The organism is bacterium (assembly GCA_035691305.1).
Lineage (GTDB): Bacteria > Sysuimicrobiota > Sysuimicrobiia > Sysuimicrobiales > Segetimicrobiaceae > DASSJF01.
In genome coordinates, this window is record DASSJF010000087.1 from 1 (window position 1) to 56541 (window position 56541).

Here is a 56541-nt window from a genome sequence, read left to right on the forward strand (position 1 = left end):
CGCGCGATCGAAACGGACACCCTGACCTCGGCGATTCTCTACGGGCCGCCGGGCACGGGCAAGACCTCGCTGGCGCGGGTCATCGCCGCGGCCACCCGCGCCCATTTCGAGCCGGTGAACGCGGTCACCGCCGGCGTCGCCGACATCCGGCGCGTGACCGACGAGGCGCGGGAGCGGCGCGCGCTGCACGGGGTGCGGACCATTCTGTTCGTGGACGAGATCCACCGGTTCAACAAGGCGCAGCAGGACGTGCTGCTGCCGCACGTCGAGGACGGCACCGTCATCTTGATCGGCGCGACGACCGGCAATCCGTTCATCGACGTGACGCCGACGCTCGTCTCCCGGTCGCGCGTATTCGCCCTCGAACCGCTGCCGCTCGCCGATCTCGAGACGATCCTCCGGCGCGCCGTCACGGATGCGCGGGGGCTCGTCGATCGGCGCGTCGAGGCGTCGCCGGAGGCGCTGTCGCATCTGGCGCGCGCGGCGAACGGTGACGCGCGCGCGGCGCTCAACATGCTGGAGCTGGCGGCCATGACCGCGCCGCCGGACGCCGGCGGCCTGCGCCGCGTCGGGTTGCCCGAAGCCGAGGAAGCCGCGCAGCGCCGGCTCGTGCCGTACGACCGCGGCGGCGACCAGCACTACGATGTGATTTCGGCGTTCATCAAGAGCATGCGCGGCGGCGATCCGGATGCCGCGGTGTACTGGCTCGCGCGGATGCTCGCCGGCGGCGAGGACCCCCGTTTCATCGCGCGGCGCATGGTCGTTCACGCCGCCGAGGATGTGGGTCTCGCGGACCCGCAGGCGCTGCTCGTCGCCGTCGCGGCGGCGCAGGCGGTCGAGCTGGTCGGTTTGCCGGAGGCGCGCATTCCGATGACCGAGGCGGCCGTCTACATCGCCACGGCGCCGAAGAGCAACGCCGTGATCCGTGCGATCTCCGCTGCGGCTCAGGACGTCGAGCGCGAAGAAGCGCAGCCCGTGCCGCGGGCGCTGCGCGACGCCTCGACCCGCGGCGCCCGCGGGCTCGGACGCGGCGAGGGCTACGTCTACCCGCACGACCGTCCGGGCGCCTTCGTGCCGCAGCAATATGCGCCGGACAATGTCAAAGGCCGCGTGTACTACGAGCCGGCCGACGCCGGGCACGAGCACGAGATCCGCCGCCGCCTGCGGACCTGGTGGGCCGGCGTGAAGCGGTACAGCGGGGAGTAGGGCGTGGCGCGCGTCGCGGTCGCGATGAGCGGGGGGGTCGACAGTTCCGTGGCGGCGGCCCTGCTCGTCGAGGCGGGACACGAAGTCGTGGGCTTTACGATGAACCTGTGGCCGGAGTGGGTGCCGCCGGCCGACGACGGACCCGGCTGTTGCGGGCTAGGCGCGATCGACGATGCCCGAGCGGTGGCGCGTACCCTCGGCATCCCGCACTACGTGCTCAACCTGCGCGAGCCCTTCGAGCACGCCGTGATCCGCGAGTTCGCCGGCGAGTATGCGCGCGGCCGTACGCCCAATCCCTGCATCGCCTGCAACCGCGCGATCAAGTTCGCGTTGCTGCTCGATCGGGTCCGCGCGCTCGGCATGGAGCGGCTTGCCACCGGCCACTACGCGCGGATCGAGCACGGCCCGGGCGCCGCCGTCCGCCTGCTGCGCGCGGTCGACCGGCACAAGGACCAGTCGTACGTGCTCGCGGGCGTCGCGCGGGGCCGGCTGGCGCACGCGCTCTTCCCAGTCGGGACGTACGCGAAGCGGGAGATCCGGGCGATCGCCCGCCGGCACGGCCTCGGCGTCGCCGAAAAGCCCGACAGCCAGGAGATCTGCTTCGTGCCGCGCGGCGACCACGGCGCGGTCGTGGCCCGCTACGCCCCGCACGCGCTGCGGCCGGGCCCGATCTACGACCGCGACGGCCGACAGGTCGGTGAGCACCGCGGTGTCGCGCGGTACACGCTGGGGCAGCGCCGGGGTCTCGGCGCGTCGACGGGCGGCGCGCGGTACGTCGTCGAGATCGACCAGGCGCGCAACGCGCTCCACGTCGGCGGCGCGGAGGCGCTGCGTTGCCGGGAACTCGTCGCGGCCGACGCGAACTGGATCGCCCTGGACGGCCTGCACGGCCGTCGCGCCGTCACGGCGCGTCTCCGGCACGGCGGCGCCGACGTCCCGGCCCTGCTGGAGCCCGCCGGCGACCGGGTGCGCGTGACGTTTCCGGAGCCGCCCCGCGCGGCCGCGCCCGGACAGGCGATTGCCTTTTACGACGGCGACCTCGTGCTCGGCGGCGCGGTGATCGACGAGGTCCGGATGGACGGCGGGGGCGGAGACGGCGGGTATGCCGTCGGTCGCTGACCTCAGCCTGGCTGTGATCGCCGTGGCATCGGTCGCCGCGGTTGTCGTCTCGCTGCCCGTGCTCGCACAGGTCAGGCGGACGGCGGCGCGGGCGGAGTCGGTGCTCGGACAGGTGGAGAGCACGCTGCCGGCGCTCATCTCGGAGCTGCGCGCGGCAACGGCCAAGGCGGAGCGCACGATGGACGCGATGGGCGGCTTCGCCCAGACGATCGAACGGATGAACCGGTTGACGGCGGCGACGGCGCGCGTGATGGAACTGGCCGGCGCGGCGACGCGCTTCGTGGCGGCAGATGTACTCGGGCCGCCGGTCGCCAACGCTGCCGGGTTACTGGGTGTCCTACGGGAGGGTATACAGTACCTATGGCCTCGACGCGAAAGGAGGAGGATGCATGACCGAACGCCGTGACTTCGCTGTCGGAATATTCATTGGCGGGATGATCGGACTGGCGCTCGGACTGCTGTTCGCACCTCAGGCCGGCGGCGAGACGCGCGACCGCATCCGCCGCGAGGGCGAGCGAATCCGTGACCGCGCCAAGACCACGGCCGACGACGTCGCCGACCAGGCGCGCCGCGCAGCCGGAGACTTCGCCGACCGCGTGCGCGCGGGCGCCGACGAGTTCGTGTCCCGGGCGCGGGACGCGGCGGACGACGTGGTGGCGCGCGGTCGCTCCGCGTTTGAGGAGCGGGCGGACCGGTTGCGCCGCGCGTTCGACGCCGGACACGACACCGCGGGCGGCACGATGGAGGAGCGCACCCACTTTGGCGAGCCGGAGAATTGACGTGGCGCCCTTGGGGCAGACGCGCGAAGGTCAGGAACGCGTCGAGATCGCCATTCCGGTACGGCCGGAATTCGTCAGCGTGGCCCGGCTGACCGCGGCCACCGTCGCGGCGCGGCAGGGGTTCACCTACGACGAGATCGAGGACCTCAAGATCGCGGTCGGCGAGGCCTGCACGGCGCTGATCGTGGCCGGGCCGGACGCGACCAGGCCGCTCACTACCGCGTTTGTGCTCGCGCCGGGGTCGATCGAAGTGCTCGTGTCCGCGCGGGTGCCGGCGCCGGCCTGGGCGAGGGACGGGGCGGGCACGCCGCAGGGAGGCGAGCCGATCGACGAGAGCCGCCTCGGCATGTTCCTCATGCAGTGTCTCGTCGACGAGGTCGACGCGCATCACGACAACGCCTCCGGCCTAACCGAACTGCGGCTCCTGAAGCGCCGCCAGGGCTAGCGCCGTTGGCAACGCGCCGCAAGGGCCGCCGGCTCCTGGACAAGGAACAGGTCCGGGCCCTCTTCCAAAGGTTCCAGGACGCCCGCAGCCCCGAGATCCGCGAGGAGCTGACGCTCGCGCACGAGAGCCTGGCGATCTATCTCGCGCGCAAGTTCGCGGACCGCGGCGAGCCGCTCGACGATATCATTCAGGTCGCCCAGATCGGCCTCCTGAAAGCGATCGACCGCTACGATCCGACCCGGGGCATCGAGTTCACCACGTACGCCACGCCGACGATCGTCGGCGAGATCAAGCGCCACTTCCGCGACAAGCTGTGGGCGATCCGCGTGCCGCGGCGTCTCCGCGAGCTCAACTATACGCTGATGCGCGCGATCGAAGATCTCTCCCAACGGCTCGGCCGCTCGCCGACGATTCCGGAGATCGCGCAGTTCACCGGGGTCGACTTCGAAGACGTTATCTCCGCGCTCGAGGTCGGCCGCGCCTACAGCCTGGTGTCGCTCGACGCGGAAACCAGCGACGGCGACGAAGAGCACAGCGTTTCGCTGCTCGAGTCGGTGGGGGACGAGGACGAAGCCCTCGAACGGCTGGAGGACCGTGCCACCCTGGACTGGGCCCTTGCGCGGCTTCCCGAGCGGGCCCAGCAGATCATCCGGATGCGCTTCTTCGACGATCTCTCGCAGGCCGAGATCGCGCGCCGGCTCGGTATCTCGCAGATGCACGTCTCCCGGATCCTCCGCGAGGCGCTCGCGCGGCTGCGCGCGCTGGTCACCGACCGCCGCCCGTCCCCCGAAGATTCGTGACCCCGCCCGCCTGATCGCGGTGGCCACGTTCGCGTCGGCCGCGGCGATCGTGGCGCACCTTCGGGATGCCGGTTTCGAGAGCTACCTGGCCGGCGGCTGCGTCCGGGACCGGCTGCTGCGCCGGCCCGCCGCCGACTACGACATCGCCACCGCCGCGCGCCCCGAGGAGATCGCGCGGCTGTTTCCGCGGACGATCGATGTGGGCGCGGCGTTCGGCGTGATGCGCGTTCTCGGAGTTGACGGCGACTACGAGGTCGCCACGTTCCGGACCGAGGGGCCGTATCTCGACGGCCGGCATCCGTCGTCGGTGCGGTACGCGGATCCACGCGAGGACGCGCGCCGCCGCGACTTCACCATCAACGGTCTCTTCTACGATCCCGCCGCGGCCACCGTGCTCGACTTTGTCGGCGGCCGCGCCGACCTCGAGGCGCGGGTCGTGCGGGCGATCGGCGACCCGGCGGTGCGGTTCGAGGAGGACCGGCTGCGCATGCTGCGCGCGGTGCGCCTGGCCACCGAGCTCGACTTCACGATCGCCCCGGAGACGTTCGAGGCGATTCGCCGGCGGGCCGGCGACGTGCTCGCCGTGAGCGCCGAGCGCGTCCGGGACGAGCTCGTGCGCATGCTGATCGGCCACGATCCCGGACGCGCGCTCGCGCTGCTGCGGGACACGGGTCTCCTCGAAGCCGTGCTGCCGGAGATCGCGAGGGAGATCGGGGTCCCGCAGCCGCCCAATTTCCATCCCGAGGGCGACGTGTTCGAGCACACCAGGCGCACCGTCGCCGCCCTTCACGAGCCCTCCGCGGCGCTGGCGATGGCGGCGCTCCTCCACGACGCCGGAAAGCCGGAGACGCTCGAGTATGCTCCCGATAGGATCCGCTTCAGCCGGCACGACGAGCGCGGCGTAGAGGTCGCCCGAGCGGTGATGGAGCGCCTGCGCTTTCCGCGCCGGGACACGGATCGCGTCGCGGCCCTGGTCGGCCGCCACATGGTGTTCAAGGACCTGCCGCAGATGCGCGAGGCGAAGCGCCGGCGGCTGCTCACGGACGAGATCTTCCCGGATCTGCTCGAACTCCACCGCGCCGACTGCGCGGCGAGCCACGGGGACCTGTCGCTGTACGAGTGGGCCCGCGAAGAGGCCGGACGGACCGCGGCGACCGCGCCCATGCCGGAGCGCTTCGTGTCGGGACACGACGTGCTGGCGCGCGGGGTGCCGGCGGGACCGCGCATCGCGGAGATCCTCGAGGCCGTGGACGACGCCCGGCTGGAAGGTCGGGTGCGCACGCGCGAGGAGGCGCTCGTCTTTATCGACGGCCTGCTCGCGGGGGGCAAAGGAGAACCTTGAGCCGCGGCGAACATGCGTGCGACCGGCAGGGGCCGGGCCCGGCGGCATCGGGCCCGCTTGGCGGCACCGGCACGGAGGACGGGGACCTGGGCGCAGACGGCACGACCACGGCCCGCGTCATCGCCCTCGTCAATCAAAAGGGCGGATGCGGGAAGACGACGACCGCCGTAAACCTCGCGGCGTGCCTCGCCGTCAGCAAGCGCAAGGTGTTCCTCATCGATCTCGATCCGCAGGCCAACGCCACCGTCAGCCTCGGCGTGGATCCGGCGTCGCTCGCGCGCACGATGTACAACATCCTGGTCGAGGACGCGCCGGGCAACGGCCAGTCCGCCGATCTCGCGAGCATCATCGCGCCGACGAACGTGCCGAACCTCGACCTCGCGCCGTCATCGATCGACCTCGCCGCCGCGGAGCTCGAACTGTCGGCGCGGATCGGCCGCGAGAACGCCCTGCGCAAGAAGATCGCCCCGCTGCGCGAGCGCTACGATTACATCATCATTGATTCGCCGCCGTCGCTCGGTCTCTTGACGATCAACGCCCTCTTCGCATGCAGCGAGGTGATCATCCCGATCCAAACGCACTACTACGCGCTGCTCGGGATGAGGCAGCTGCTGCGGACGCTGAAGGCGGTGCGCGAAGAGGCCGGCCATGAGGTCGAGATCGCCGGCGTCGTGCCGACGATGTACGACGCGCGCACCAGCGTCGGCAAGGAGATTCTGAACGGCATCCGCGACTACTTCGGCGAGAAGGTGTTCGCGAGTGCGATCCATTTCAACATCAAACTGGTCGAGTCGAGCATGGTGGGCGTGCCGGTGTTCGTCCACCAGCCCTCCTCGCGCGGGGCCGCCGAGTACATGGCTCTCGCGAAGGAGGTGATGGCCCTTGAGCAAACAGCGAGACGCGCTCCGGCGCGGAATTAGAGACCTCCTCCAGGACACCTCGCGGGACCTCGTGGCGTTCGAGGGCCGCGAACCTCGTCCGCGTCCCGCCGTCCCGCCGGCGCCCGAGCCCGAAGCGCCGGCCCCGCCGCGGCCCGGTCCCTCGGAGAGCGGCGGCGCCGCGTACGACGCACCATCGCCGAACGGCGGTCCCGTAGATGCCGTCGCGGAGGGCGCCGCCGCCCGTGCGGAGCCAACGGTCGTTGCGCCCCGCCATCAAGACGAGCGTCTGCACGTCGAGGACGCTCCCGCCGAGGCCCGGCGAGAGGAGCCGGCGGCCGAGGCGTCCTCGCCGCCCGCCGCGGCCCCCGGGCCGCGGCCTCCACTGGAGCTGACCCTGCCGGCCGCGTTCTCGCGTCCCGTCCTGTCCGGCCGGATCAAATCGAAGCCGCGGCGCGGCGAGAGCGCCGGTGAGCGGCCGAGGTCCAAATCGGGGGCCAGGAAGTCGAAACCGCCGCGCGCGCACCGGGCTCCGGTTCCCGTGCGCGGAGGCCCCGCGGTGCCCGCGGACGACCTCGTCACGGAAGACGTGGGCCCGGCGCCGACCGAGTCGCGGACGGGCGTCTGCCGTTCGTACTTCGTCAACCACGAATGCTGGCGCGTGCCCGCCGCGTACTGCAATACGGCGCTGCAGGTCTGCGTGATCCGCAACTGCCCGGTGTACCACCTACACAAGGACGCCCTCGAGCGCCGCTTCGCAAAAAAGTTCAAGCACTTCTGGTAACGCCCGTGGCAGATGTCGGTCTGATGATCGAGGGGCAGGAGGGTCTCACCTGGGACCGGTGGCGCCGCATCGCGGACGCGGTCGAGCGCTCCGGCTTCGAGTCGCTCTGGCGGTCCGATCACCTCTTCTCGCTCTTCGGCGTCGCGGACCGTCCGGGCCTCGACTGCTGGCCGTCGCTGACCTACCTTGCCACCGCGACACGGCGGATCCGGTTCGGCCCGCTCGTTTGCCCGATCACGTTCCGGCACCCGGCGATGACGGCGCGGGAGGCGGCAGCCGTCGACGTGCTGTCCGGCGGGCGGCTCGACCTCGGCCTGGGCGCGGGCTGGCACGACGGGGAGCATCACGCGTTCGGCGTCCCGTATCCGCCCGTGGGCGAGCGCGTTCGGCGGCTCGGCGAGGCGGTCCAGGTCATCCGCGCGCTGTGGGCCGGCGGTCCGGCCCGCTTCGAGGGAAGGTACTACCGGCTGGACGGCGGGACCGCGTGGCCGAAGCCGGTCCAGCGCCCGCGGATCCCGCTGATTATCGGCGGCAAGGGACCGAAGGTGCTCGAGGTGACGGCGCGCTACGCGGACGAATGGAACTGCGGCGGCGCACAAAGACCGGCCGGGGTCCGCGAGCGCACGGCGACACTCGAGGCGGCATGCCGGAGGGTGGGACGAGACCCCGCGTCCGTTCGGCGGTCATGGATGGGTGGGATCCTGATCGGCGAGAACGGCGCGGCGCTCGAGCGCCGGGCGCGCGCCGTCCAGGAATACGTCGTCACCCGCGCGGCCACGCCCCCGGCGAAGCTTCCTCACGAACTCCGGGAGGCGGGATGGCTGGCCGGCACGCCCGAGGAGATCGTCGAGCAGATGAGCGCGCTGACCGCCGAGGGGATCAGCCGCTTCAACCTACAGTTTTTCACGCTCGATGATCTCGACGCGGTGCACCTGGTCGGCGAGCGGATCGTTCCCGCGGCGGCGCGGCTCTAGGCGTCCGGACCCGGCCCGGGGCCGCCGGCGGCGAAGTCGATCTCCAGCAGCTCGGCCAGGTGTTTGATCGCGCGCCACGGCCGCAGGCCGCGTGACCACAGTTCCTCGAGGTCGCGGCGGTAGACGATGAACCGGGCGCCGGCGCCCCGGGCCGCGGCGCCGTCGATCCACGAATCTCCGATCACATACACCGTTTTGATTTCATGGCGGCCCGCCGCGGCCTCGGCGGGCGGCGCGCCGCCGAGGCGCCGCAGCGCCTCGAGGACGCCGTCCGACGCCGGCTTCATCGTCGGTACGTCGTCCCGGGTTACCACAGTCTCCGCGGCGTGCGCGAGTCCGGCCGCCTCGAGCGCGAGCTCCGCGCCCGTGCGGCTGTTGTTGGTGAGGATCGCCAGCCGGTACCCGCGCGCCCGCAGCGCGGCCAAAACATCAGGCGCGCCGTCGAGGGCCCCGGCATCCCGCAGCCCCTCCGTCTCATGCGCGGTGATGATCGCCCACATCCGCGGCACCATCGCGGTCCCGCGTTCCGTGTCGTACGCCGCGCCGCGGGCGACCAGCTCGCCGATCGCGTGCCGCCGCAGCGCGTCGTCGGACTCGCCGGTGGCGCCGGCTTCGCGCAGCATCGCGCCGAGCGCGCGGCGGATCGCGGCGAAGTCGATGTGCGATCCCAGCACCGTGTTGTCCATGTCGAAGATGAGGGCGATCTGCGCGGACGGAATCACAGCCGCATTGTAGCAGGCGGAGGACTCGTCGCACGGCGCGCCGTAGCGCAGCCGTGATGCGACGCATGATGGCGCTGCCGGCGGTGCTGTGGGTGCTTGCGGCCGGGGCCGTCCCGTGGTTCGCGCCGGACCGCCCGGCGGCCGCGGCGCCCGCCGGCCTCAGCACCGCCACGGCCTTCGTGACGGTCGACGGCCTCGGGCGCTCGGTGCGGCTCGACGAGCGGCACGCGCACACCGCGCTCGACGCGATGTGGCAGGTCCTCGGCGACGTGCCGGCGGTCGCGTCCGTCAACGGCGGACCGCGCGTGCTGGCGGCGTTGCGCCTCAACGAGCAGGTTCTCGACATCACGATCTGGAAGGCGCAGACGTTTGTCGTCGCCGCCCGCCGCCTTCCCAACGTCTCGGCCATCGTCTTTCCGGTTACCGGGCAGTGGCGGCACCGCGTCCTCGTTGTGCAAATGGGACGGGTTGTCGCGTCGCCGCCGCTGATCGACAGCCCGGCGATCGCCGCACTCGACGACGCAGTGCGTGCCGCGGTCGGTCCGCGATGAACGCCCGAAGAGAGGAGTTCGTGCGCATGTCCGCGGTGCCGATTGAACGTCTCGCCGCCCACGCCGGCGAGACGGTGGAAATCGAGGGCTGGCTCTACAACCGCCGCAGCAGCGGGGCGATCCATTTTCTGCTGGTCCGCGACGGAACCGGCGTGGTCCAGGCGGTGGCGGCGCGCTCCGACGTCGAGCCCGAGGTGTTCGCGGCGATCGGGACGCTGACCCAAGAGTCCTCGATCGTCGTGCGGGGCGTCGTGCGCGAAGACCGCCGGGCGCCGGGCGGCTACGAGTTGTCGCTTCGCGACGTGCGGGTCGTGCAGCTGGCGGCGCCGTACCCCATCACTCCGAAGGAGCACGGCGTCGACTTTCTGATGGACCACCGGCACCTCTGGCTGCGCAGCAGCCGGCAGTGGGCCATTCTCCGGATCCGCGCCGAGGTCGAACGGGCGATGTGCGACTACCTCGACGAGCAGGGCTATCTGCGGATGGACACGCCCATCCTGACGCCGGCCGCGTGCGAAGGCACCTCGACGCTTTTCGAGACGCCGTATTTCGAGACCCAGGCGTATCTCACGCAGAGCGGCCAGCTCTACAGCGAGGCGGGCGCGGCGGCGTTCGGCCGCGTGTACTGCTTCAGCCCCGCCTTCCGCGCGGAAAAGTCGAAGACGCGGCGCCACCTCACCGAATTTTGGATGGTGGAACCCGAGGCGGCGTACCTCGACCTGGACGGCTGCATCGCGCTCGCGGAAGGCCTCGTCGCCTCGACCGTGGGCCGCGTGCTCGAGCGGCGCCAGGCGGAACTTCGCGTGCTTGAGCGCAACCAGGCGCCGCTCGAGCGGGTGCGCGCCCCGTTTCCGCGAATCACCTACGACGACGCCGTCGAGCGGCTCCGCGCCGCGGGCCACACGATCGCCTGGGGCGACGATTTCGGCGGTGACGAGGAGACGGTGCTGGCGAAGGCCTTCGACCGGCCGCTGTTCGTGACGCACTATCCGGCGCAATGCAAGGCGTTCTACATGCAGCCGGACCCCGCCCGGCCCGAGGTCGTGCTGGGCGCGGACCTGCTCGCCCCCGAAGGCTACGGCGAGATCGTCGGCGGCGGCCAGCGGATCCACGATCCCGCGCTGCTCGAGCGGCGGCTCGAGGAGCACCGGCTGCCCAAGGACCAGTACGCGTGGTACGTGGACCTCCGCCGGTACGGATCGGTGCCGCACAGCGGCTTCGGCATCGGGATCGAGCGCACGGTGACCTGGATCTGCGGCATCGAGCACGTCCGCGAGACGATCCCGTTCCCGAGGCTGCTCAACCGGCTCTATCCGTAGCCCGGAGACCCGCGGTGCGGAGGGCCGTGCTCATGCTCTTCGCCGGCGCCGTCGCCGCCGCGCTGCTGCTGCCGGCCGCGGAGGGTCACGAAGAAGCCCCGCTCTCCGTGCGCATCGTGGAGCCGCACCTGCGCGGCCCCGGCCGCCTCGGCGCCGATGTCATCGTGGACGGCGTGCAGCCCGATCGTCCCGTGAGCGTCGAGTGGACGGTCGTGATCGGCGCGCAGACGATCTACCGGTCGCCCCACCCGTTGATCGCGCGGCGCGTGCCCGCGACGATAGACCTGCCGGCAGGACGCGTGCGCGCGGGCGACGTGTCCGTGGCGGAGTTCACGCCGGTGCCGCTCCTCGACGACGATCTTCTGGTCTCGGTGGAGATCACCGCGCGCCAGGCCGGTGCGACGGCGACGGCGCGTAGATCCATCGTGGTGCGTCTGCCCACCGTGATCGTGCCCGGTTATTTGAACGAGATCGACACGGCGGCCGATCCGCGGGTGGTCTCCGAGCTCGAACGGCGAGGCTACTCCGCCGAAGGGGCTTCGCCCGACGTGTTCTGGTTCCCGTATCAGTCCCGCCGGCTGTCGCTGCGGGAGGCGGCCGTGGCGCTCGCCGCCTACGTGCGCACCGCCGTGCTCCCCGCCGCGTACGCGGCGCGGATCAACGTCGTGGGATACAGCCTCGGCGGGCTCATGGCGAGGTGGAACATCGCCTTCGAGCCGGGCTGGGAGCGCCTCGTCAACCGGCTGTTTCTCATCGGCGTCCCGAGCGAGGGCGCGGTCGCGGCGTATGCGTACGCGTGGTATCCGCTGGGCGGGCTCGCGCGCACGCCGGCGGCCCGGGAGTTGCTGCCGACGTTCCCGTTCTGGCGGCCGGACGCCCGTGTGCCATGGAGCGTTCCCCCGGACGGGCAGAACGCAACGCTTACGGAGCTCAACCGGCATCCGCTGCCCGCATCGGTGCGCGCATACGCGATGTACGGACACCAAGCGGGCGGCACGATGTCCGGGATCACCGGGTACTTTCCCAACCCGAGATTCTCGTACGGCCCCGGCGACGGGATCGTACTCGTCGCGAGCGCCTTGGGGCTCGCGGTGAACGGCGGCGGAGGCGTGCCGGGCCTCGCGGACCGGCTCACTGCCGCGGTCGACCTCGGTCCGCAGCGGCACTTCACTTTGTTGGCGGCGGCGATTTCCAAAGTCGGCGACATCCTCACCGCCCGAACCACGGTCCGGGTCGCGAGACGCCGCGGCGGTCCGGCCCCGCAGGCATGCTGGTCCAACCTCCGGGAGGTGCCACTTGGCCTTTCACTTTGTGGTGCGTTTTGATCCGCCGGCCGGTGCGGCGGCGGCGTTCCGCGATGAGATCCTGCGCGTGGCCACACCGACGCGGGCGGAGACGGGATGCCTGCGCTACGAGGCGTTTGAGTCGGTCCGAGAACCCGCGGCGTTCGCGATTCATTCGGAGTGGGCGGACGAAGCGGCCTTCGAGCGGCACAGCCGGCTGCTCCACACGGTACGGTTTGTGGCCGCTGCGGAGCGGCTGCTCGGCCGCCCCGTTGAAGGGCTGCGTGCCCGGGAAATCGCGGGCGGGCCGGAGCGTCGCGTTTAGGCGGCCGGTCGGGCCCCACCACGGGACGGACCGGTGCGGTGCCCAGGTTCACATAAGACCCGGCGGCACCCAGTACAAGCGGTTGTTGGTCAACCTCGGCTGTGGTATAATCTGCGAAGCAGTGTGAAGCAGCACGCAGGGCCCGCGGGGATTGTGCCGGGCGAACGCCGAAACGTGGCGTCGGCGGAGCGAACGGGCGTGCGGTAGTAACGGGATCAAGTCGGCGCGTCTGCGAGGAGTGGGTAAGACACCCACTCTTTCGTTTCTTCGGGGGCGCCGAAGGGGTTGACCGTGAGCAGGCGGCACGAACTGGCAGGTCAGGTCGAAGCGATGGCGGCGCCGATCGCGGCCCGAATGGGCCTAGAGATCGTGGACGTTGACCTGGGCGGGGACGTACGGCATCCGGTGCTTCGGGTGCTGGTCGAGCGGGGTCCCGGCGTCGACGGGCAGGTCGGCGGAGCGGGCATCGAAGACTGTGCGCGCCTCAGCGAGGCGCTCGGCCGCGAGCTAGATCTGTACGACCTGCCGATCGCGCACTATACGCTCGAAGTGGCGAGTCCGGGGCTTGACCGGGCGCTGCGGAGGCCGGCGGAGTTTGTCCGGTTCGCCGGGCGCACAGTCGCGGTGACCGCGGTCGCGTCGGTTGACGGGCAGCGGCGGTTTCGCGGCCGGCTGCTCGGGCTCGTGGACGGACGGGTGTCGATACAATTGGAGGACGGACGCGAGGTGCGGTTGGCGATGGACGAGGTCGCGCAGGCGCGCCTGGTCGTGGAAGAAGAGGTGCTGCGCCAGGATCTGCGGCGCACGTAACGGGATCGGCGGTGGAGGTGGCGGGTGAACAATCAAGAGCTGATTCGGGCGGTGCGGCAACTCGAGGAGGAGAAGGGCCTCAGCACGGACGTGCTGGTCGAGGCCATTGAGGCCGCGCTGCTCTCCGCGTACAAGAAGAACTTCGGACAGGCGGCGCAGAACATCCGCGTCGAGCTGGACCGCGAGACCGGCGAGCAGCACGTCTACAGCGTGCGGACGATCGTCGGCGAAGTCAGCGACCCCAACACCGAGGTGCCGATCGCGGAGGCCCGGTCCTGGGACCCGGACAGCCAGATCGACGACATCGTCGAAGTCGAGGTGACGCCCAAGGACTTCGGGCGCATCGCCGCGCAGACCGCGAAACAAGTGATCGTACAGCGCATCCGGGAAGCGGAGCGCGATATGGTCTACCGCGAGTTCCGCGACCGCGAGGGCGATATCGTCACCGGCACCGTGCAGCGCGTGGAGCGGCGGAACGTCTACATGGACCTCGGCCGCATCGAGGCGGTGCTGCCGCCGACCGAGCAGGTGCCGCGCGAAGGGTACCGGCAGAACGACCGCGTGAAGGCCTACGTCGTCGAGGTCAAGCAAGGAAACCGCGGGCCGCAGATCGTGGTCAGCCGGACCCACCCCGGCCTGCTCAAGCGGCTGTTCGAACTCGAGGTACCGGAGATCTACGAGGGTATCGTCGAGATCAAGGCGATTGCCCGCGAAGCCGGCGCGCGGAGCAAGGTCGGCGTCATCTCGCGCGACCGCAACGTAGACGCGGTCGGCGCCTGCGTAGGGCCGAAGGGCACCCGCGTGCAGTCGATCGTGGACGAACTGCGCGGCGAGAAGATCGACATTGTGCCCTGGTCCGCGGACCAAGCCACGTTCGTCGCGAGCGCGTTGAGCCCGGCGAAGGTCATCCGAGTCGAGATCACCGAGGAGACGAAGACCGCGCTGGTCATCGTCCCGGACAATCAGCTGTCGCTCGCGATCGGCAAGGAAGGACAGAATGCCCGGCTTGCCGCCAAGCTGACGGGCTGGCGCATTGACATCAAGAGCGAGTCCCAGATCAAGGAGCTCGAAGCGCGGAAGATCTTCGCGGACCTTCCGGCCGAGGAACCGGCGGCGCCGCCCGGCGCCGGCCCGGCTGCCGCCGGTGCCGGGCCCGTCGAGGGCGGGGCGGACGCTCCGAGCGGGACGCCGGAGCCGGTGCCCGCGGAGGCGGGTTCCGATGGGGCGACCAAACCGGTGCACCACGTCGGCGAACGGGCCGCGGGAGACTAACCGCGTGCCGAAGGTTCGTCGCGTGCCGCAGCGGCAGTGCGTGGCCTGCGGGCGGGTGCGCGCGAAACGCGATCTGGTGCGCGTGGTCAGGATGCCGGGCGGCGGGGTGCGCGTCGACGCGACCGGGAAAATCTCCGGGCGCGGCGCGTACGTCTGCCCCGACGCGGCGTGCATCGACCAAGCCGTGCGCAGCGGCCGGCTCGCCGGCGCGCTGGAGCGGCCGCTCGCGGAGGACATCGCGGAGCGGCTGCGCGAAGCGATCGTCCAGCCGCCGGCGCCGAGGATGCCGGTCGTGCGCCGCGTGTCGCTTAAGGAGCAGCACGCGCAGTGAGTGAAACGGAGGGGTCGTGGTGAAGGTACACGAGCTGGCCAGGGAATTGAACCTGACCAGCAAGGAGCTCATCGACCGGCTGGAGGCCCTCAAGGTCTCGGTTCGGAATCACATGTCGGTCCTCGACGACGAGACCGTGGCACGGGTACGCCGTGTCGTCGCGGGGCCGCCACCTGCCGGTACCGGCCCTTCCGCGCCCGAACCGGCGCGCGGCCCCGCGCGCGTGGTCGCCGACGACAAGGTCCGCCAGAGCGACTTTCTCCGCGAGAAGTACGGCGCGGACGTAAAGGGCGTGCGCGTGTTCCGCGCGCCCCGCCCGGAGCCGGCGGCGCCCCTCGCGCCTGAGCCCGCGCACCCCGCGGCGGCCGGTGCGCCGCCGCGTCCGGCCGCCGGAAAGCCGGCCGAAACGCCGGGACGCAGCCCGGTCGTACGGCCCGCCGCCGCCGGCGGCACCGCGGTGAAGCGTCCGGCGGAAGGCAAGGCCGAGACGAAGCGTCCCGCGACCCCTGGTCGGGAACGGCCGGCCGCGCAGGCTCCGCCGGCCGCGGCACCGGCCGCCGCCGCCCCAGCCGCGCCCAAGGAGAAGCCGACGATCCGCTTCGGCGACGTCCGGAAGACACCCCGGTACGAGCCGGGCACGGCCGCCGCCCCGTCGCGTCCGCCCGTGCTCGAGCCGCTGCCGGCGGAGCCTGCGCGGCCGGTCGAGCGGGCGAAGCCGATCGAAGCTCCTCCGCCGCCCCCGCCGCCGGCGGAGCCGGTCGCGCCGCAGCCGCTGCGCTATCTCGAGCTCGCCGGTCCGATTCAGGTCGGCGACCTCGCAACCCGGATGGGCGTGGGGCCCGGCGAAGTGGTCAAGAAGCTTGTCGAGAACGGCGTCCTCGCCGGCGTCAACCATATGATCCCGCTCGAAGTCGCGACGAAGGTCATGGCCGCGTTCAACTACGCACCGAAGGCCCGCGAGGTCGAGCAGGTCCAGGAGGTGGCGCCGACCCTCGAGGTGCCGGGCACCACCGCCCAGGAGAAGGGCACCACACCGCGGCCGCCGATTGCCACGGTGATGGGCCACGTCGACCACGGCAAGACGAGCCTGTTGGACGCGATCCGCAAGACGTCGGTCGCGGCCAGGGAGTTCGGCGGGATCACGCAGCATATCGGCGCGTACACCGGGGAAGTGAGCGGCAAGAGGATCGCCTTCATCGACACGCCGGGCCACGAAGCGTTCACCGCGCTGCGGGCGCGCGGGGCCCAGGTCACGGACATCGCGGTGCTGGTCGTCGCGGCCGACGACGGCGTGATGCCGCAGACGGTCGAAGCGATCAACCACGCCAAGGCGGCGCGCGTTCCGATCGTGGTCGCGATCAACAAGACCGATCTGGCGCAGTCGAACCCGGATCGTGTGAAGCAGCAACTCTCGGACCTCGGACTCGTGCCGGAGGACTGGGGGGGCGACACGATCATGGTCCCGGTCTCGGCCCGGCAGGGCACCGGCATCGACACGCTGCTCGAGATGATCCTGCTTGTCGCGGAACTGCGCGACCTGCGGGCGACGCCGGAGAAGCCGGCGCGGGCCACCGTCGTAGAGGCGCGGCTCGACAAGGGCCGCGGGCCTGTGGCGACGATCCTCGTCCAGGACGGCACGCTGCACGTCGGCGACGCCGTCGTCGTGGGGGAGACCTACGGCCGCGTCCGCGCGATGCAGACCGAGGCCGGCGTCCGCACCGACACCGCCGGGCCGAGCACGCCTGTCGAGGTCATCGGTCTCAGCGAGGTGCCCCAGGCCGGCGACCTGCTCGAGGCGGTCTCGAACGAGCGCATCGCCAAAGCTGTGGCCGAGGAACGCCGCGAGCGCCGGCGAGCAGTCGAGCAGGCGCGGTCGCGCCAGCTCAGCGTCGAGGAGATCTCGCGCGAGACCGGTACCGTCACCGAGCGCAGGGAGTTGCGGGTGATCGTGAAAGGAGACGTCCAGGGCTCCGTCGAGGCGCTGGTGCCGGCGGTCGAGCGGCTCACCACGCCCGGGGTGCTGATCACGATCCTGCACGCGGCGGTCGGGAACGTCAGCGAGTCCGACGTGATGCTGGCGGCCGCGAGCCAGGCCCTGATCGTCGGGTTCAACGTGCGGCCGGAGCCGCAGACGAGGAAGCTCGCGGAGCAGGAGCACGTCGACGTCCGTCTTTATCGGGTCATCTACGAGGTGCTCGACGACGTAAAGAAGCTCACGAGCGGCATGCTCGCACCGAAGACCGTCGAGGTCGTGCTGGGCCGCGTCGAGGTCCGCAAGGTCTACTCGATCAGCCGCGTCGGGACGATCGCGGGCTGCTACGTGACGTCCGGGAAGGTCACGCGCGGTGCCAAGGTGCGGGTGATCCGCGACGGCGTCGTGGTGCACGAGGGCGTCGTCGGCTCGCTGCGGCGGTTCAAGGAGGACGTGCGCGAGGTCTTGGAAGGCTTCGAGTGCGGCATCGGGCTGGAGCGGTTCAACGACATCAAGGAAGGCGACGTCCTCGAGGTCTTCGCGGTCGAGACGGCGCCGGCCTAATCGCGGCGGGCCATGGTGGTAGGGGTGCTGCACGTGGAGTGCGGCCTTCCCGGCACGCAGAACATCAAGGACAAGCGCCGGATCGTCAAGTCGGTCATCGACCGGCTTCATCACCGCTTCAACGTCGCCGCGGCCGAAGTGACGCACCACGATTCCTGGCGGCGTGCGGGCCTCGCCGTGGCCTGCGTCAGCACCGACACCCGCCACGCCGACTCGGTGCTGGCCGGCGTCGCGCGGGAGATCGAGCGTCACGGCGAGCTGGTGCTGCTGAACTACAGTACCGAGATGCGATGAGAGGGCAGGAGGCCGCGAAGGCGGCCGGAGGTCCTGCGAAGACAGGGGGGGCGCCGCCCATGACGAGTCCGCGCATCGCCCGTCTCCGCGAGCTGTTCAAGGAAGAAGCGAGCGCGATTCTGCAGCGCAACATGAAGGATCCGCGCATCGGGTTCGTCTCTGTCACCGACGTCGAGCTCAGTCCCGATCTGCGCCACGCGCGGATCTTCGTGAGCGTGTACGGCGACGCGGAGGCCAAGGCGCGCACGATGGAAGGGCTGCGCAGCGCCGAGGGTTTCGTCCGCACCGAGCTGGCGCACCGCATCCGGCTGCGCTACACGCCTGAGGTGATGTTCCGCATCGACGAATCGATCGAGCAGGGCGATCGCGTCAACCGTCTGCTGCGACAGGTCACGAAGGAGCGCGACGCGGGCGGTCGGGGGTCCCGCGAAGACGGGGAATGACGCTGGCCCAACGGATCGCGGAAACGCTGCTCGGCCGGCGCGTGCTGCTGCTCAACCACGTCTCGCCGGACGGCGACTGCCTGGGCTCGACGCTCGCGCTCGCGCGCGGGCTGCGCGCGCGCGGGCAGCGGGCCGTCGTCGCGAGCAGCGACGGGGTCCCCGAGATGTACCGCTTCCTGCCCGGCGCGGACCAGATCGTGACGGAGCTGCCGGCGCAGGAGTCCTTCGACGCGGCCGTCTTCATGGAATGCAGCACGCCGGACCGGGCGGGGGTGCTCGCCGCGCGCGCGGTCGACGTCCCGCTGTGGGTCAACATCGACCACCACGTGAGCAACGGCGGCTACGGCGATCTCATCCTGTACGAGCCCGAGGCGGCCGCGGTCGGCGAGCTGGTCACGCCGATCGTCCGCGCCATCGCGACGATCGACGGTCCGACGGCCACCTGTCTGCTTACCGCGCTCCTCACCGACACGGGCAGCTTCCGGTATGCGAGCGTGACGCCGCGCACGCTGCGCATCGCGGCCGAACTCGTGGAGGCGGGCGCGAGCCCCGCGGACGTCTACACGCAGGTGTATGAAAACCGGCCCGCGGTCGCGCTGCGCCTGCTCGGCATGGCGCTCAGCCGTCTCGAGCTCTCCGCCGACGGGCGCATCGCCTGGACCGCGGTGACGCAGGAGATGCTGCGGGCGTCGGGCGCGTCCATGGAGGAGTCCGAAGGGATCGTCGGCGCGCTGCGCGCGATCGGCGGCGTCCAGGTGGCGCTCCTCTTCAAGGAGGAACCCGAGGGCATCAAGGTCAGCATGCGCGGTCGCGCGGGCGTGCGCACGAATGTCGTGGCGGAGGCGTTCGGGGGCGGCGGGCACGCGGCCGCGGCCGGTTTCACGGCCGCCGGACCGCTCCAAGACGCGATACGCTCGACGATCGAGGCGGTGCGGCGCGAGCTCGCGGCCGCCGCGTCCTCCTGACCCCGCCGGTGGACGGCGTCCTCAACGTCCTCAAACCGCCGGGGATGACGTCGCACGACGTCGTCGACACGGTCCGCCGGCTGGCCGGGCTTCGCCGGGTCGGGCACACCGGCACGCTCGACCCCGGCGCCGCGGGCGTGCTGGTCCTGTGCCTGGGGCGCGCGACGCGACTCAGCGAGTTTCTGATGGACGTCGACAAAGAGTACCGCGTCGAGCTGCGCCTCGGCATGCGCACCAGCACCGGCGACGCGTACGGCGAGGTGCTGCCCCCGCCCGACGGGCCCGCGCCGGCCGCGTCACCACTCCGGCGCGCGGCGGTGGAAGGTGCGCTGCGGCGGTTCACCGGTGAGATTCTGCAGGTCCCGCCGATGGTGTCGGCCATTCACCACGAGGGCGTCCGGCTCTACGAGCTTGCGCGCCGCGGCGAGGTCGTCGACGTGCAGCCGCGGCCGATCGTCGTGTATTCGATCGAGATCGTGACTCACAACCACGACTGGACGCGCCTCCTGCTGCACGTCACCTGCGGCAAGGGCGCGTACATCCGCAAGCTCTGCGCCGACATCGGCGACGTGCTCGCCGTGGGCGGATACGCGCACTTCATGGTCCGCGCGCGCACCGGGTTGTTTCACATCGCGCAGGCGCGCACGCTCGAGGAGCTCGCCGCGCTGGCCGCGGAGGGCGCGCTCGACGGTGCCCTCATCTCGATGGACGACGCGGTGGGCCACCTGCCGGTGGTCGACCTGTCCGACCAGAGCGTGAGCGACGTGCTGCACGGCCACCCGGTGCCGGCGTGGAAGGCCGGGCACGCGCTCGCCGATGACCAGCCGGTGCGGCTCCGCAGCCGGCGCGGCACGCTCGTCGCGCTGGCGCGTGTTGAGCAGGGCGTGCTCCGTCCGTTCAAAGTCCTGGCGGGCGCGCCCGCCGGTACGCCGCCGGCGGGGCCGCCGCGCCCGCCCGGAGGGCCGCGTGCGCCGCATCTTCGGCCTCGCTGACTGGCCGGCCGGGGTCCGCGGGCCGGTAGTCGCGCTCGGCACGTTCGACGGCGTCCATCTCGGCCACCGGCGGGTGCTCGGGCTGGCCGTCGAGCGGGCGCGGACCCGCGGCGGTTCCGCGGCCGCGCTGACGTTCGAGCCGCATCCGCTCGAAGTGCTGCGCCCGGGACCCGAACCCGTCCTGCTGACGACGGTCGAGGAGCGGCTCGACCGGTTCGAGGCGCTGGGGCTCGACGTCGCGCTCGTCGTACCGTTCGACGAGGCGCTCTCCTGCATCTCCGCGCCGGCGTGGCTCGACGGCGTGCTGCGGGGCCGCCTCGGCGCGCGCGAGATCGTCGCGGGCTCCTCGTACACGTTCGGGCACCGTCGGGAAGGAACGGCGCGGCGCCTTGAAGAGTGGGGCCGCGCCGCGGACGTGCCGGTGCATCTCGTACCCGCGGTGCTCATCGGCGGCGAGCCGGTCAGCAGCAGCCGCATCCGCGCCGCGCTCCGCGAGGGGCTCGTCGAGGACGCCGCGCGGCTGCTCGGCCGGCGCTACAGCCTGGCCGGGCGCGTCGTGCGCGGGGAGGGGCGCGGGCGGACGATCGGCGTCCCGACCGCCAATCTCGCCGCCGACGCACGCAAAATCGTTCCCGCACGCGGCGTGTACGCCACGGTCGCGACCGTGCGCGGCCGCCGCTACCGCGGCGCTACGAACATCGGCGTCCGGCCGACGTTCGGCGGCGGAGCGCTCGGCATCGAGACGCTGCTCCTCGACTTCGACGGGGACTGCGCGGACGAGCCGATGACGCTCGAGTTCGCGCGCCGTGTGCGTGAAGAGCGCGCGTTTCCCGACGCCGCGGCCCTCGTCCGCCAAGTTGCCGAGGACGCCGAGACGGTGCGGCGGTCGCTCACGCCGGACGTGATGGACGCGCCGTGAGGCGCGCGTGCCGCACCGTCTGTCTTGCCCGGCGAAGGGGGAGCGGGTATAATACACTGGTGCAGGAGCATGCGACACCGATGTTGCGCGCTGCGGGGCGCGAGACGCCCCGAACGCAGTCGTCTCTGACCACCGGTTCGGTGGTCAGTCTGTTTTTCTCGGGGATCCGATGACCACGCGCCGTCAGGCCCGCGAAGCCGCGCTCGGCGTGCTCTTTGAGCTCGACCTCGGCAAGGGACGCATCGAGGAGGCGCTGGGGCCGCTGCGCGCCCAGGGCTGGTCGCGGGACGATTGGGCGCTCATCGACGAGCTCGTCCACGGCACCCGCCGGCACGCCGATGAGATCGACGCGTTGATCCGGGACGTTGCCGAGCACTGGACCCTCGAGCGTATGGCCACGGTGGACCGAAACGTGCTTCGCATGGCGATTTTCGAGCTGCAGCACACGGAGACCCCGATCGGCGTCATCATCAACGAGGCGGTCGAGCTCGCCAAACAGTACAGCACCGAAGAATCGGGCCGGTTCGTCAACGGCATGCTCGGCCGCATCGTCCGGATCGGGGCGCGCCTCGCGCGCGTCGCGGACCAAGCCGCGCCGTAGTGGCACGCCGCTGTGCGGGTGCGCCTCCTGGTATCCGGACGCGTTCAGGGCGTCGGATTTCGTGAGTTCACGCGGCGGACCGCGCACAGACTGGGCGTGGGCGGCTGGGTGCGCAATCTGTCCGACGGGCGAGTCGAGGTCGTCGCCGACGGTGAGCGGCCGGCGCTGGACGCGCTCGTGAACGCCCTGAGCGGCGGACCGCCCGGGGCGTTCGTGCGCACCGTGCACCAAGACTGGGGAGCCGCGACCGCGGCCGGGAGTCCTGCGGCGACCGGGGAAGGAGAGTTCGAGATCCGCTAAGCAGAATGCCGGAAACGTCGCGCCGACCGGTCGCCATCGAGAACGTTCTCGCCGAGCACGGCCGGCTTGTCGAAAACGCGCTGGACCGGTATCTCCCTGCGGAGGCCGCCCCGCCCGCCGAGGTCCACCGCGCGATGCGCTACAGCGTCTTCGCCGGTGGTAAGCGGCTGCGGCCGATGCTCGTGATCGCCGGCGCGGAAGTTGCGGGCGCGCCGCTGGAGACCGTCCTGCCGTCCGCCTGCGCCGTCGAGCTGATTCATACCTACTCGCTCATTCACGACGATCTTCCCGCGATGGACGATTCGGACATCCGCCGGGGCCGCCCGACCTGCCACGTGGTCTTCGGCGAAGCGATGGCGGTGCTCGCCGGCGACGCGCTGCACGCGCATGCCTTCGAGCTTCTCGCGCGCAACGCGGAGGTGCCAGGCTGCTCGCCCGCGCGGGTGGTGCGGGCGATCCGTGAACTGACGCTCGGGATCGGTAGCGAGGGGATGGTCGGCGGGCAGGTGTTCGACCTGCTCGCGGTGCGGGCCGTGCCGGCAGATCGCCCGGCGGCGGACCCGCGGGCCACGATGAAGCCGCACCCCGAAGAAGCCGAGGTCCGGCAGATCCACCGTCTCAAGACCGGTGCGCTCATCCGCGCCTGTCTCAAGATCGGCGGGGTGCTGGCCGGCGCGAACGACGCGGACCTCCTGACGCTCGACCGCTACGGCGAGCACATGGGCGTCGCGTTCCAAATCGTAGATGACATTTTGGACGTCGTCGGGGAGCGCGGGAAGCTCGGCAAGGACACCGGCACCGACGCGAGCCACGCCAAGGTCACGTTCCCCGCGGTGTTCGGCCTCGAGCGGTCCCGCCGTCTCGCCGCGGACGCGACGCGCGAGGCGGTGAGGGCGCTCGCTCCGCTCGGGGCGCGCGGCGCGCGCCTCGAAGAGCTCGCGATCTATCTGCTGGAGCGGGACCGGTGACGCACCGGGCGGCGGGCGCCCTCCCGCATCCCGTGAAGCGCGGCGCAGGCGTGCGCCTCGACGAACGGCTCGTGCAGGAGGGCCTCGCCGAGTCCCGGGCGCGCGCGCAGGCCGCGGTGCTCGCCGGTCGCGTGACGGTCGACGGCGCGATTGCGGACACACCGGGCCGCCGGGTCACGCCGGAGATGCGGGTCGGCGTGACGGCGCCGGCCCACCCGTTCGTCGGCCGCGGCGGCGTCAAGCTCGCCCGCGCGATCGAGACGTTCGGCCTGGACGTCCGCGGCCTCACCGCGGTGGACCTGGGCGCCAGCACCGGCGGATTTACGGATTGCCTGCTCCGGGCGGGCGCGGCGCGGGTGTACGCCGTCGACGTGGGGCACGGGCAGCTCGCGTGGACGCTGCGGCAAGACCCGCGGGTCGTCGTCATGGAGGGTACGAACGCACGGACGCTCACGCCCGGGCGATTCGCCGGCCCGGCGGATCTCGTCACCGCCGATTTGTCGTTCATCGGCCTGCGCCTGCTCTGGGGCGTGATCGCGTCGCTCGTTCGCCCGGGCGGCGACGTGGTGGCGCTCGTCAAACCGCAGTTCGAGGCCGGACGGGCCGCGGTCCGGCGCGGCGGCGTCGTGCGGGACCCGGCGGTGCACGCCGCGGTGCTGGAGAACGTGTTCGAGGCGGCCGCGCGCGACGGGCTTACGCCGTTGGCGGTGACGCCGTCGCCGATCACCGGCCCGGCGGGCAACATCGAGTACCTTGTGCACCTGCGCCGCCCGCCCGCACCGGCGGACGCCGGCGGCCGCTCGGACATTGCCGCCGCGGTCGCGGACGCGCACCGCCGGCTGGGGCGGAGAGACGCATGAAGAGCGTCGGGCTGATCGTCAACGCCGAGAAGCTGCAGGCGGATCGCGAGGTCGGCCGCCTCGCGCGCGGCGCGGTTACGCTGCTCACCGCGCGACACGTCGACGTCGTGGCCAATCGGGAGAGCGCGCAGACGCTCGGCCTCCCGGAGCTCGGCGCGGCGGCCTCCGACCTGGCCCGCCGCGCGGAGATGCTGGTCGTCTTCGGCGGCGACGGCACCATCTTGCAGGCGGCGCGGCAGGCCGCTCCCGCGGGCATTCCGATCCTCGGCGTCAACCTCGGCGGCTTCGGATTCCTTGCGGAGGTGCACGACCGGGCGGTGGACGATGCGCTGCTGCGGGTGCTGGCCGGCGACTACCGCGTGGACGAACGCATGATGCTGCAGGGCCAGGTTTGCCGCGGCAGCGGCGCAGGCGAGCGCGTCGTGCGCGAGCTGCTGGCGCTCAACGACGTCGTCGTTACCAAGAGCGGGTATGCCCGGCTGCTCCGGATCCGCACCGACATCAACGATGACCACCTTGCGACCCACCTCGCCGACGGCCTCATCGTCGCGACGCCGACCGGGTCGACGGCATACTCGCTGTCGGCCGGCGGCCCGATTCTTCACCCGGACCTCGAGGCGATCGTGCTGACGCCGATCTGCGCGCACACGCTCAACGCCCGCGCCGTGGTCCTCTCCGCCGACGAGGCGATCACGATCCGGGTCGAGCCGACCGGTGCGCCGTCGGTGCTGACCGTGGACGGACAGGAAGGCGAGCCGCTCGAGCCGGACGACGTGGTGCGGGTGGCCCGTGCGCCGTGCCGGACGCGACTGGTTCGGTTGGGGCGCACCGGCTTCTACCGGCTGCTGCGCACAAAGCTGTCGTGGGGCGGCGAACGATGATGGAATGGGTGAGGAAAGGTCGAACGCGCCGGAGACGGACACGGCCGGCGCCGACGGGGGGACGCAGCCAATGACGCAGCCGCAGACGAAGTACATCTTCATCACGGGAGGCGTCGCCTCGGCGCTCGGAAAGGGGATCACGTCGGCCTCGCTCGGGCGTTTGCTGAAGAGCCGAGGGTGGCGGGTCAGCGCCCTGAAGTTCGATCCGTACGTCAACGTCGACGCCGGGACGATGAACCCGTTCCAGCACGGCGAGGTCTTCGTCACCGACGACGGCGCCGAGACCGACATGGACCTCGGGCACTACGAGAGGTTCATCGACGAGAGTCTCGGGCGCGACAACAACACGACGACCGGTAAGATCTACGGCGCGGTAATCGCGCGCGAGCGCCGCGGCGAGTACCTCGGCGGCACCGTTCAGGTCATCCCGCATGTGACGAACGAGATCCGCGACGAGATCAGCCGCGTTGCGCGCCTGCAGCAGGCCGACGTGATGATCGTCGAGGTCGGCGGGACCGTCGGCGACATCGAGAGCCTGCCGTTCCTCGAGGCGATCCGGCAGTTCCGGCGATACGTCGGCGACGCCAACGTCATGTACGTGCACGTCTCGCTGGTCCCGTACCTCCGCGGCGCCGGCGAGCTCAAGACGAAGCCGACGCAGCACAGCGTGAAGGAGCTGCGCAGCATCGGTATCCACCCCGACGTCATCGTGTGCCGGGCCGAACGCCCGCTCTCCCGCAACCTGCGCGACAAGCTCGCGCTGTTCTGCGACGTCGCACCCGAGGCCGTGATCCAGTCGATCGACGCCCAGAGCGTCTACGAAGTGCCGCTCGTCCTGGAGGACGAGGGCCTGGCCCGCATCGCGGAGAAGCGCCTCGACCTGCCGGTCCGCACCCCGGACCTCGCCGACTGGCGCGTGATGGTGGACCGCCTCTTGAATTCGCCCCCGGTGGTCGAGATCGTCTTGGTCGGCAAGTACATGGGCAACGAAGACTCGTACATCAGCATCGAGGAAGCGCTGCGGCACGGCGGTATCGCGACCGGCTGCCGGGTACGCATCGTGAAGCAGGACTCCGAGGAGCTCGAATCACTCGACGAAGCCGCGGTGGCGGTGAGACTCGGGCGGGTGGATGGAATCCTGGTCTGCCCCGGCTTCGGTGCGCGCGGCGTCGAGGGCAAAGTGAAGGCCGCGCAGTTCGCCCGCACGCGCGGCGTGCCGTTCTTCGGCGTATGCTACGGCATGCAGTGGGCGGTGGTCGAGTTCGCGCGGCACGTCTGCGGCCTCGAGGGCGCCAATACCACGGAAGTGAACCCGGCGACGGCGCACCCGGTGATCGACTTGCTGCCCGAGCAAAAGGCCGTAACGGAGAAAGGGGGCACAATGCGGCTCGGCCTGTATCCGTGCCGCCTCGCCCCCGGGTCCCTGGCCCACGCCGCGTACGGCGCGGACGACGTCGGCGAGCGGCACCGGCACCGCTTCGAGGTCAACAACGAGTATCTGCCGGTTCTCACGCGCCACGGGCTGCGGGTCACCGGGCTCTATCCGGAGCGCAACCTCGTGGAGATCGTCGAGCTGCCCGGCCACCCGTGGTTCCTCGGCACGCAGTTCCACGCGGAATACCGCTCGCGGCCGACGCGGCCACATCCGCTGTACCGATCCTTTGTGGCCGCGGTGCTCACGCGGCGCGAGCGCATCGACGCCACGGCACTGCGCCCGCAGGGCACGGAGGCGGAGATCAGGGCGACGGCCACGTAGTCGGCGTCGCCCCGCGGGAGCGGGACTAGCCGGCGGGATGCGCCGGCGTCGCAGGGGGCACGGTCGTCCGGTACGAACAGTTTACGGACACCGCTCGCTTACGCAATATCACGCTCCGCAAGGGGGACATGCGTCATGGGCGCGATCTGGATCAACGGCCGGTTCGTCTCCAAGGAAGAGGCCACCGTCTCCGTCTACGACCACGGGTTCCTCTACGGCGACGGCATTTTCGAGGGTATCCGCTGCTACAACGGGCGCGTTTTCAAGCTCGAGGAGCACGTCGACCGCCTCTTCCAGTCCGCGAAGACCATGCGCCTCGAAATTCCGATCGGCCGCGACGCGGTGATCCAGGCGATCGTCGACACCGTGCGCAAATCGGGGCTCCACGACGCGTACATCCGGCCCGTCGTGTCCCGCGGCCCGGGCGACCTGGGCATCGACCCGCGGAAATGTCCCAAGGCCAACTTCGTCATCATCGTCGATTCGATCCAGCTGTATCCCGAGGAGGCGTACCGCAACGGCCTGCGGGTCATCACGGCGTCCACCCGGCAGCGGCCGGTCGACGTGCTGAACCCGCGAATCAAGACGTGCAACTACCTCAACAACATCATGGCGCGGCTCGAGGCCAACCTCGCCGGGGTCGACGAAGCGCTGATGCTGACCTCGGAGGGCTACGTCGCGGAGTGCACCGCGGACAACGTCTTCATCGTGAAGGCGGGGCGCGTGCTGACGCCGCCCGCGTACATCGGCATCCTGGAAGGCGTGACGCGGCGCGCCGTTCTCGATCTCTGCGGGACGATCGGGGTGGCGGCATCGGAGCATATCATCACGCTGCACGACATCTACACAGCGGACGAGTGCTTCCTGACCGGCACGGGCGCGGAACTCGGCCCGGTGGTCCAGGCCGACGGACGGACGATCGGCCCCGGCAGGCCGGGCCCGGTCACGATGAAAGTGCTGACGGCGTTCCGCGACCTGGCCTCGCGCGAAGGCACGCCCGTCTACGAAACAACGGGAGCGCGCGGCGGAGACTGAGCACAACCGTTCCCTCCCTTATCCGGCCGCCCGCCGACCTCCCATGACGGGCGGCGCGCGGGCACTCGGCAGCCGTCGCGTGTTCACGGGGCGCGCGTTTAAGGTGCGCGTGGACGAACTTGAGAGTCCGAGCGGACGCCGCTCGACCTTTGAGCTGGTAGAGCACCCCGGCGCGATCGCAATCGTTGCGATGCTGCCCGGCGAGGAGATTGTGCTGGTGCAGCAGACGCGGCACGCCGCGGGCCGGAAGCTGTTCGAAATCCCCGCCGGCACGCTGGAGCCGCCGGAGACGCCCGAGGCGTGCGCGCGCCGAGAGCTCGCGGAGGAGGCCGGATACGCCGCGCACACCTGGGAACGGCTGGCGACCTTCTACCCGGCGCCGGGCTTCTCCAACGAGCTGATGCATCTCTTTCTCGCCGAAGACCTGCACCCGGCGCAGGGGGAGCGCGATCGCGAGGAGGAGGACCTGACGGTTCATCGTGTGCCGCTGGCCGTCGCGCGGCGGCTCGTCGCCACCGGAGAGATCTGCGACGCAAAGTCCATCGTCGGTATCCTGCTCGCGGCCGAACGCTTCGGCGTGACGCCGGGCTAGCGGCGGTGGCCGTCGAGACGCGCGGCCCCTGCACGCGCGTCGTGGTCATCGTGCTGGACAGTTGCGGGATCGGCGGGGCACCCGACGCCGCCCGGTACGGGGACGAGGGTTCCGCGACCCTCCCGCATACGGCTGCGGCCTGCGGCGGCCTCCGGATGCCTGTCTTGGGACGGCTGGGCCTCGGCCGGCTTGCGGAGATCGCGGGCGTGCCGCCGGCCGAGCATCCCGCGGGCGCGTTCGGCATCCTCACCGAGGTCTCGGCCGGGAAGGACAGCACGACGGGGCACTGGGAACTCATGGGCCTCGTCCTCGACCGGCCGTTTCCGACGTACCCGCGTGGTTTCCCGCCGGAGGTCATCGAGCCGTTCGAAGCGCGGATCGGCCGCCGGGTCCTCGGCAACAAGCCGGCGTCGGGGACCGTGATCATCGCCGACCTCGGCGAGGAGCACATCCGGACTGGGCGCCCGATCGTGTATACTTCCGCGGACAGCGTTTTCCAGATCGCCGCGCACGAGTCGGTGATTCCGATCGACGAGCTCTACCGGATGTGCGAGATCGCGCGGGGGATCCTGACCGGCCCGCACGCGGTCAGCCGCGTGATCGCGCGGCCGTTCGTCGGTGTGCCCGGGCGGTTCGTGCGCACCGATCGCCGGCGCGACTTCTCGGTGGCGCCGCCGCGCGACACCGTTCTCGATCGGCTCGTCGCCCGCGGCGTACCGGTCGCGGCGATCGGCAAGATCGCGGACCTCTTCGCGAAACGCGGCATTACGAGCACCGTGCACACGCACGATGACATGGACGGTATGACGCAGACCGTCCTTGTCCTGGAGACGCTCAAGCGCGGCCTCATCTTCACGAACCTCGTCGATCTCGACACGCTCTACGGCCACCGGAACGACCCCGCCGGATACGGCGCCGATCTCGAGCGCATCGACGCCAGGTTCGCGGAAGTGCTGGAGCGGCTCGGACGCGCAGATCTCCTGCTGGTAACCGCGGACCACGGCAACGACCCGACAACCCCCGGCACCGACCACTCGCGCGAGCGGGTGCCGCTCATAGCGGCCGGACCGCGCGTGCGCGCGGGAACGGATCTCGGTGTGCGCCGGACCTTCGCCGACCTCGGCGCGACCGTCGCCGCGGCCCTCGGCGTCGACGGCACGGGCGCGGGCACGAGCGTTCTCGCGCAGGTTCTACGGCCGTGACGGCGCCCGGCCCGCCGGAGATTCGTGCCGCGCTCGAGGACGCGGCCGCCGCGGTGCGGGCGCATTCGCGCCTCGCGCCTCGTTGCGGCATTGTGCTCGGCAGCGGCCTCGGCGGGCTGGCGGAGGCGATCGACGCCGAGACCGCCGTTCCGTACACCGCGATCCCGTGCATGCCGGTGCCAACCGCGCAGGGCCACGCGGGGGAACTGGTGCTGGGCCGGCTCGAAGGGCGCCCGGTCGTGGCGCTCCGCGGGCGCGTGCACCTCTACGAGGGCCGCACGCCGGCAGACGTGGTCTTCTCCGTCCGGCTGCTCGCCGCGCTCGGCGCGCCGGTCGTCATCCTAAGCAACGCCGCGGGCGGGCTCAACCCCGTGTTTCAGCGCGGCGATCTCATGCTGCTCACCGACCACCTCAACCTGACGGGCACCAACCCGCTGGTCGGCCCGAACGACGAGCGTCTCGGGCCGCGCTTTCCGGATATGTCGCAGGTGTACGATCCGGTGCTGTGCACGCTCGCGGACGACGCGGGCCGCGCGGCCGGGACGCCGCTGCGCCGCGGTGTCTACGCGGGCGTGCTCGGGCCGTCGTACGAGACGCCGGCCGAGATCCGGATGATCCGCGCGCTCGGCGCGGACGCGGTGGGGATGTCGACCGTGCTCGAGGCGATCGCGGCGCGGCACGCCGGCATGCGCGTCCTCGGCATCGCCGTGATCACCAACGCGGCCGGACGGGAGACGGGACCCCGGGACCGGACGCTACGTCACGAGGACGTGCTGGCCGCCGCCGCGGCGTCGGGGCCGCGGCTCGTCGGCGTCGTGCGGTCCGTCGTACGGGCGCTCGATTAACCGAGTGCGTGAGCACCGCCTCGCGGACGCCGGCCCGCGATCCGCGCGGCGGCGGCTAACCGACGCGAACGCGGGCGGCGAAGGCGGCGTGCGCGCTCCGCACCGGACGAGGCCAGACGCGTGAGCGCCCCCATGCCGAGCTCCATCGAGATCCACGCCGTCACCGTCTCCGCGCCGAGACGCCGGTAGAAGTCGATCGCCGGCCTGTTCCAGCGCAGCACGCTCCAGGCCATGCGCCGGCATCCCGCCCGCGCCGCGGTGCGGGCCAGCGCGCGCATCAGCGCGAGGCCCGCGCCTTCCCCGCGGGCCTCGGGCAGCACGAAGATGTCCTCGATGTACAGCGTCGGCCTCCCCGCGAAGGTCGAGTAGGTCATCAGGTAGATCGCGACGCCGATCGGCTCTGCGCCGCGGCGGCAGATCAGCGCTCTGAAATAGGGCCGCCGCCCGGACCCGTGCCGGCGCAGCACGGCCGGCGTCGACCTGACGTGTCGGCGGCGCCGTTCGTACACGGCGAGCCCCACGACGAGGTTCCATACGGTGGGGAATTCGCGGGCGGTGGCGGGGCGTACGGTGATAGCGTCGCGCACGGCGGCTCGGCTTCGACGCGACGCGCGGGCCGGCCTCCCCGCCCCCTCGCCGGTGGCGTCGGCGTATTCCGCCGGCCGGTGCCGGAGGTGTGACCGTCGCCCGGGGGAAAGACCACGGTGCGGCCGCGATGCGACCCTACGACGTCATCCGAGCGAAGCGGGACGGCGAAGCCCTCCCGGCGGGTATGGTGCGCGAGTTTGTGGGCGCGTATGTCGCGGGTGGCGTCTCCGACATAGAGATGGCCGCGTTTCTCATGGCCGTCTTCTTCAAAGGGCTCTCCTCCGACGAGATCTCGGCGCTCACGCAGGCGATGGTCGACAGCGGCGAGACGCTGGACCTCAGCGGCGTCCGCGGGCCGACGGTCGACAAGCACAGCACCGGCGGCGTGGGGGACAAGACCTCGCTCGTCGTGGTGCCGCTCGCGGCGAGCGCCGGCGCGCGCGTCGCGAAGTTGTCCGGCCGCGCGCTCGGCCATACCGGCGGCACGCTCGACAAGCTCGAGGCGATCCCGGGACTGCGTGTGGAGCTCGAGCCGGACGTCCTCGTCGCGCAGGTCAACCGCGTAGGCTGCGCGATTGCCGGGCAGTCGGCGAAACTCGTCCCGGCGGACAAGCGCCTGTACGCGCTCCGGGATCAGACCGCCACCGTCAACAGCGTCGCGCTCATCGCGTCGAGCGTGATGAGCAAGAAGATCGCCGCCGGCAGCCGCGCCATCGTCCTCGACGTCAAAACGGGCAGCGGCGCGTTCATGAAGACGCCGGCGGAGTCGCGCGCCCTTGCCCGGACGATGGTGGAGATCGGACGGGCCGCCGGCCGCCGCACCGCCGCGGTGCTGAGCAGCATGGAACAGCCCCTCGGCCGGACGGTTGGCAACGCCATGGAGGTGGAGGAGGCGATTCGCACCCTGCGCGGTGAAGGGCCGGGCGACCTGCGCGAACTCGCGCTGATGCTGGGAGCCGAAATGCTGGTGCTCTCGGGGATCGCGCCGGATGCCCGCGGCGCGCGGGAACGCCTCGAAACGGCGCTCGCCCGCGGCGAGGGCGCCCGCACCTTCGCGGCGATGATCGAGGCGCAGGGCGGCGACCCCGGGGTCGTCGAGCGCCCGCAGCGGCTGCCGGGCACGACCCTCGAGCGGCCCGTGGCGGCGCCGGCCGACGGCTTCGTGACGGCCATCGACGCCGAGGCGATCGGCTATGCTGCGATCGCGCTCGGCGCTGGACGGGCCACCGCCCGCGACCGGATCGATCCCGGTGCGGGGATCGTCCTGGAGCGGAAGATCGGGCATCCGGTCCGGCGCGGCGAACCGCTCGCGCTGCTGCGCGCGCGCGACGAGGCACGCGTGGCCGAGGCCGCGCGCCGGGTGGCCGCGGCGTATCACATCGGACCGGAGACGCCCGGGGCGACGTCGCTGATTCTGGACGTGATCGAATAACGGGAGGTGCGTCGTGGCGTTCCGTACCGTCGGGGTCGCGGGCTTCGGCCTCATGGGATCGGGGATCGTCGAGGTGTGCGCGAGATCCGGTTACGACGTCGTCGTCCGCGAAGTCTCGGACGATCTGCTGGCGCGCGGGTTCGACCGGCTGGAGCGGTCGCTCGCCCGCGGCGTCGAGCGCGGCAAGCTGCCGGCGGCGGACCGGGACGCCGCGCGCGGGCGGGTTCGCGGCACGACGCGCCTCGAGGACCTCGCGAAGTGCGACCTCGTGATCGAAGCGATCGTCGAGCTGATGGATGCGAAGAAAGCGCTCTACGCCGGGCTCGACCGCGTCTGCCCGCCGGCCACCGTCTTCGCCAGCAACACCAGCTCGCTCAGCATTACCGAAATGGCGTCGGTCACACGGCGCGCCGAGCGCGTCATCGGCACGCATTTTTTCAACCCCGTGCCGGTGATGAAGCCGGTCGAAATTGTGCGCGGCTTCCAAACCTCGGCCGAGACGCTGGCGGCCGCGCGGACGTTCTGCGAGTCCCTCGGCAAGACGGTCGTCGTCTGCAAAGACTCGCCGGGGTTCATCGTCAATCTGTTGCTGGTGCCCTACCTGCTCGACGCGGTGCGGGCGCTCGAGCTCGGCGTCGCGAGCCGGGAGGACATCGACACCGCGGTGCAGCTCGGCCTCAATCATCCGATGGGGCCGTTGACGCTGCTCGACTTCGTCGGGATCGACACGACGTACTACATCGCGGAGGCGATGTACCAGGAGTTCAAAGACACCCGCTACGCGGCCCCGCCGCTGATGCGCAAGATGGTGCTGGCCGGCTACCACGGCCGGAAGACCGGGCGCGGCTTCTACGAGTATCCGGAGGGCCGGTGAACGCGTTCGAAGCCTACGCGGATGCGCTGCTCGCACGCTATGCGGTGCCGGGCGCCGCGGCGGCCGCCTCGCGCGACGGCGAAGTCGTGTACGCGCGGGGTTTCGGCGCGGCGAACCGCGAGCGCGGCGTGCCCGCCGGCCCGGAGACCGTGTTCGGCGTCGCCTCCGTGACGAAGTCGTTCACCGGGGCGGCGATCATGCGTCTTGCCGGCGAGCGACGGCTCGCCGTGGAGGATCCCGTGGTCGAATATCTGCCCGAGCTTCGCCTGCCGCACGGGGACGCGGGCGCAATTCGGATTCACCACTTCCTGACGCACACGCCGGGCTTCCCGCCGCTGCCGTCGCGCTGGTTTGCGTTCGGCGCAAGCGTCCGGCTGGATACCGAAGGCGCTCCGCCGCCGGTGCCGGTCGAGAGCCGTCCGCCGTTCGCCACGGCCGGCGACCTGATGGCGTATCTGGCGGACGGCGACTGGACTCCGCTCGGCCCGCCCGGCGCCTACTTCAGCTACAGCAACGAAGGGTTCGCGCTGCTCGGCGAGATCGTGGCGCGCGTGAGCGGCCGGTCGTACGAGCGCTACGTGACCGGCGAGATCATCCGGCCGCTCGGCCTCGGGCGGACTACGTTCGGGCCCAAGGCCGCCGAGGCGGTGGCGGGCATGACCACGCCGTACATCGCGCAGACGCGCGGGGGCGTCAGGCAGATCGTTCCGGCCAGGACCTGGTGGCACTCCGAGGTGTGGGATCCGGCCGGCGGAATCTGCTCGACGGTTCTCGATCTGCTGCGCTACCTCGATCTCTACCGCGGCGGGCACGGCTCCGGACACGGCGTCCTATCGGCGGAGTCGATCGCGGCGATGCTCCGCCCGCACGCCTCGACGGGCCCCGGCCAGGCGTACGGCTACGGCTTCGGCATCATCCCCGACTATTGGGGCGCGGCGCTCGCGGAGCACGGAGGCGGGCGGCGCAGCATCTCCGCGCACGTCGCGTGCGTCCCGTCGCGCGGCACGGCGGTTGCCGTGCTCGCGAACCTGGCCGACGCGCCCGTACGGACGATCGCCCACGGCCTGCTCAACGCGCTCGAAGGCCGGGCGCCGGAGGTCGCGGCGATTTCCTACCCCGACTACGCGGCGCCGGGCGGCCGGCTCGAGGCGTATGCGGGGGAATACCGGTCCGGTGAAGGATCGCTGGTGCGTGCGCACGCGGCGGTCGGCCGGCTCGAAATCGAGGTCGACGGCGACCGCCTCCCGGCGCGCGCCGTCGGCCCGGACGCGTTCGTCGTGACGGTGCGCGGCACCGAGCAGTACGTCCGCTTTCACACGGACGGCGGGGACCGCGCGTGGGCCGTCGCGTTCGGGTCCCGCGTGATACGGCGGACGGGGTAGAATCAATCGCAGCGGGGCGGCGCACGTAGGTTCGGGTCCCGGCCGCCACGAACGAGAAGGTGCGATGGAGTTCACGCTGAGCGAAGAACACCGCCTGGTGCAAACCACGGTGCGCGAGTGGGCGCAGAAGCGTCTGCTCCCGATCGCCGCCGACATGGACCGTACCGGCGCCTATCCGCGCGAGCTCCTCCGGGAGCTGGGCGAGATGGGGCTCACCGGCGTGTTCATTCCCGAGGAATACGGCGGCGGCGGGATGGACACCGTCTCCTACTGCATCGTCCTCGAGGAGATCGCCCGCGCGGAAGCGGCGCTGGCCGCGGTGCTCTCGGTCAACAACTCGCTGGACTGCTTTCCGCTCTTCGCGTTCGGCACCGAAGCGCAGAAACGGACGTACCTCACGGAACTGGCGCGGGGGCGGAAGCTCGGCTGCTACTGCCTGACCGAACCGACCGCCGGCTCGGACGCGGCCTCACTCCGCACCACCGCCCGGCGCGACGGGGGCTCGTGGGTGCTCAACGGTACAAAGATCTTCGTGACGAACGGCGTCGAAGCCGACGTGCTGATCGTCTACGCGCGGACGGGCGGCGAGGGGCCGCACGGGATTAGCGCCTTTATCGCGGAGCGGGGTGACCCGGGCCTCAGCGTCGGGAAAGTAGAGCGCAAACTCGGCATCCACGCCAGCAGCACGGCGGAAATCGTGTTCCAAGATTGCCGGTTTCCCGCGGACCGTCTGCTGGGGGAGGAGGGCGCGGGCTTCACCGTGGCGATGGCCACCCTCGACGGCGGGCGGATCGGCATCGCGGCCCAGGCCCTCGGCATCGCCCGCGCCGCGCTCGAGGACGCCGTCGCCTACGCGAAGGAGCGCCGTCAATTCGGCCGCGCGATCGCGGAGTTTCAGGCCACGCGGTGGAAGATCGCGGATGTGGCGACCCGGATCCAGGCCGGCCGTCTCCTCATGTACCGGGCGGCGTGGATCCGCGATCAGGGCCGCCGCCACACGCTCGAAGCCTCGATTGCCAAGCTCTTTGCCTCGGAGACTGCGATGTGGGCCGCCACTCAGGCGGTGCAGATCTTCGGCGGGTACGGGTACATCCAGGACTACCCGGTCGAGCGGCATTTCCGCGACGCGAAGATCACGGAAATCTACGAAGGCACCTCAGAGATCCAGCGGCTCGTCATCGCGCGCCACGTGCTCGGCGCGCTCGACGGCGCCGTGGAGCCGGTCGCCGCGGGAGCCGCGAAGGCGGCGGAGGTCCCGCGGACAGACCGCGAAGGCGGCCGAGACGGAACCGGAGGCCGCGAGGCGTGAACGTCGTCGTCTGCGTCAAGCACGTACCCGACACCGAGGTCCCGATCAAGATCCGCGCCGACAGGCGGGGCGTCGAGGAGAGCGGGCTCAATTTCGTCCTCAACTTCTACGACGAGCACGGGGTGGAGGAGGCGCTGCGGATCCGGGAGCGGCTCGGCGGCACCGTGACGCTCGTGACCGCGGGGCCGCCTCGGGCCGTCGAAGCCCTGCGGACCGGCCTCGCCATGGGAGCCGACGCGGCGATCCACATTCAGGATCCCGCGCTCGCGTCGCTGGACCACATCGGCACCGCGCGCGTCCTCGCCGCGGCGATCAAGCCGCTCTCGGCCGACCTCGTCTTGTGCGGTAAGCTCTCCACGGACGACAACGCGGCCGTCGTGGGACCCGCGGTGGCCGAATTTCTCGGGCTGCCCCAGGCGACCGCGATCACGAAACTCGCGTTGGGCGAGGGCAAGGCGACCGCGCATCGCGAGGTCGAGGGCGCGGTCGAGGTGCTCGAGGTGACGCTGCCGGCCGTGATCACGGTCGAGCGAGGGATCAACGAGCCGCGATATCCGTCGCTGCCGGGCATCATGCGTGCGAAGCGCACGCCCGTCACGGCGCGCACCCTCGCTGATCTCGGGTTCGACACCGCGCCGCCCGCGCACGTCGAGTTGCTCGGGATGACGCCGCCGCCGAAGCGGCAGGCCGGCCGGCGCCTGGAGGGCGAGCCGGCCGAGGTCGTGCGCAGTCTCGTTCGCGCGCTGCGCGAGGAGGCGAAGGTGCTGTGAGCGCGGCGTCCGACGTCTGGGTCGTCGCGGAGCACGCCGGCGGGCGCCCGCGCAAGATCGCCTACGAGCTGCTCGGGCTCGCGAAGGTTCTGGCGGGCCCGATGAAGGTGCACGCCGTTCTCGCCGGCCGCGAGGTCGCCGGAATGGCCGGCGACCTCGCGGCCCACGGCGCGCAGGTGGTGCACGTCGCCGAGTCTCCGCTGCTCGAGCCGTACACGACCGACGCGCACGCGCAGGTGGTCGCGGCGCTGCTCGCCTCCGCCGCCCCGGGGCTCGTGCTGGTGGGGAGTACGGCGGCCGGGCGCGATCTCGCGCCGCGGCTCGCCGCGCGGCTCGACGCGGGGATCGTCACCGACTGCGCGTCTGTCGAGATCGAGGATGAGCGTGTCGTCGCCACCCGTCCCGCCATGACCCGCAAGGCGATCGCGCGCGTCGCGTTCGGCGGCGGGATCCGGATCGCGGTGGTGCTCCCGAACATCTATCCGCCGGCGCCGGCGGAGCAGGGCAGGTCCGCGGACGTCGTGGCCGTTCCGGTGACGCTCGACCCCGGCTCGATCCGTTCGCGGGTCGTCGACGTCTCGACCATCAAACGGGAGACGGTGCCGCTGACCGAGGCGGACATCATCGTCTCCGGCGGCCGGGGGCTGCGCGGGCCGGAGAACTTCGCGCTCCTCGACACGCTGGCGGCGGCGCTCGGCGCGGCCGTCGGCTCGAGCCGCCCGCCTGTCGATTCCGGCTGGGTGCCGCACGACTACGAGATCGGCCAGACCGGGAAGACCGTCAACCCCCAGCTCTACATCGCCTGCGGCATCTCCGGCGCCCCGCAGCACCTCGCCGGGATGTCCGGGTCGCGGTGCATCGTGGCGATCAACAAGGATCCGCAGGCGCCGATCTTCGGCATCGCGACCTACGGCGTGGTCGGCGACCTGTTCGAGATCCTGCCGCTGCTGACCGAGGAAGTGCGCCGGGTCAAGGGCGGCGCGGCCGACGGCGACCGGCCGGCAGCGGGCTGATGGCGGAGCCGCGCGAGCGCGCGCCTCGGTTCAGCACGATCTCGGACCTCGAGATCAAGCGGCTCTACACGCCCGACGACATCCGCGGTGACGACACCGCGCGGGACCTCGGGGCGCCCGGCGAGTACCCGTACACGCGCGGCATCCACGCCACGATGTACCGCGGACGGCTGTGGACGATGCGGATGTTCGCCGGGTTCGGGTCGGCCGAGGACACGAACGCGCGCTTCCACTATCTCCTCCGGCAGGGTCAGACCGGACTCTCCACCGCCTTCGACATGCCGACGCTCATGGGCTACGACTCCGACCATCCCCGCTCGGCGGGGGAGGTGGGGCGCGAGGGGGTCGCGATCGACAGCGTGGACGACATGGACGTCCTGCTCCGCGACCTGCCGCTCGACGAGATCACCACGTCCATGACGATCAACGCGCCCGCGAACATCCTGCTGGCGATGTACGTCGCGGTCGCCGCGGCGCGCGGCCTCAGCCCGTCAACGCTCGGCGGGACGACGCAGACCGACATTCTCAAAGAGTTCATCGCGCAGAAGGAGTGGATTGTCCCGCCGCGGCCGAGCATGAAGCTCGTCCAGGACATCATGGTCTACGGCACGGCGCACCTGCCGCGCTGGAACACGATCAGCATCAGCGGCTACCACATCCGGGAGGCCGGGGCCACCGCCGTGCAGGAGCTGGCGTTCACACTGGCCGACGGCATCGCCTACGTACAAGCCGGCGTCGAGGCGGGGTTGGAGGTGGACGCGTTCGCGCCCCGCCTGTCGTTCTTCTTCGACGTCCACAGCGATTTCTTCGAAGAGATCGCCAAGTTCCGGGCGGCCCGCCGGATGTGGGCGCGGATCATGCGGGAGCGGTTCGGCGCCCGCCACCCGCGCTCGATGATGCTGCGGACGCACGCGCAGACGGCCGGCGTCAGCCTCACCGCGCAGCAGCCGCAGAACAACATCGTCCGCACGGCGCTGCAGGCGCTCGCCGCCGTGCTGGGCGGCTGTCAGTCGCTGCACACCAATTCCCTCGACGAGACCTACGCGCTGCCCACGGAGGAGGCGGCGACGCTCGCGCTGCGGACGCAGCAGGTCATCGCGTACGAGACCGGCGTGACCCACTCCGTCGACCCGGCTGGCGGCGCGTACTTCATCGAGGCCCTCACCGACCGCGTCGAGGCGGACGCCGCGGAGTACATCAAGACGATCGACGAGATGGGCGGCATGCTCGCCGCGATCGAGCAGGGGTACCCGATGCGGGAGATCGCGGAGGCCAGCTACCGCTACCAGCAGCAGCTCGAACGCCGGGAGAAGGTGATCGTCGGCGTCAATGAGTTCGCCGACCGCGCGACGGTCCCGATCCCGCAGCTCCACATCGACCCCGAGGTCGAACGGCGGCAGATCGAGCGCGTCCGCCGCACCCGGGCGACCCGCGACCAGACCGCGGCACGGCGGGCGCTGGACGTCCTGCGGCGCATCACGGAACAGGGCGGCAACACGATGCCGGCGATCGTCGACGCGGTGCGGGCGCGCGTCACGATCGGCGAGATCTGCGACGTCTTCCGGCAGGTCTACGGGGAGTATCGCGAACAGGCCGTTCTCTGATAGACTCCCTCTCATCCGCTTTGGGGTGGAGGAGGCGGAAAGCGGGCGGGGCAGCCGGGTTACCGGGTTTGATGCGGCGACGTCACCGCCCGCGGCATCAGCTGCAGGTCCCAGACGCTTAGGATCAACGCTACGATCCCCAGGATCAGGGACGTCCAAAACGCCGCGGGGTGCTGCGTAAAGCTCAGGATCCAAGGCGCGATGATGAACCAGATGCCCACCAGCGCGTTCACGACCTGAATCCAGAACTGCCGGCGCTGCTCCGCGGAGAGCGCGGCGCTCGCGCCGAGAATCAACAGAATAACACCGCCGACTGCGCTGGTCCACGTCATCGCCGGGTTCGCCGTGAAGCCGAGCGACGACGGCGCAATGATGAACCAGATGCCGATCAAAGCGACGATCACGTTCTGCCACACCATGGACGCGTCACCTCACTTTCGCTGTCAGCGTCCCGTGGGCGCCTTCCGCCTCCACCTACAATTTTACCGCGCTGCGCAAGGGGTACAGTCGTAATGTGCGCGGGAGCGGCGCATCGCCGCCGCCGGCGCATAACAACGGACCGGCGTCGGCCGGCCCGGAAAGGGCAGGTGAGTTTGAGGTGAGGACCTGGTTCTGCATCGCACTGGCGGCCGGGCTCGCGCTCGGCGTCGCACTACCCCGACCCGCGGCCGCGCAAGTACCGCTGACGTACAATCTCACCCTGACGGGAGACACCTTCAGCGGCGTGCGTCCGACGGGCACGATCGACGGCACGCTCGGCGGAGTCGCGGTGGGGGGCACGTACTCGGGCGGCGCCTGGACGCTCACGTCCTATGGACGCCCGATCGCCTCGGGCCTCTATACCTGCGTGCGGATCTGCCGCTTCTCCGGCACAATGCTCGTGGGCAGGGCAATCGGTTATATGTGGACGTCGCAGGTGCCGACCTGGGACGCTCAGATTCAGCGCGCGTTGGGGTCGATCGACGGGGTGTTTGCCTCCCGCGGCGATTGGTCGAGGGCGGTCGGCGCATGGGCGCGGGCGAACGGGCTTCCGCCCGATCTGCAAACGCGCTTGATCTTCGACGCCCGAACGGGGATGTAGACGTACCGGATCGGCCCTCCTCCGATAGTTCCACATTCCGGGGCGTTTGTCACCCCGCTCCGATCAGGCGCGAACGGGCGGGGTGCCGAGGGCCCGCACGTAACGCTCGGCTGAGCGCGCGACGACCGCCTTCGCGTCCGACGGCACGACGCGGTCGAACCACCCGCCGTAGATCCGGTCGAACCGCAGGTTCTCGACCGCGGCCGCAACGCGCCGGACCGCCGTGGGGGCCAGCGGAATGTAATTCGGGTACGAGTACATGAAACTCACCGCGCCGCGGTCGGGCACACACTGGATCGTGTCGCCCGTCAGCAGGGCGCCGCGGCCGCCTGCGCCGGCGGGCCAGTGCAGCAGCGCCGACCCCGCAAAGTGTCCGCCGCACCGTACGAGTGTAAGCCCGCCGGGCAGCGCCCGGCGCTCGCCGTCCCAGAACTGGATCACCGGATCCGGACGCATCACGTACTCGCGATCCGTCGCGGGCAAATAGACGGGCGCGCGGCCGAAGGCGTGGCTCCAGTCGACCACCGAAGCGTAGAAGTGGGGGTGCGAGACCGCGATCGCCGCGAGCCCGCCCATCGCGCGCACCGCTTCGACGACCGCGTCGTCGAGCAGGCTCGTGCAGTCCCACAGCACGTTGCCCTCCGGCGTCCGGACGAGCAGCGCGCGTTGCCCGATCGCGAACGACGGCTCCATTCCGATGCCGAGGAGACCCGGCTCCTCGGCGCGCAGTACGTTCCGGTGCGAGCGCCGCAGCGCCTCCGGCGTCGTCCAAGTCTGTCCACGCCGGTTGACGAACTGCCGCTCGTCGTCGCAGATCGGGCAGGACGCGGGCGGCTGCGGTCGCTCGGCAAACTGCACGCCGCAGGTCACGCAGATGTGGGCCGGCATAGGACGGACGTTCGGCTCAAAACCCGGGCCCGCCTGCCGCGCGCCGCCCGCTTCCGCCTCAAACATGGGATAATAGCGCCGTGGCGGACGCGCGCATCCGGATACTCGTCGGCAAGCCCGGCCTCGACGGCCACGACCGTGGGGCCAAGGTCGTCGCGCGCGCGCTCCGGGACGCCGGGTTCGAGGTCATCTACACCGGGCTGCACCAGACGCCGGAGATGATTGCGACGGCCGCGATCCAGGAAGACGTGGACGCGATCGGGCTCAGTATTCTCTCCGGCGCCCACAACGTGCTGCTGCCGAAGATCGTCGAGCTGCTGCGGGCACAGGGCGCCGCCGACATCAAAGTCTTCGCCGGGGGAATCATTCCGGACGACGACATGCCCGGGCTCGAGGCGGCCGGCATCGCCGCGGTGTTCACGCCCGGGACGCCGCTCGAGCGCATCGTGCAGTGGGTTCGGGACAACGTCAAGCCGCGGGGCGTGGCCGCGTGAAAGTGTTGATCCGCCATCAGAAGCGCGAAGTCGAGGTCCAGGGCGCGCGCCGCGTGCGCGAGCTGCTCCTGGAGCTCGGCATCAATCCGGAATCGGTGCTGGTCATCCGGGGCGCCACCCTCCTGACCCACGACTCGCGCGTCGCCGACGAGGACACGGTCGAGCTGCGGCCGGTCGTGTCGGGCGGCACGGAGGGCGCCGCCTGATGCGCTGCCGGAAATGCGCCGCCGGCGCGACCGTTGAGATCCGCCGCCATCACACGGCGTTCTGCAACGAGCACTTCCTCGAGTTCTTCGAGCGGCAGGTCGCGCGCGCGGTCGAGCACGAACGCATGTTCACGAAGGACGATCGCGTGCTGGTCGCGGTCTCCGGCGGGAAGGACAGCCTCGCGCTGTGGGACGTGCTGCGCCGCCTCGGTTACGACACGACCGGCCTCTACATCAACCTCGGCATCGGCGAGTACTCGGCCGAATCCCAGCGCAAGTCCGTCGCCTACGCGGAGTCGCGGCAGACCGAACTCATCCTCGCGGACATCCCGGCGACGTACGGCATGGGGGTGGAAGCGTTCGCGAAGGCGACCGGGCGGGTGAGTTGCTCGGCGTGCGGGCTCAGCAAGCGGTACCTGTTCAACAAAGTCGCGCGCGAGGGCGGCTTCGCGGCCGTCGCGACCGGCCACAACCTGGACGACGAGGCCGCGGTGCTGCTCGGCAACCTCCTGCACTGGCAGGTCGAATACCTCGCCCGGCAGGCGCCGGTGCTCGACAGCACGCATCCCGCGCTCGTGAAGAAGGTCAAGCCGTTCTTCCGTATCGCCGAGCGGGAGACCGCCGCGTACGCGATCATCCGCGGCATCGACTACATCGTCGACGAGTGCCCGAACAGCGCGGGGGCGCGCAGCCTCCTCTATAAGGAGGCGCTGAACGTCCTCGAGCAGGCGGCTCCGGGCACGAAGCAGAGCCTGTACTGGGGCTTCCTTGAGCGCGGCCGTCCGCTGGTCGAGGGGCGGGACCCCGTCGAGCTGCACGCGTGCCTGCACTGCGGACAGCCCACCACGGGCGAAGTCTGCGCGTTCTGCCGCATGACGGAGCGCGCGGCGGAGCGCATGCGCCTCCGGCGAACCGGGACCGGCCGGCCTTCCACCTCGACGGCCTCGGTTTCGTAGTGGCCGGCCAGCCCGCCGCGGCCGATCGGCCGGGATGAGAGAGCTCGCCGAAGGCGATTCGGTCGTCCTGTACGATCGCCGGCGCCGGCGCTACATGATCACGCTGCGGCGCGGCCGTACGAGCGACCTGCGGGGCGGGCGGATCGCGCACGACGAGCTGCTCGGACGGCCCGAAGGCGGAACCGTCCGGTCGACGCGCGGCGAGCGATTCCTCGCGCTGCGTCCTACGCTTGGGGAGTTCGTCCTCGAGATGCCGCGTGGCGCCCAGGTGGTCTACCCCAAGGACCTCGGGGCGATTCTGATGGCGGCGGACCTGTTCCCCGGTGCGCGCGTGCTCGAGGCCGGGACCGGGTCGGGGGCGCTCACGATGGCCCTCGTCCGCGCCGCGGGGCCGGACGGCCGGGTCACGAGCTACGAGGTGCGCGAGGACTTCGCGCGGATCGCGGAGCGCAACATCGCGCGGTACCTCGGCCCGACCCCGACTCTCATCTTGCGCCGGCACGACCTCGCGGACGGCGTGCTTCCCGCGGACGCGCCCGCGGACCGGATCGTCCTGGACCTGCCCGAGCCCTGGCGCATGGTCCCGCACGTCGAAGGGGCACTCGTGCCTGGCGGGATCTTCCTCGCGTATCTCCCGACCGTGCCGCAAGTGATGCAGACCGTAGAGACCGTGCGCGCCGCGGGAACCTTCGCGCTGATCGAAACCGCCGAGGTGCTGCTGCGTCCCTGGAATGTGGACGGGCGAAGCGTCCGCCCGGGCCACCGCATGGTCGCCCACACCGGGTTTCTAGTGACTGCCCGCCGGGTGGAGCGGGGCGCGGCGGCGGCCGCGGGCATGGTCTCCCGGGCGGCGGCGTTATCCTCCGAAGACGCCGATCAGACCACCCGGGATGAGGGAGAAGGCGACCCTTTCGTGGAGGAGCCGCGGGATAATGAGAATCAGAATGCCCGCGATGAGCGCGACGAGCGGTGAGAGCCTCGCGAACGTCACAACGGTCTCGCGCGGCACGGTGTTCCGCCCGACGACCGGGTTGCGGGGCGCGTCGTTACCTTACCCGGGGGAGCAGCGGAGGGTGGAATCATGCGTGACGTGGTGATCCTGAGCGGCGTGCGCACGCCGATCGGGCGGTTTCAAGGCGCCCTGGCCGCGGTGCCGGCGCCGCGGCTCGGCGCCGCGGCAATCGCGGAGGCGGTGCGCCGGGCCGGGGTGGCGCCGGACCAGGTTGACGAAGTCTACATGGGCATCATTCTCGCGGCGGGCGTCGGACAGGCGCCGGCGCGGCAGGCGTCGATCTACGGCGGGCTGCCCAACACCGTGCCCGCGACGACGGTGAACAAGATGTGCGGCTCCGGCCTCAAGGCCGCGATGCTGGGCGCGCAGACGATCCAGGCCGGCGACGCCGAGGTCGTCGTCGCCGGCGGCATGGAGAACATGAGCGCGGCGCCGTATCTCCTGGACCGCGCGCGCACGGGATACCGGCTCGGGCACGGCCAGCTCCTCGACAGCATGATCCGGGACGGACTCTGGGACGCGTTCACCGACCAGCACATGGGCAACTGCTGCGAACTCCTCGCGCGCGAGTACCGCATCTCCCGCGAGGCCCAGGACGAGTTCGCCCGGCGGTCCTACACGCGGGCGCTGGAGGCGCTCGACTCCGGACGGTTCAGCCGCGAGACCGTCGTCGTCGAGGCGGGCAACGGCCGCGCGCCCAAAGTCGTCGCCGAAGACGAGGAGCCGCGGCGATTCCAGCCGGAGAAGATCGCGTCGTTGCCGCCGGTGTTCGAACGCGACGGCACGGTCACCGTGGCGAACGCCTCGTCGATCAGCGACGGCGGCGCCGCCCTCGTCCTCGCGTCCGCCGATGCCGCGCGCAAGATCGGGACCAAGCCGCTGGCGCGGGTCGTCGGCCAGGCCGTTTCGGCGCGCGCGCCGGAGTGGTTCACGATCGCCCCGGCGGGCGCGATCCAGAAACTGCTCGCGAAGGTCGGCTGGTCCGTCGATGCGGTCGACCTCTACGAGATCAACGAGGCCTACGCTGCGGTCGTCCTGGCGGTGACGCGCGAGGTGGGGATCGACCTCGCCCGCGTCAACGTGCACGGCGGCGCCGTGGCGCTCGGCCACCCGGTCGGCGCGAGCGGCGCGCGGATTCTCGTCACTCTCCTCAACACGATGGCGGAACGGAATGCGAAGCGCGGCGTGGCCGCGGTCTGCCTCGGCGGCGGCGAAGCCGTGGCGCTCGCGGTGGAGCGGAACTAGCGAGCCGATCGGGGAGGGAGAGAGCATGGCGGATCTCGTCCATTTGGTCGATTACTACTACGTCGAAATGAGCGACCGCCCCGGGGAGGGCGCCCGGGCGCTCCGCGTGCTGAAAGACGCGGGCGTCAACCTCGCGGCCCTGCACGCGTTCCCGGCCGGCCGGCGCGCGCAAGTCGACTTCGTCCCGTCCGACCCCGCGGCCTTCAAGGCCGCGGCGAGAGCGGCAAGGTGGAAGATCACCGGACCGAAGAAGGCGTTCATCATCGAAGGTGACGATCGGACCGGCGCGCTCGCGGAGTATTTCGCGAGACTCGCCGATGCCGGAATCAACGTAACGGCCGTAAGCGCCACCGCCGCCGGCGCGGGACGGTTCGGAGCGATCTGCTGGGTGAAGCCGCGCGACGTCAAGAAAGCGGCGCGGGTCATCGGAGCGGTGAGTTAGAAGACGGGAGCGTCCGGCCGATCTATTCGACGCGCTGAATTGACACGCCGTCGCGGCGCGTGATATCGTGGCTCTGCGGTGCCGGCCCCGTCTCTTGGGGCCGGCCGTCGCGTATTCGAAGGAGGCGGGCGAAGGTCCCCGCGCCGGCGGAGGGACGAAACGGGTGGACGCGGTGTCGGCGACGACGATCGGGCAGGACGTACTACTCGGAGAGGTGCAGCGCGACCGGCTCGTCGTGGGCGGCGTGGCCGCCGCGGACCTCGCCCGGGAGCACGGCACCCCCGTGTACGTCATGGACGAAGCGCGTCTCAGGGCGAATTGCCGCGCGTACGTCACGGCGCTGCGCGCCGCGTACCCGCGGTCGCGCCCGGTCTTCGCGAGCAAGGCCCTGTGCTGTGTCGCGACCTGCCGGCTCGCCTACGACGAGGGCCTCGCGGTCGACGTCGTCTCGGCCGGCGAGATTCACACCGCGCTGCGCGCGGGCGTGCCGGCGGGCGATCTGCTGCTGCACGGCAGCAACAAGACGCCCGACGAGATCCGGCTGGCGCTCGAGCGCGGCGTGGGGCGGATCGTCGTCGACAACTTCCACGACCTCGAACTGATCGGCGCGCTGACGGAGGGGGCCGGCCGGCCGGCCGACGTGCTGCTGCGACTCACGCCGGGTATTGAACCCCACACGCACCAGGCGATTCAAACCGGTGGGGTCGACAGCAAGTTCGGATTCGGCCTCGTGGACGGCACAGCCCGGAAGGCCGTCGCGGCCGCCCTGGCCCTCCCAGGCATTCGCCTCCGCGGGCTGCACTGCCACATCGGTTCCCAGGTCATGGACCTCGATCCGTTCGTCCGCGCGGCGGAGTCGCTGATGGAGTTCGCCGCGTGGATGGCGCGCGAGCACCGGGCGCCGGTCGACGAACTGGACCTGGGCGGCGGGCTCGGCATCCGCTACCTGCCGTCGGACCGGCCCCCGGCGATCGCGACGTACGTGGACGCCCTGGCGGGAGTCGTGCGCCGGCGGGCGGAGGAGCACCGGCTCCCGCTGCCGCTCCTCATGGTCGAGCCGGGCCGGTCGATCGTGGGCGACGCCGGCGTGACGTTGTACACCGTCGGCGCGGTCAAGACGATCGCGGGCATCCGGACGTACGTCTCTGTGGACGGCGGCATGTACGAGAACCCGCGGCCGGCGCTCTACCAGGCCCGGTACCAGGCGGTGCTGGCGAACCGCCTCGGTGAGCCGGCCACCGACAAAGTCACGGTGGCGGGGCGGTGCTGCGAGTCCGGCGACGTGCTGATCTGGGAGTCCCACCTGCCGGCGCCGCGGTCCGGCGACCTCCTCGCGGTCTTCAGCACCGGCGCCTACAACTATTCGATGGCCAGCAACTACAATCGGTATCCGCGTCCGCCGATCGTGTTGGTCCGCGAGGGCCGGTCGCGGGTGGTCGTGACCGGCGAGACGATGGACGACCTGCTCGCGCACGACCGGCCGCTGGACTAGCATCTCCGCCGACGGTCCCGGTGTTCCGGTTCGGCGACCCGATCGGGCTCGCCATCACGCTCGCGGCCGTGCTGATCGCGGCCACGTTCCACGAATTCGCGCACGCGCTCGTCGCCGACCGCCTGGGCGACCCCACGCCGCGCGCCCTCGGGCGGTTGAGCCTCAATCCGATCGTCCACCTCGACCTGCTCGGGACGCTCTTCTTCGTCGTCTTCGGGTTCGGGTGGGCGCGCCCGGTGCCGGTCAACCCGCGCCACTTCGCCGACCCGCGCCGGGGCATGCTGCAGGTCGCGCTGGCGGGACCGCTCGCGAACGTGACGGTGGCCTTCGCGGTCGGGGCGCTTCTCAAGCTCCCGGACCTGCGCGGCGGTCCGCTCGTCGCGGAAGCGCTGTCCACCCTTATCTGGATCAACGTCGTGCTGGCGATCTTCAACCTGATCCCGATCCCGCCGCTCGACGGCTCGCGGATCCTGGAAAGCCTGCTGGTCGGCCGGCAGGCGCTGACCTATTCGCGGCTGCAACCGTACGGGACGCTCCTGCTGCTCCTCCTCCTGTACAGCGGTGTGGTCGGGCGGATCATGCTGCCCGCCGTGCGCTGGCTCTTCGAGGCCTCCACGGGCGGGCTGCCGCTGTAGACAGGAGGAACGGCACGCGGAACCGCGAACACATGCCGGAAGGACTGCGCGGGGTATCGACGGACTTATCGACACAGCAGAGGACGCAGCACCGAACTCGTTGCAGCAGCCGATGGAGGAGCAGACGTGGCCTACCACGTGCAGTGTGAGGTTTTCGAAGGCCCGATTGATCTGCTCGTCAGCCTCGCCCACCGCGGTCAGATCGACCTCGCCCGCATCTCCCTCCGGCAGCTTGCCGAAACCTATCGGGAGCACGCGCGCGCCAATCCGGCGCTCGACGAGGCGACCGACGTTCTGGTGCACCTTGCCATCCTGACCGACCTGAAGGCCCGCACCCTGGTCCCGAAGGCGCCGCCCGCGGAGGAGCCGCCGCCGGCCGAGGACGCCGGGGCGGGGGACCTGCGGGACCGCCTGGGCGCACAGATGGCGGAGTACCTGCAGTTCCGCGAGGCCGCCCAGGCGCTGCGCCACCTCGAGCGGCTGCAGAGCCAGATCTTCGGCCACCCGGCCGCCGCGGCCGATCTCGGCGACGAGGTGCTCCTCGACGGCGTCACCCTCGACGACCTCTTTACGGCCTTCAACCAGGTGCTGCGTCGGGCGAAGGACGCCGCCAAGGAGATCGCGGGCGAGGCGTTCACGGTCGAGCAGAAGATGGCGGCCGTCGTGCATGCGCTCGAGGTCGCCGGCGGCACGGTGCTGTTCGGAACGCTCTTCCGGACCGGCGCGAGCCGGCTTGAGGTCATCGTCACGTTCCTGGCTCTGCTCGAGCTGATCAAGTCCCGGCGCATCCGGGCGCGGCAGTCGAGGGCCTTCGACGAAATCGAAATCGTGCTGGCGGACACACGATGACCGACGACGCGGGCCACATCAACGGCCACCGCACAGTCGAGCGGCCGGCCGCTGCGGGGGCGGAGCGGGGAATCCCGGCGGCAGCGCAGCCCGGCGATCTCCGGAACATCATCGAATGCTTGCTGCTCGCGCGCGGCGGTATCCTCAAAATCGGGGAAATCAAAAAAGTACTGGAAGTTGCCGAGGCCGAGGTCCGGGCGACCCTGACGGCGCTGACCGTCGAGTACGGCGGCCGCGGCCTGCAAATCCAGGAGGTCGCCGGCGGCTACCGGCTGTGCACGCGGCCCGAATACGGGCCCCACGTGCAGCGTCTGCTTCGGCTGGAGGAGCTTGACCCGCTCACGCGCGCGACGCTCGAGGTGCTGGCAATCGTGGCCTACCGCCAACCCGTCACGCGGGCCGAAGTCGATGTCGTACGAGGCGTGCAATCGGTGCATCATCTAATAAAATTGCAGGACCGGCGGCTGATCCGGGAGGTCGGCCGGAAGCCCGGGCCGGGACGGCCGATCCTGTACGGAACCACGGAGGGCTTCTTGCGGTACTTCGGTCTGAGGGATCTCGCGTCGCTGCCGGCGTCCGGGAACGGCGCGGGAGCGCCCACGCTGCCCGCACCAACAGAAGCGGAGCCATGATGCGTCGTCCAAAGGTCGCCGCCCCGAGCCAGATCGCGGCGCTCGCGCTGTGCGCGGCGCTCGCCCTGAGCGTGGCGGGCGTATCGGCCGGGCCGGTCGCGCCGCTTGCCAATCGTCCGTGGGACGTCCCTTCGATCCGCCACCAGGTCACCGCGACAACACCGGTGCGCCTCACCGCCACGGCCGCGATTCTCGTCGACGGACGTTCCGGTCAGGTACTCTACGGCCGCAATCCGCATCTCATCTGGCCGCCCGCGAGCACAACGAAGATCATGACCGCCCTCGTCGCCGTGCAGTCTACACCCCTCAACACGCTGATCACCATCAGCCCGCAGGTGGCGCGCTTCCGCGACGGATCCGTTGTCGGTTTGCCCGAAGGCGCCCGCATTCCGCTGCACGACCTGCTGTACGCGCTGTTGTTGCCGTCGGGCAACGATGTCGCTCTGGCCATCGCCGAGGGCACCGCGGGAACCGTCAGCGCGTTCGTCGCCAGGATGAACGCGGAAGCGCGGCGGCTCGGCGCGACCCAGACGCACTTCGGGTCGCCGCACGGCCTGTACACGCCCGACAACTACACGACCGCCTACGACCTCACGGTGATCACGCGGGCGGCGATGCGCAACCCGACGATCGCGGAGATTGTACGCACGAAAAGGTGGACGTTCCATCCGGCGGGCTTTGCCCCGCGCGTCCTCTATAACCACAACAAGTTGCTCTCGCGCTACCCCGGCGCCGACGGCGTCAAGACCGGCTACGTCGACGAGGCCGGCCTCACGTTCGTCGCGTCCGCGACACACGGCGGCTGGCGCCTCATCACCGTTCTGCTGCACACGCGCGACATGTACGGCGACTCCGCGCGCCTCCTCTCGTACGGTTTCGCGCACTTCCGCCCCACGACGCTCGCGCGCGCGGGCGAGAACATCGCCGTGGTCGAGCTGCCGGCGTCGAAGGAGCCGGTGGTCGGCATCGTCGCGAGCGACGTCACGGTCGACACGGCGCCTGGGGAGGATGTGGTGCGGCGCGTGTCCCTGGCCGGCGGCCTGAACGCGCCGCTCCGGCGGGGGGACCGCATCGGCGAGGTCGAGTTCTCGGCCGGCGGCCGCCTGGTCGGTGTGTCGCCGCTCGTCGCCGCGCACGACGTGGGACCGGAGCGCACCGACCTCGAACAGTTCGTCGACTGGATCGGACACGCGCTCGGACACTTCATCGGAGCCGTGACCCTCTAAGACACACTTGCACGGTGGGGATTGGCCGACTCCGCCTGGGTGCTGCGAAGTCTGCTCTTCGTCCCGGGGCACCGCCGTGACATGATCCAGAAGGCGGCGGGCACCGCGGCCGACGCGGTGATTCTGGACCTCGAAGACGGGGTCGCGCCGGCCGAGAAAGAGACCGCGCGCGGCGCCGTAGCTGCCGCGCTCCTCGATCCGCTGCCCGAGCGCCTCGTCGTCCTCGTTCGCGTCAACAGCACCGGGTCGGGCCTCCTGGACGCCGACCTGCGCGCGGCCGGGCGCGCCCGGACGAACGGCGTCTGCCTGCCGAAATGCGAGACGCCCGCCGACGTGCAGAGTCTTTCGGCGCGCCTGCTGGCCGTGGAAGACCGCCTCGGCGCTCCGCGCGGCCGCCTGCGAATCCTCGCCCTCGTCGAGACCGCGCGCGGCGTCCTCAACGCCGCCGCGATCGCGAGAGAGTCGCCGCGGGTCTGGGGCGTCGTCTTCGGAGCGGAGGACTTCACGGCGGACGCGGGGCTGCCGCGCACGCGCGAAGGCGGCGAACTGGCCCCCGCACGCGCGGCGGTCGGCCTGGCGGCGCACGCCGCGGGCGTGGACGCGATCGACGGCATCTTCGCCGATTTCCGCGACGAAGCGGGATTGGTCGCCGATACGGCGGCGGCGCGCCGTCTGGGGTACACCGGCAAGACCGTCATCCACCCCGCGCAGATCGCGCCCGTTCACCGCGTCCTGGCCCCGGCGGCGGACGAGATCGCGAAAGCCCGCCGGATCGTCGACGCCTTCGAGCGCGCGGAGGCGGCCGGATCGGGCATCGTGGTGGTGGACAACGCGATGGTGGACCGGCCGGTCGCGGTGCGCGCGCAGCACGTGCTCGCGCGGGCGGCTCGAGGCGGCGGGTAGATGCGGCCGCGGCTGTACCGGTCGCGGACCGACTACTGGATCGCGGGCGTCTGCGGCGGGCTCGGGCGGTACTTCGGTGTCGACAGCAATCCGATCCGGCTCGGGTTCGTGGTCCTCGCCGCCTGGAACGGCCTCGGGGTGCTGCTGTACCTCGTGACGGTCGTGATCGTGCCGGAGGAACCCCTCGGAGAGACGCCCGTGGGCGCGCCGGTCCCGCCGCCCCCGCCGCTGCTGGGACCTCCCGCCCACGAAGGACGCCGGATGCGGATGCTGGGTTGGCTCCTCATCCTGGGCGGCGCGTATCTCTTGCTCCGGAATTTTCACCTGCTGTCGATTCCGGTCGTGCAGGACCAGGTGTTCCCGGTGCTGTTGATTCTCGGTGGACTCGTGCTGTTGCTGATGCGCGATTCTCGGCGCTAGGGTCGCGAAGGAATGGGCCGTCCCAGAAAATCGCGGCACCACACCAGGTCGAGCGTGCGCACGACGACGCCGCGCCGGACGACCGGAACGGTCGGGCCGCGCTCGACGGCGCCGCAGCCCTGCCGCAGATCGACGTCGCGTCGGTACCGGCCGTCCTGAATGAACAGGCCGTCCCGGCCGCGCAGATCGCCGAGGCGCGTCCAGTACCGGTACTCGTCGTTGCCGGTCACGGAGGCCGCAAGATACCGCCCGCCGGTGCCGAAGTCGAACTGCGCAAGCACCTGGTAGCGGTCGCTCGCGATGAAGAACGGGCCGTGCGCGTCACGGCGGGCCACGGCGGCGATCGTCGGCGCCGCGGAGCGCCACCCGTAATAGTCCACGGTCGGATCGAGCCGCGGCGGGAGGAGTACGCCGGAGATCACCGGCAGCGCGTGGGTCAACACGGTCACCAGGACGGCGGACGCAACGCCCGCGCCGACCCCAAACCGCCACACCGGCGGCCGCGCGGACCAGGGCCGCTCGGTAACGAGCGCGGCTAGCGCGATCGTCGCGGTCATGTAGCCCGGTGCGGCCCAGTGCCCCTTCGCGGCGCCGACGAGGCTGGCCGCGGTGACGCCCGCGATCACGGGGATGCCGGCGGCCGCGAGAAACAGCCAGCCCGGCGCCGACGCGTCCGCGCCGAACCCTCGGCGCCAGGACACGACGAGCGCCCAGACGAGCCAGGGAAAGAGGAGGGGAGCGAGATAGATGAACTGCAGCCCGAGGAAGACCGGCGCGTTGGGGCCGGCGGACCAGCCGGGTCGGCCCCGCAGTGTGAACGAAAACGACGCCCACTGGTGGGTGGCATTCCACCACACGACCGGCGCAAACAGCAGAGCCGCGATCGCGAGCCCGGCGTACGGCTCGGGCCGCCGCAGCCACCGCCGATAGGGGGAAGCGGCGAGCCAGAGCGCCGCCGACAGCGGCAGCGCGGCTGCCGTGTACTTGCTGTCGAGCGCGAGCCCGAGCCAGACGCCGGCGTACAGCCAGGGGCGCACGCCCGTGTTGATTTCAGGGTGGCCGGCCGCGGGTAGGCCGGCGCCGCGGGCCGCCCGCCACGTCCACAACAGGGTGAGCACCCAGGCAAGGCCGAGCGGACCGTCCGGCACGGCGAGCAGGCCGCCGGCGGCGAAGACGGGGATGACGTTGAGCAGCGCGACCGCCACGGTCGCGGCGTCGCCACGGCCTGAGACCTCGCGCGCGAGGACCCAAAGCGCGAGCGAGGTGATCCCGAACAGCGCCACGGCGACGAAGTGCACGGCGAAGGCGGTGTTGCCGAAGACCGCGGTGCTCGCGTGAATCAGCCAGGCGATCGCCGGCGGCTGGTCGAGGTAGCCCGGGGCGAGATGCCGGGACCACTCCCAATAGAACGTCTCGTCGTCCCCGAGAGGCAGGACGGCCGCGATCGCGAGCCGGAGCAGCGTGAGCGCGGCCACCCCGGCGATGACCGCACGCGGAATCTTCCCACGGTCCCGTTCGGCCATTTCGCGTACGATGGTACCGTCGCCCCGGCCGGCGCGTCAACGCCGGCGCTTTGTTTACGCGGTTGCGAGCCGGTCCGCCGCAGGCGGTCGGCCCGCGAGGCGTTCGCCGCGAGGCCGACGAAGTCGTGGCGTGTGGCGGGAAAGGGCAAAGACATCGCGGTGGCGATCGACGGTCCGATGGGCTCGGGAAAGAGCACGATCGCCCGCGAAGTCGCGCGCCGGCTCGGATACCGCCACGTCGACACCGGCGCGATGTACCGCGCCGTTGCCGCGGCGGCCCTGCGGCACGCTGTCTCGCCCGACGATGAGGCGGCCCTCACCGCGCTCGCGGGCCGCGTCCGCGTCGAGCCGGGCACGGGGGGCGGCGCGCGCGTCTATGTGGACGGCGAGGACGTGACGCCGGCCCTCCGCACGGTCGAGGTCAATCGCATCGTGAGCCGCGTCGCCCGCGTCGCGGGCGTCCGCGCGGCGCTGCGCGATAGGCAGCGGGCGCTCGGCGCCGCCGGCGGCGTGGTGATGGAGGGACGCGACATCGGCTCGGTCATTCTCCCGGACGCCGACGTCAAAGTATATCTCACCGCCTCCGAATCGGCGCGCGCGCGCCGGCGCCAGGCGGAACTCGCCGCCTTCGGTGAGATGGTCCCGCTCGAGGAGGTCCGCCGCATCGAGGCGGAGGACGACCGCGCGGCCACGACGCGGGCCGTGGCCCCGCTCGTTGTGGCGCCGGACGCCGCGGTGATCGACAGCACCGACCTGGGGGTCGACGAAGTAGTGGCGAAGATCATGGCGCTGGTGGACCGCGCGCGTGGTCTATAGGATCTCCAAAGCTCTACTGCGCATCATCCTGGGTGTGTTGTTCGGGTTTCGGGTGGACGGCCGCGAACACGAGCCGGCCGCCGGGCCCGTCGTCGTCGTGAGCAACCACCTGAGCGATCTCGACCCGCTCGTGGTCGGGGCGGCGCTGCGACGCCGCGTGGCCTTCATGGCGAAGCACGAACTCTTCCGCGTCCCCGGCGTGCGCTGGTGGATCACGAAGTGCGGCGCGTTTCCGGTGCGGCGCGGCACCGCCGACCGGCACGCGCTGCGGACCGCGCTCGAGATCTTGCAGAACGGCGGGGTGCTCGTCATGTTTCCGGAGGGCACGCGCGGACGGGACCGCGCGCTCCGGGAGCCCGAGCCGGGCGCCGCGCTGCTGGCCCGCCGAACCGGGGCGGCGCTGCTGCCGGTCGCCGTGCTCGGGACGGACGTGGTGCTACCTCGGGACGCGCACCGGTTGCGGCGCGCGCGAATCGCGGTTCGGATCGGCCCGCCGCTCTACGTCACCCCGCCCGCGCAGGCCGGATCGGCCGCGGCCGGCGAGCGGGTCTCACGGGGCCGCGAGGAGCTCGACGCGATCGGACGGCTCTACATGACGGAGATCGCGCGCCTCTTGTCCTGAGCCGGCGGCCGTTCACGCGTCGTGCGGCAGCAGGCGCAGCGCGACGTCGGCGATGGCCGGATCGAAATGGCTACCGGCCCGCGCGGCGATGTACCTCCTGACCCGCTCGATGGGCCACCTCCTGCGGTATGGCCGGTCCGACAGCAACGCGTCCCACACGTCCACGATCGCGAAGATGCGGGCGGCGAGTGGAATTTCCTCGCCGCGAAGTCCCCGGGGATACCCGGTGCCGTCCCATTTTTCGTGGTGGCAGTAGGGGATGGCCCGCGCCGGCCGCAGGTACTCGATCGGCGCGAGGAGGTCGTCCGCATACTTGGGGTGAAGCCGCATCACGGCCCGTTCTTCTTCGCTCAATCGACCCTGCTTCGAGAGGATCGCATCGGGAATGCCGATCTTTCCGACGTCGTGGAGCAGCGCCCCGCGGCGGAAGTGGACGAGCTCTGCCCCGGCGAGGCCCACCGCGCGTGCCAGCCGCACCGCGAGCTCGGTGACGCGCTGGGTGTGCCCCTCGGTCTCCTTGTCGCGCAGATCCAGCGCGCGCGCCCAGCCTTCGAGCGTTGTATCGTACGCGCGCACGAGCTCCGCGTTCGAGCGCTGCAGGTCGCCGAACAGCACGGCGTTGTCGATCGCGATGGCCGCCTGTGCGGCGAGCGCTTCGAGGAACTCCCGCCACTCCTCGTCGGGAAGAAACGGTCGGCGGTGTAGCACCTCCAACACGCCCTTGACCTGGCCTTTCGCAAGCAGCGGCATGGCGAAGTACGCGGCGACCCCGTACGCCTGGAGAGCCGCCTGGTCGATCCGCGCGTCCGGATCGGTCGCCACGTCCCCGATCGTTACGAGCCGCGACCCCGCCGCCGCGCGCGCCGCGAGGCCCGGGGCGACCGGCCCGGCCGTCCAGCCGTTCGCCGAGTGTCCACCGGCCACGAGGCCTCGCGCGGCCGTCCGCGTCAGCGTCGCGCTCTCCGGCTCGAACAGCAGGATGTCCGCGCCGTCCGCGCCGAGCTGCATCGTCACCTGGTCGAGAAGCACGCTCAGCGTGACCCGCGCGTCGAGGCTGCCGGTGATAGCAAGGTCGACGGTCCGCAGGCTGGCCAGACGGCTGAGTTGCCGCTGCAGAGCCGCTTCCGCCTCCTTGCGTGGGGTAATGTCCTCCATCGCGCCGTCGTAGTAGGCGGTCGCACCGTCGTCGCCGCGCACGGCACGCGCGGTGTCCCGCGTCCAGATGACCGCCCCGTCGCGCCGCGTCATCCGCGTCTCGTGGCCGAGCACGACGCCGGCGAGTTCGATCTGCGCGAGCCACCGCGCGCCGTCCGCCGAATCCGCGTACCGGTCCCCCGCGTTGACGCCCAGGATCGACTCGCGATCGGGATAACCCAGCATCTCGCACAGGGCAGCGTTGGCATCGACGATGCGGCCGTCGGGCGTCGCCCGGTACAGCCCGATCGGCACCTGCTCGAACAGATCGCGATACTCCTTCTTGCTCTCGCGCTGCTCTCGGCGAAGCTGCCAAACCGTGAGGCATCGCGCTACGGACGGACCCAGGTCGGCCGGGCCGTCCTTCGTGAGGTAGTCGACGGCGCCGCCGCTCATCAGCGTCACGGTGGCGTCTTCTCCGATCGTGCCTGTTACCGCGATAAAGGGGATCTCCGGCCCGTGCTGGCGCAGCAGTTCCAGCGCTCGCTCACCGCCGAGCCGGGGCAGCGCGTAGTCGCTCAGCACGAGGTCGGGGGAGCGCGCAAGGGCGTCGAGGTATGCTTCCTCGCTCTCGACTATCTCCCATTCCACGGCGAAACCGACGTGGCGCAACTCGGCAACCACCAGTTCGGCATACGTCGGTTCGTCGTCGACGACAAGGACCCGCAGCCGGACACCGTTCGGAGGATGCATTTCCACCCAAGCCTACCGCCGGCGGCGGGGACCGTCGCTGCAGGGCGTCACACCGTGCGCTCGCGCAATCGGTGCGCTGGCGCACCCTCGCAGGGGAGCGCTCCCCCGCAC

General features: G+C 71.2%; 62 protein-coding genes and 1 pseudogene. 56 read left to right on the forward strand and 7 right to left on the reverse strand.

The window, feature by feature from the left end; genetic code table 11:
* The 10 genes from VFL28_17175 to VFL28_17220 form a co-directional block, all read left to right on the forward strand.
* Positions 1 to 1206, forward strand: a 1206-nt coding sequence (locus VFL28_17175) for a replication-associated recombination protein A (GenBank protein ID HET7266402.1), incomplete at its 5' end; no start/stop codon positions are given.
* A gap of 3 nt (positions 1207 to 1209) precedes the next feature.
* Positions 1210 to 2325, forward strand: a complete 1116-nt coding sequence (gene mnmA / locus VFL28_17180) for a tRNA 2-thiouridine(34) synthase MnmA (GenBank protein HET7266403.1) — start codon at positions 1210 to 1212, stop codon at positions 2323 to 2325.
* Positions 2309 to 2731, forward strand: coding sequence for a hypothetical protein (locus tag VFL28_17185; protein ID HET7266404.1), 423 nt, complete (start codon positions 2309 to 2311; stop codon positions 2729 to 2731). Before mnmA ends, VFL28_17185 begins: the two co-directional genes overlap by 17 nt.
* A complete protein-coding gene (locus VFL28_17190; GenBank protein HET7266405.1) occupies positions 2715 to 3104 on the forward strand; it encodes a YtxH domain-containing protein in 390 nt (129 codons plus the stop codon). Before VFL28_17185 ends, VFL28_17190 begins: the two co-directional genes overlap by 17 nt.
* A gap of 1 nt (position 3105) precedes the next feature.
* Positions 3106 to 3549 carry an ATP-binding protein gene (locus tag VFL28_17195; GenBank protein ID HET7266406.1) on the forward strand — a complete coding sequence of 148 codons (444 nt, stop codon included), beginning with the start codon at positions 3106 to 3108 and terminating at the stop codon, positions 3547 to 3549.
* 5 nt (positions 3550 to 3554) lie between these two features.
* Positions 3555 to 4349, forward strand: coding sequence for a SigB/SigF/SigG family RNA polymerase sigma factor (locus tag VFL28_17200; protein HET7266407.1), 795 nt, complete (start codon positions 3555 to 3557; stop codon positions 4347 to 4349).
* A gap of 19 nt (positions 4350 to 4368) precedes the next feature.
* The gene (locus tag VFL28_17205; GenBank protein ID HET7266408.1) at positions 4369 to 5691 is read left to right on the forward strand and encodes a CCA tRNA nucleotidyltransferase; all 1323 of its coding nucleotides are present in this window, start codon (positions 4369 to 4371) and stop codon (positions 5689 to 5691) included.
* Positions 5688 to 6611: a ParA family protein gene (locus VFL28_17210; protein HET7266409.1), complete on the forward strand. Its 924-nt coding sequence runs from the start codon at positions 5688 to 5690 to the stop codon at positions 6609 to 6611. Before VFL28_17205 ends, VFL28_17210 begins: the two co-directional genes overlap by 4 nt.
* 517 nt (positions 6612 to 7128) lie before the next feature.
* The gene (locus tag VFL28_17215) at positions 7129 to 7353 is read left to right on the forward strand and encodes a hypothetical protein (GenBank protein HET7266410.1); all 225 of its coding nucleotides are present in this window, start codon (positions 7129 to 7131) and stop codon (positions 7351 to 7353) included.
* Positions 7354 to 7376: 23 nt separating this feature from the next.
* Positions 7377 to 8327 carry a TIGR03560 family F420-dependent LLM class oxidoreductase gene (locus VFL28_17220; protein ID HET7266411.1) on the forward strand — a complete coding sequence of 317 codons (951 nt, stop codon included), beginning with the start codon at positions 7377 to 7379 and terminating at the stop codon, positions 8325 to 8327.
* On the opposite strand, the gene VFL28_17225 is transcribed toward VFL28_17220, so the two are convergent.
* A complete protein-coding gene (locus tag VFL28_17225) occupies positions 8324 to 9049 on the reverse strand; it encodes an HAD family hydrolase (protein HET7266412.1) in 726 nt (241 codons plus the stop codon). The genes VFL28_17220 and VFL28_17225 overlap by 4 nt on opposite strands.
* A gap of 53 nt (positions 9050 to 9102) precedes the next feature.
* Between VFL28_17225 and VFL28_17230 the strand changes: the two genes are divergently transcribed.
* The 23 genes from VFL28_17230 to VFL28_17340 all read left to right on the forward strand — a co-directional run bounded on the left by VFL28_17230 (position 9103) and on the right by VFL28_17340 (position 30129).
* On the forward strand, positions 9103 to 9600 hold the full coding sequence (locus VFL28_17230) for a hypothetical protein (protein ID HET7266413.1): 498 nt from the start codon (positions 9103 to 9105) through the stop codon (positions 9598 to 9600).
* Positions 9601 to 9626: 26 nt separating this feature from the next.
* Entirely contained in the window at positions 9627 to 10919 is a 1293-nt protein-coding gene (asnS, locus tag VFL28_17235; GenBank protein ID HET7266414.1) for an asparagine--tRNA ligase, read from the forward strand.
* Positions 10920 to 10933: 14 nt separating this feature from the next.
* The gene (locus VFL28_17240; GenBank protein HET7266415.1) at positions 10934 to 12244 is read left to right on the forward strand and encodes a hypothetical protein; all 1311 of its coding nucleotides are present in this window, start codon (positions 10934 to 10936) and stop codon (positions 12242 to 12244) included.
* Positions 12216 to 12527: a putative quinol monooxygenase gene (locus VFL28_17245; protein HET7266416.1), complete on the forward strand. Its 312-nt coding sequence runs from the start codon at positions 12216 to 12218 to the stop codon at positions 12525 to 12527. The genes VFL28_17240 and VFL28_17245 overlap by 29 nt, the downstream gene beginning before the upstream one ends.
* Positions 12528 to 12818: 291 nt before the next feature.
* Positions 12819 to 13337, forward strand: a complete 519-nt coding sequence (rimP, locus tag VFL28_17250) for a ribosome maturation factor RimP (GenBank protein HET7266417.1) — start codon at positions 12819 to 12821, stop codon at positions 13335 to 13337.
* Between the two features lie 24 nt (positions 13338 to 13361).
* Entirely contained in the window at positions 13362 to 14609 is a 1248-nt protein-coding gene (nusA, locus tag VFL28_17255) for a transcription termination factor NusA (GenBank protein ID HET7266418.1), read from the forward strand.
* A 4-nt stretch (positions 14610 to 14613) separates the two neighbouring features.
* Positions 14614 to 14940: a YlxR family protein gene (locus tag VFL28_17260; GenBank protein HET7266419.1), complete on the forward strand. Its 327-nt coding sequence runs from the start codon at positions 14614 to 14616 to the stop codon at positions 14938 to 14940.
* A 19-nt stretch (positions 14941 to 14959) separates the two neighbouring features.
* Entirely contained in the window at positions 14960 to 17476 is a 2517-nt protein-coding gene (infB, locus tag VFL28_17265) for a translation initiation factor IF-2 (GenBank protein HET7266420.1), read from the forward strand.
* 12 nt (positions 17477 to 17488) lie between these two features.
* Positions 17489 to 17770, forward strand: coding sequence for a DUF503 domain-containing protein (locus VFL28_17270; GenBank protein ID HET7266421.1), 282 nt, complete (start codon positions 17489 to 17491; stop codon positions 17768 to 17770).
* Positions 17771 to 17829: 59 nt separating this feature from the next.
* A complete protein-coding gene (gene rbfA / locus VFL28_17275; GenBank protein HET7266422.1) occupies positions 17830 to 18213 on the forward strand; it encodes a 30S ribosome-binding factor RbfA in 384 nt (127 codons plus the stop codon).
* Positions 18210 to 19178, forward strand: coding sequence for a DHHA1 domain-containing protein (locus VFL28_17280; GenBank protein ID HET7266423.1), 969 nt, complete (start codon positions 18210 to 18212; stop codon positions 19176 to 19178). Before rbfA ends, VFL28_17280 begins: the two co-directional genes overlap by 4 nt.
* An 8-nt stretch (positions 19179 to 19186) precedes the next feature.
* On the forward strand, positions 19187 to 20170 hold the full coding sequence (truB, locus tag VFL28_17285; GenBank protein HET7266424.1) for a tRNA pseudouridine(55) synthase TruB: 984 nt from the start codon (positions 19187 to 19189) through the stop codon (positions 20168 to 20170).
* Positions 20145 to 21089: a riboflavin biosynthesis protein RibF gene (gene ribF / locus VFL28_17290; protein HET7266425.1), complete on the forward strand. Its 945-nt coding sequence runs from the start codon at positions 20145 to 20147 to the stop codon at positions 21087 to 21089. Before truB ends, ribF begins: the two co-directional genes overlap by 26 nt.
* A 169-nt stretch (positions 21090 to 21258) precedes the next feature.
* Complete coding sequence (gene nusB / locus VFL28_17295; protein HET7266426.1) at positions 21259 to 21690, forward strand: transcription antitermination factor NusB; 432 nt, start codon at positions 21259 to 21261, stop codon at positions 21688 to 21690.
* 12 nt (positions 21691 to 21702) lie between these two features.
* Positions 21703 to 21990, forward strand: coding sequence for an acylphosphatase (locus tag VFL28_17300; protein ID HET7266427.1), 288 nt, complete (start codon positions 21703 to 21705; stop codon positions 21988 to 21990).
* 5 nt (positions 21991 to 21995) lie between these two features.
* Positions 21996 to 22958, forward strand: coding sequence for a farnesyl diphosphate synthase (locus tag VFL28_17305; GenBank protein ID HET7266428.1), 963 nt, complete (start codon positions 21996 to 21998; stop codon positions 22956 to 22958).
* Complete coding sequence (locus tag VFL28_17310; protein HET7266429.1) at positions 22955 to 23818, forward strand: TlyA family RNA methyltransferase; 864 nt, start codon at positions 22955 to 22957, stop codon at positions 23816 to 23818. The genes VFL28_17305 and VFL28_17310 overlap by 4 nt, the downstream gene beginning before the upstream one ends.
* Positions 23815 to 24699 (forward strand): NAD(+)/NADH kinase, encoded by an 885-nt coding sequence (locus tag VFL28_17315; protein ID HET7266430.1) that lies wholly within the window; start codon positions 23815 to 23817, stop codon positions 24697 to 24699. The genes VFL28_17310 and VFL28_17315 overlap by 4 nt, the downstream gene beginning before the upstream one ends.
* A gap of 70 nt (positions 24700 to 24769) precedes the next feature.
* Complete coding sequence (locus VFL28_17320; protein ID HET7266431.1) at positions 24770 to 26455, forward strand: CTP synthase; 1686 nt, start codon at positions 24770 to 24772, stop codon at positions 26453 to 26455.
* A 135-nt stretch (positions 26456 to 26590) separates the two neighbouring features.
* Complete coding sequence (ilvE, locus tag VFL28_17325) at positions 26591 to 27490, forward strand: branched-chain-amino-acid transaminase (protein ID HET7266432.1); 900 nt, start codon at positions 26591 to 26593, stop codon at positions 27488 to 27490.
* Between the two features lie 109 nt (positions 27491 to 27599).
* On the forward strand, positions 27600 to 28082 hold the full coding sequence (locus tag VFL28_17330) for an NUDIX hydrolase (GenBank protein ID HET7266433.1): 483 nt from the start codon (positions 27600 to 27602) through the stop codon (positions 28080 to 28082).
* A gap of 5 nt (positions 28083 to 28087) precedes the next feature.
* Positions 28088 to 29284: a phosphopentomutase gene (locus VFL28_17335; protein HET7266434.1), complete on the forward strand. Its 1197-nt coding sequence runs from the start codon at positions 28088 to 28090 to the stop codon at positions 29282 to 29284.
* Positions 29281 to 30129 (forward strand): purine-nucleoside phosphorylase, encoded by an 849-nt coding sequence (locus VFL28_17340; GenBank protein HET7266435.1) that lies wholly within the window; start codon positions 29281 to 29283, stop codon positions 30127 to 30129. The genes VFL28_17335 and VFL28_17340 overlap by 4 nt, the downstream gene beginning before the upstream one ends.
* Here VFL28_17340 and VFL28_17345 read toward each other — a convergent pair.
* Positions 30126 to 30716, reverse strand: coding sequence for a GNAT family N-acetyltransferase (locus VFL28_17345; protein ID HET7266436.1), 591 nt, complete (start codon positions 30714 to 30716; stop codon positions 30126 to 30128). The two genes, VFL28_17340 and VFL28_17345, sit on opposite strands and share 4 nt — an antisense overlap.
* A gap of 128 nt (positions 30717 to 30844) precedes the next feature.
* Here VFL28_17345 and VFL28_17350 point away from each other — a divergent pair, with 128 nt between their 5' ends.
* From VFL28_17350 to VFL28_17380, 7 genes are all read left to right on the forward strand, one after another.
* Positions 30845 to 32149: a thymidine phosphorylase gene (locus VFL28_17350; protein HET7266437.1), complete on the forward strand. Its 1305-nt coding sequence runs from the start codon at positions 30845 to 30847 to the stop codon at positions 32147 to 32149.
* 13 nt (positions 32150 to 32162) lie between these two features.
* The gene (locus VFL28_17355) at positions 32163 to 33023 is read left to right on the forward strand and encodes a 3-hydroxybutyryl-CoA dehydrogenase (GenBank protein ID HET7266438.1); all 861 of its coding nucleotides are present in this window, start codon (positions 32163 to 32165) and stop codon (positions 33021 to 33023) included.
* Positions 33020 to 34405, forward strand: coding sequence for a serine hydrolase domain-containing protein (locus VFL28_17360; GenBank protein ID HET7266439.1), 1386 nt, complete (start codon positions 33020 to 33022; stop codon positions 34403 to 34405). The genes VFL28_17355 and VFL28_17360 overlap by 4 nt, the downstream gene beginning before the upstream one ends.
* A 64-nt stretch (positions 34406 to 34469) precedes the next feature.
* Entirely contained in the window at positions 34470 to 35714 is a 1245-nt protein-coding gene (locus tag VFL28_17365; GenBank protein HET7266440.1) for an acyl-CoA dehydrogenase, read from the forward strand.
* Positions 35711 to 36484, forward strand: a complete 774-nt coding sequence (locus VFL28_17370; protein HET7266441.1) for an electron transfer flavoprotein subunit beta/FixA family protein — start codon at positions 35711 to 35713, stop codon at positions 36482 to 36484. Before VFL28_17365 ends, VFL28_17370 begins: the two co-directional genes overlap by 4 nt.
* Positions 36481 to 37497, forward strand: a complete 1017-nt coding sequence (locus VFL28_17375) for an electron transfer flavoprotein subunit alpha/FixB family protein (GenBank protein ID HET7266442.1) — start codon at positions 36481 to 36483, stop codon at positions 37495 to 37497. The genes VFL28_17370 and VFL28_17375 overlap by 4 nt, the downstream gene beginning before the upstream one ends.
* Positions 37497 to 39101: a methylmalonyl-CoA mutase family protein gene (locus tag VFL28_17380; protein HET7266443.1), complete on the forward strand. Its 1605-nt coding sequence runs from the start codon at positions 37497 to 37499 to the stop codon at positions 39099 to 39101. The genes VFL28_17375 and VFL28_17380 overlap by 1 nt, the downstream gene beginning before the upstream one ends.
* Before the next feature lie 59 nt (positions 39102 to 39160).
* Here VFL28_17380 and VFL28_17385 read toward each other — a convergent pair whose 3' ends face one another.
* The gene (locus tag VFL28_17385; protein HET7266444.1) at positions 39161 to 39520 is read right to left on the reverse strand and encodes an SPW repeat protein; all 360 of its coding nucleotides are present in this window, start codon (positions 39518 to 39520) and stop codon (positions 39161 to 39163) included.
* 179 nt (positions 39521 to 39699) lie between these two features.
* Between VFL28_17385 and VFL28_17390 the strand changes: the two genes are divergently transcribed.
* A complete protein-coding gene (locus VFL28_17390) occupies positions 39700 to 40182 on the forward strand; it encodes a hypothetical protein (protein ID HET7266445.1) in 483 nt (160 codons plus the stop codon).
* Positions 40183 to 40245: 63 nt separating this feature from the next.
* Here VFL28_17390 and VFL28_17395 read toward each other — a convergent pair whose 3' ends face one another.
* Positions 40246 to 41070, reverse strand: a complete 825-nt coding sequence (locus tag VFL28_17395) for an MBL fold metallo-hydrolase (protein ID HET7266446.1) — start codon at positions 41068 to 41070, stop codon at positions 40246 to 40248.
* Between the two features lie 80 nt (positions 41071 to 41150).
* Here VFL28_17395 and VFL28_17400 point away from each other — a divergent pair, with 80 nt between their 5' ends.
* The 4 genes and pseudogenes from VFL28_17400 to VFL28_17415 all read left to right on the forward strand — a co-directional run bounded on the left by VFL28_17400 (position 41151) and on the right by VFL28_17415 (position 43459).
* Positions 41151 to 41564: a cobalamin B12-binding domain-containing protein gene (locus tag VFL28_17400; protein ID HET7266447.1), complete on the forward strand. Its 414-nt coding sequence runs from the start codon at positions 41151 to 41153 to the stop codon at positions 41562 to 41564.
* On the forward strand, positions 41561 to 41770 hold the full coding sequence (locus VFL28_17405) for a MoaD/ThiS family protein (GenBank protein ID HET7266448.1): 210 nt from the start codon (positions 41561 to 41563) through the stop codon (positions 41768 to 41770). Before VFL28_17400 ends, VFL28_17405 begins: the two co-directional genes overlap by 4 nt.
* Entirely contained in the window at positions 41770 to 42726 is a 957-nt protein-coding gene (locus tag VFL28_17410; protein HET7266449.1) for an ATP-binding protein, read from the forward strand. Before VFL28_17405 ends, VFL28_17410 begins: the two co-directional genes overlap by 1 nt.
* Positions 42727 to 42760: 34 nt before the next feature.
* Positions 42761 to 43459, forward strand: a pseudogene (locus VFL28_17415) (tRNA (adenine-N1)-methyltransferase).
* A gap of 123 nt (positions 43460 to 43582) precedes the next feature.
* Here VFL28_17415 and VFL28_17420 read toward each other — a convergent pair.
* Positions 43583 to 43735 (reverse strand): DUF3096 domain-containing protein, encoded by a 153-nt coding sequence (locus tag VFL28_17420; GenBank protein HET7266450.1) that lies wholly within the window; start codon positions 43733 to 43735, stop codon positions 43583 to 43585.
* Positions 43736 to 43807: 72 nt separating this feature from the next.
* Here VFL28_17420 and VFL28_17425 point away from each other — a divergent pair, with 72 nt between their 5' ends.
* The 9 genes from VFL28_17425 to VFL28_17465 all read left to right on the forward strand — a co-directional run bounded on the left by VFL28_17425 (position 43808) and on the right by VFL28_17465 (position 51582).
* Positions 43808 to 44983: an acetyl-CoA C-acyltransferase gene (locus VFL28_17425; protein HET7266451.1), complete on the forward strand. Its 1176-nt coding sequence runs from the start codon at positions 43808 to 43810 to the stop codon at positions 44981 to 44983.
* A 25-nt stretch (positions 44984 to 45008) separates the two neighbouring features.
* A complete protein-coding gene (locus VFL28_17430) occupies positions 45009 to 45425 on the forward strand; it encodes a hypothetical protein (GenBank protein ID HET7266452.1) in 417 nt (138 codons plus the stop codon).
* A 163-nt stretch (positions 45426 to 45588) separates the two neighbouring features.
* Positions 45589 to 46917, forward strand: coding sequence for a diaminopimelate decarboxylase (gene lysA, locus VFL28_17435; GenBank protein ID HET7266453.1), 1329 nt, complete (start codon positions 45589 to 45591; stop codon positions 46915 to 46917).
* A 20-nt stretch (positions 46918 to 46937) separates the two neighbouring features.
* Positions 46938 to 47552 carry a site-2 protease family protein gene (locus tag VFL28_17440; protein HET7266454.1) on the forward strand — a complete coding sequence of 205 codons (615 nt, stop codon included), beginning with the start codon at positions 46938 to 46940 and terminating at the stop codon, positions 47550 to 47552.
* Between the two features lie 126 nt (positions 47553 to 47678).
* Positions 47679 to 48401, forward strand: coding sequence for a segregation/condensation protein A (locus tag VFL28_17445; GenBank protein HET7266455.1), 723 nt, complete (start codon positions 47679 to 47681; stop codon positions 48399 to 48401).
* Positions 48398 to 49033 (forward strand): SMC-Scp complex subunit ScpB, encoded by a 636-nt coding sequence (scpB, locus tag VFL28_17450; protein ID HET7266456.1) that lies wholly within the window; start codon positions 48398 to 48400, stop codon positions 49031 to 49033. The genes VFL28_17445 and scpB overlap by 4 nt, the downstream gene beginning before the upstream one ends.
* Positions 49030 to 50259 carry a D-alanyl-D-alanine carboxypeptidase family protein gene (locus VFL28_17455; GenBank protein HET7266457.1) on the forward strand — a complete coding sequence of 410 codons (1230 nt, stop codon included), beginning with the start codon at positions 49030 to 49032 and terminating at the stop codon, positions 50257 to 50259. Before scpB ends, VFL28_17455 begins: the two co-directional genes overlap by 4 nt.
* 39 nt (positions 50260 to 50298) lie before the next feature.
* On the forward strand, positions 50299 to 51162 hold the full coding sequence (locus VFL28_17460; protein HET7266458.1) for a CoA ester lyase: 864 nt from the start codon (positions 50299 to 50301) through the stop codon (positions 51160 to 51162).
* The gene (locus tag VFL28_17465) at positions 51163 to 51582 is read left to right on the forward strand and encodes a PspC domain-containing protein (protein HET7266459.1); all 420 of its coding nucleotides are present in this window, start codon (positions 51163 to 51165) and stop codon (positions 51580 to 51582) included. It abuts the gene before it with no gap.
* On the opposite strand, the gene VFL28_17470 is transcribed toward VFL28_17465, so the two are convergent.
* Positions 51579 to 53105, reverse strand: a complete 1527-nt coding sequence (locus VFL28_17470; protein ID HET7266460.1) for a glycosyltransferase family 39 protein — start codon at positions 53103 to 53105, stop codon at positions 51579 to 51581. The genes VFL28_17465 and VFL28_17470 overlap by 4 nt on opposite strands.
* Positions 53106 to 53237: 132 nt before the next feature.
* Between VFL28_17470 and cmk the strand changes: the two genes are divergently transcribed.
* Together cmk and VFL28_17480 are read left to right on the forward strand one after the other, a co-directional pair.
* On the forward strand, positions 53238 to 53921 hold the full coding sequence (cmk, locus tag VFL28_17475) for a (d)CMP kinase (protein ID HET7266461.1): 684 nt from the start codon (positions 53238 to 53240) through the stop codon (positions 53919 to 53921).
* Positions 53911 to 54543, forward strand: a complete 633-nt coding sequence (locus tag VFL28_17480; protein ID HET7266462.1) for a lysophospholipid acyltransferase family protein — start codon at positions 53911 to 53913, stop codon at positions 54541 to 54543. The genes cmk and VFL28_17480 overlap by 11 nt, the downstream gene beginning before the upstream one ends.
* Before the next feature lie 12 nt (positions 54544 to 54555).
* On the opposite strand, the gene VFL28_17485 is transcribed toward VFL28_17480, so the two are convergent.
* A complete protein-coding gene (locus VFL28_17485) occupies positions 54556 to 56430 on the reverse strand; it encodes an HD domain-containing phosphohydrolase (GenBank protein ID HET7266463.1) in 1875 nt (624 codons plus the stop codon).
* Positions 56431 to 56541 lie beyond the last annotated feature (111 nt).

What these genes read in the sequence shown, in the direction of transcription:
- VFL28_17185 (HET7266404.1), top strand. Translation starts at nt 2,309, where the DNA reads ATGCCGTCGGTCGCTGACCTCAGCCTGGCTGTGATCGCCGTGGCATCG.
- VFL28_17190 (HET7266405.1), top strand. Translation starts at nt 2,715, where the DNA reads ATGACCGAACGCCGTGACTTCGCTGTCGGAATATTCATTGGCGGGATG.
- VFL28_17220 (HET7266411.1), top strand. Translation starts at nt 7,377, where the DNA reads ATGATCGAGGGGCAGGAGGGTCTCACCTGGGACCGGTGGCGCCGCATC.
- asnS (HET7266414.1), top strand. Translation starts at nt 9,627, where the DNA reads ATGTCCGCGGTGCCGATTGAACGTCTCGCCGCCCACGCCGGCGAGACG.
- VFL28_17270 (HET7266421.1), top strand. Translation starts at nt 17,489, where the DNA reads ATGGTGGTAGGGGTGCTGCACGTGGAGTGCGGCCTTCCCGGCACGCAG.
- rbfA (HET7266422.1), top strand. Translation starts at nt 17,830, where the DNA reads ATGACGAGTCCGCGCATCGCCCGTCTCCGCGAGCTGTTCAAGGAAGAA.
- VFL28_17280 (HET7266423.1), top strand. Translation starts at nt 18,210, where the DNA reads ATGACGCTGGCCCAACGGATCGCGGAAACGCTGCTCGGCCGGCGCGTG.
- nusB (HET7266426.1), top strand. Translation starts at nt 21,259, where the DNA reads ATGACCACGCGCCGTCAGGCCCGCGAAGCCGCGCTCGGCGTGCTCTTT.
- VFL28_17305 (HET7266428.1), top strand. Translation starts at nt 21,996, where the DNA reads ATGCCGGAAACGTCGCGCCGACCGGTCGCCATCGAGAACGTTCTCGCC.
- VFL28_17315 (HET7266430.1), top strand. Translation starts at nt 23,815, where the DNA reads ATGAAGAGCGTCGGGCTGATCGTCAACGCCGAGAAGCTGCAGGCGGAT.
- VFL28_17320 (HET7266431.1), top strand. Translation starts at nt 24,770, where the DNA reads ATGACGCAGCCGCAGACGAAGTACATCTTCATCACGGGAGGCGTCGCC.
- ilvE (HET7266432.1), top strand. Translation starts at nt 26,591, where the DNA reads ATGGGCGCGATCTGGATCAACGGCCGGTTCGTCTCCAAGGAAGAGGCC.
- VFL28_17350 (HET7266437.1), top strand. Translation starts at nt 30,845, where the DNA reads ATGCGACCCTACGACGTCATCCGAGCGAAGCGGGACGGCGAAGCCCTC.
- VFL28_17365 (HET7266440.1), top strand. Translation starts at nt 34,470, where the DNA reads ATGGAGTTCACGCTGAGCGAAGAACACCGCCTGGTGCAAACCACGGTG.
- VFL28_17380 (HET7266443.1), top strand. Translation starts at nt 37,497, where the DNA reads ATGGCGGAGCCGCGCGAGCGCGCGCCTCGGTTCAGCACGATCTCGGAC.
- VFL28_17385 (HET7266444.1), bottom strand. Translation starts at nt 39,520, where the DNA reads ATGGTGTGGCAGAACGTGATCGTCGCTTTGATCGGCATCTGGTTCATC.
- VFL28_17395 (HET7266446.1), bottom strand. Translation starts at nt 41,070, where the DNA reads ATGCCGGCCCACATCTGCGTGACCTGCGGCGTGCAGTTTGCCGAGCGA.
- VFL28_17410 (HET7266449.1), top strand. Translation starts at nt 41,770, where the DNA reads ATGCGCTGCCGGAAATGCGCCGCCGGCGCGACCGTTGAGATCCGCCGC.
- VFL28_17425 (HET7266451.1), top strand. Translation starts at nt 43,808, where the DNA reads ATGCGTGACGTGGTGATCCTGAGCGGCGTGCGCACGCCGATCGGGCGG.
- VFL28_17430 (HET7266452.1), top strand. Translation starts at nt 45,009, where the DNA reads ATGGCGGATCTCGTCCATTTGGTCGATTACTACTACGTCGAAATGAGC.
- scpB (HET7266456.1), top strand. Translation starts at nt 48,398, where the DNA reads ATGACCGACGACGCGGGCCACATCAACGGCCACCGCACAGTCGAGCGG.
- VFL28_17455 (HET7266457.1), top strand. Translation starts at nt 49,030, where the DNA reads ATGATGCGTCGTCCAAAGGTCGCCGCCCCGAGCCAGATCGCGGCGCTC.
- VFL28_17465 (HET7266459.1), top strand. Translation starts at nt 51,163, where the DNA reads ATGCGGCCGCGGCTGTACCGGTCGCGGACCGACTACTGGATCGCGGGC.
- VFL28_17470 (HET7266460.1), bottom strand. Translation starts at nt 53,105, where the DNA reads ATGGCCGAACGGGACCGTGGGAAGATTCCGCGTGCGGTCATCGCCGGG.
- VFL28_17485 (HET7266463.1), bottom strand. Translation starts at nt 56,430, where the DNA reads ATGCATCCTCCGAACGGTGTCCGGCTGCGGGTCCTTGTCGTCGACGAC.